The organism is Kiloniella sp., from assembly GCF_048270245.1.
Classification (GTDB): domain Bacteria; phylum Pseudomonadota; class Alphaproteobacteria; order Kiloniellales; family Kiloniellaceae; genus Kiloniella.
In genome coordinates this window covers 115,344-168,930 of record NZ_JBLWTH010000008.1, presented here as the reverse complement: position 1 = coordinate 168,930, position 53,587 = coordinate 115,344, and the positions used below count along the sequence as shown (strand labels likewise).

The 53,587-nt window shown below is 44.5% G+C and carries 44 protein-coding genes (1 of these 44 running past the window's edge); 28 read left to right on the top strand and 16 right to left on the bottom strand.

From position 1 onward, the window contains the following. The first annotated feature begins 147 nt into the window (after positions 1-147). Positions 148-2,322, top strand: a complete 2,175-nt coding sequence (locus ACN0W5_RS16740) for an OsmC domain/YcaO domain-containing protein (RefSeq protein WP_417455227.1) — start codon at positions 148-150, stop codon at positions 2,320-2,322. 193 nt (positions 2,323-2,515) lie between these two features. Here ACN0W5_RS16740 and ACN0W5_RS16735 read toward each other — a convergent pair whose 3' ends face one another. Then, positions 2,516-3,616 (bottom strand): 5-formyltetrahydrofolate cyclo-ligase, encoded by a 1,101-nt coding sequence (locus ACN0W5_RS16735; RefSeq protein WP_417455226.1) that lies wholly within the window; start codon positions 3,614-3,616, stop codon positions 2,516-2,518. Between the two features lie 316 nt (positions 3,617-3,932). On the opposite strand from ACN0W5_RS16735, the gene ACN0W5_RS16730 reads away from it, so the two are divergent. Beyond that, the gene (locus tag ACN0W5_RS16730) at positions 3,933-4,229 is read left to right on the top strand and encodes a hypothetical protein (RefSeq protein WP_417433195.1); all 297 of its coding nucleotides are present in this window, start codon (positions 3,933-3,935) and stop codon (positions 4,227-4,229) included. Between the two features lie 55 nt (positions 4,230-4,284). Here ACN0W5_RS16730 and ACN0W5_RS16725 read toward each other — a convergent pair whose 3' ends face one another. The 4 genes from ACN0W5_RS16725 to ACN0W5_RS16710 are packed head-to-tail and all read right to left on the bottom strand — an operon-like array spanning position 4,285 to position 6,949. Beyond that, on the bottom strand, positions 4,285-5,391 hold the full coding sequence (locus tag ACN0W5_RS16725) for a TonB family protein (protein WP_417455225.1): 1,107 nt from the start codon (positions 5,389-5,391) through the stop codon (positions 4,285-4,287). 12 nt (positions 5,392-5,403) lie between these two features. After that, complete coding sequence (locus ACN0W5_RS16720) at positions 5,404-5,832, bottom strand: ExbD/TolR family protein (protein ID WP_417455224.1); 429 nt, start codon at positions 5,830-5,832, stop codon at positions 5,404-5,406. Next, positions 5,829-6,245 carry an ExbD/TolR family protein gene (locus ACN0W5_RS16715; protein ID WP_417455223.1) on the bottom strand — a complete coding sequence of 139 codons (417 nt, stop codon included), beginning with the start codon at positions 6,243-6,245 and terminating at the stop codon, positions 5,829-5,831. Before ACN0W5_RS16715 ends, ACN0W5_RS16720 begins: the two co-directional genes overlap by 4 nt. Before the next feature lie 5 nt (positions 6,246-6,250). Further along, positions 6,251-6,949: a MotA/TolQ/ExbB proton channel family protein gene (locus ACN0W5_RS16710; protein WP_417455222.1), complete on the bottom strand. Its 699-nt coding sequence runs from the start codon at positions 6,947-6,949 to the stop codon at positions 6,251-6,253. 334 nt (positions 6,950-7,283) lie between these two features. On the opposite strand from ACN0W5_RS16710, the gene ACN0W5_RS16705 reads away from it, so the two are divergent. The 11 genes from ACN0W5_RS16705 (at position 7,284) to ACN0W5_RS16655 (ending at position 19,944) form a co-directional block, all read left to right on the top strand. Further along, complete coding sequence (locus ACN0W5_RS16705) at positions 7,284-7,817, top strand: sigma-70 family RNA polymerase sigma factor (protein WP_417455221.1); 534 nt, start codon at positions 7,284-7,286, stop codon at positions 7,815-7,817. Positions 7,818-7,905: 88 nt separating this feature from the next. Next, the gene (locus tag ACN0W5_RS16700) at positions 7,906-8,943 is read left to right on the top strand and encodes a FecR family protein (protein WP_417455220.1); all 1,038 of its coding nucleotides are present in this window, start codon (positions 7,906-7,908) and stop codon (positions 8,941-8,943) included. A gap of 120 nt (positions 8,944-9,063) precedes the next feature. Then, on the top strand, positions 9,064-11,466 hold the full coding sequence (locus ACN0W5_RS16695) for a TonB-dependent siderophore receptor (RefSeq protein WP_417455219.1): 2,403 nt from the start codon (positions 9,064-9,066) through the stop codon (positions 11,464-11,466). Beyond that, positions 11,466-12,275 carry an ABC transporter ATP-binding protein gene (locus ACN0W5_RS16690; RefSeq protein WP_417455218.1) on the top strand — a complete coding sequence of 270 codons (810 nt, stop codon included), beginning with the start codon at positions 11,466-11,468 and terminating at the stop codon, positions 12,273-12,275. Before ACN0W5_RS16695 ends, ACN0W5_RS16690 begins: the two co-directional genes overlap by 1 nt. Further along, the gene (locus tag ACN0W5_RS16685; protein ID WP_417455217.1) at positions 12,265-13,233 is read left to right on the top strand and encodes an ABC transporter substrate-binding protein; all 969 of its coding nucleotides are present in this window, start codon (positions 12,265-12,267) and stop codon (positions 13,231-13,233) included. Before ACN0W5_RS16690 ends, ACN0W5_RS16685 begins: the two co-directional genes overlap by 11 nt. Continuing rightward, positions 13,230-15,233, top strand: a complete 2,004-nt coding sequence (gene fhuB, locus ACN0W5_RS16680) for a Fe(3+)-hydroxamate ABC transporter permease FhuB (RefSeq protein WP_417455216.1) — start codon at positions 13,230-13,232, stop codon at positions 15,231-15,233. The genes ACN0W5_RS16685 and fhuB overlap by 4 nt, the downstream gene beginning before the upstream one ends. Before the next feature lie 41 nt (positions 15,234-15,274). Continuing rightward, positions 15,275-16,309, top strand: a complete 1,035-nt coding sequence (locus ACN0W5_RS16675; protein WP_417455215.1) for a siderophore-interacting protein — start codon at positions 15,275-15,277, stop codon at positions 16,307-16,309. Between the two features lie 183 nt (positions 16,310-16,492). Then, complete coding sequence (locus ACN0W5_RS16670) at positions 16,493-16,879, top strand: hypothetical protein (RefSeq protein WP_417455214.1); 387 nt, start codon at positions 16,493-16,495, stop codon at positions 16,877-16,879. 87 nt (positions 16,880-16,966) lie between these two features. Next, on the top strand, positions 16,967-18,013 hold the full coding sequence (locus ACN0W5_RS16665; protein WP_417455213.1) for an ABC transporter substrate-binding protein: 1,047 nt from the start codon (positions 16,967-16,969) through the stop codon (positions 18,011-18,013). 110 nt (positions 18,014-18,123) lie between these two features. Then, entirely contained in the window at positions 18,124-19,194 is a 1,071-nt protein-coding gene (locus ACN0W5_RS16660) for a FecCD family ABC transporter permease (RefSeq protein ID WP_417455212.1), read from the top strand. Further along, positions 19,195-19,944, top strand: a complete 750-nt coding sequence (locus ACN0W5_RS16655; protein WP_417455211.1) for an ABC transporter ATP-binding protein — start codon at positions 19,195-19,197, stop codon at positions 19,942-19,944. Between the two features lie 463 nt (positions 19,945-20,407). Here the strand turns inward: ACN0W5_RS16655 and ACN0W5_RS16650 are convergent, their stop codons facing one another. The 5 genes from ACN0W5_RS16650 to ACN0W5_RS16630 form a co-directional block, all read right to left on the bottom strand. Beyond that, entirely contained in the window at positions 20,408-22,504 is a 2,097-nt protein-coding gene (locus tag ACN0W5_RS16650; protein ID WP_417455210.1) for a dipeptide ABC transporter ATP-binding protein, read from the bottom strand. 23 nt (positions 22,505-22,527) lie between these two features. Then, entirely contained in the window at positions 22,528-23,679 is a 1,152-nt protein-coding gene (locus ACN0W5_RS16645) for an ABC transporter permease (protein ID WP_417455209.1), read from the bottom strand. A gap of 10 nt (positions 23,680-23,689) precedes the next feature. Beyond that, positions 23,690-24,727: an ABC transporter permease gene (locus tag ACN0W5_RS16640; RefSeq protein ID WP_417455208.1), complete on the bottom strand. Its 1,038-nt coding sequence runs from the start codon at positions 24,725-24,727 to the stop codon at positions 23,690-23,692. A 96-nt stretch (positions 24,728-24,823) separates the two neighbouring features. Continuing rightward, positions 24,824-26,476: an ABC transporter substrate-binding protein gene (locus tag ACN0W5_RS16635; RefSeq protein ID WP_417455207.1), complete on the bottom strand. Its 1,653-nt coding sequence runs from the start codon at positions 26,474-26,476 to the stop codon at positions 24,824-24,826. Between the two features lie 385 nt (positions 26,477-26,861). Beyond that, the gene (locus tag ACN0W5_RS16630) at positions 26,862-27,737 is read right to left on the bottom strand and encodes a helix-turn-helix domain-containing protein (RefSeq protein WP_417455206.1); all 876 of its coding nucleotides are present in this window, start codon (positions 27,735-27,737) and stop codon (positions 26,862-26,864) included. Between the two features lie 134 nt (positions 27,738-27,871). Here ACN0W5_RS16630 and ACN0W5_RS16625 point away from each other — a divergent pair, with 134 nt between their 5' ends. The 5 genes from ACN0W5_RS16625 to ACN0W5_RS16605 all read left to right on the top strand — a co-directional run bounded on the left by ACN0W5_RS16625 (position 27,872) and on the right by ACN0W5_RS16605 (position 35,041). Continuing rightward, on the top strand, positions 27,872-28,837 hold the full coding sequence (locus tag ACN0W5_RS16625) for a fatty acid desaturase (protein WP_417455205.1): 966 nt from the start codon (positions 27,872-27,874) through the stop codon (positions 28,835-28,837). Positions 28,838-28,847: 10 nt separating this feature from the next. Then, positions 28,848-29,645, top strand: coding sequence for a phosphate/phosphite/phosphonate ABC transporter substrate-binding protein (locus ACN0W5_RS16620; RefSeq protein ID WP_417455204.1), 798 nt, complete (start codon positions 28,848-28,850; stop codon positions 29,643-29,645). Positions 29,646-29,696: 51 nt separating this feature from the next. Next, positions 29,697-31,238 carry a trimethylamine methyltransferase family protein gene (locus tag ACN0W5_RS16615; RefSeq protein ID WP_417455203.1) on the top strand — a complete coding sequence of 514 codons (1,542 nt, stop codon included), beginning with the start codon at positions 29,697-29,699 and terminating at the stop codon, positions 31,236-31,238. Between the two features lie 69 nt (positions 31,239-31,307). Further along, positions 31,308-32,615 carry an NAD(P)/FAD-dependent oxidoreductase gene (locus ACN0W5_RS16610; protein ID WP_417455202.1) on the top strand — a complete coding sequence of 436 codons (1,308 nt, stop codon included), beginning with the start codon at positions 31,308-31,310 and terminating at the stop codon, positions 32,613-32,615. Between the two features lie 5 nt (positions 32,616-32,620). Further along, on the top strand, positions 32,621-35,041 hold the full coding sequence (locus ACN0W5_RS16605) for a GcvT family protein (RefSeq protein ID WP_417455201.1): 2,421 nt from the start codon (positions 32,621-32,623) through the stop codon (positions 35,039-35,041). 97 nt (positions 35,042-35,138) lie between these two features. Here ACN0W5_RS16605 and ACN0W5_RS16600 read toward each other — a convergent pair whose 3' ends face one another. Next, a complete protein-coding gene (locus tag ACN0W5_RS16600; protein ID WP_417455200.1) occupies positions 35,139-36,080 on the bottom strand; it encodes a LysR family transcriptional regulator in 942 nt (313 codons plus the stop codon). 162 nt (positions 36,081-36,242) lie between these two features. On the opposite strand from ACN0W5_RS16600, the gene ACN0W5_RS16595 reads away from it, so the two are divergent. The 6 genes from ACN0W5_RS16595 (at position 36,243) to ACN0W5_RS16570 (ending at position 43,946) form a co-directional block, all read left to right on the top strand. Beyond that, positions 36,243-37,691 (top strand): aldehyde dehydrogenase family protein, encoded by a 1,449-nt coding sequence (locus ACN0W5_RS16595; RefSeq protein WP_417455199.1) that lies wholly within the window; start codon positions 36,243-36,245, stop codon positions 37,689-37,691. A gap of 24 nt (positions 37,692-37,715) precedes the next feature. After that, positions 37,716-38,711 (top strand): membrane dipeptidase, encoded by a 996-nt coding sequence (locus ACN0W5_RS16590; RefSeq protein ID WP_417455198.1) that lies wholly within the window; start codon positions 37,716-37,718, stop codon positions 38,709-38,711. A gap of 111 nt (positions 38,712-38,822) precedes the next feature. Further along, positions 38,823-40,382 (top strand): BCCT family transporter, encoded by a 1,560-nt coding sequence (locus ACN0W5_RS16585; protein ID WP_417455197.1) that lies wholly within the window; start codon positions 38,823-38,825, stop codon positions 40,380-40,382. A gap of 71 nt (positions 40,383-40,453) precedes the next feature. After that, positions 40,454-42,178, top strand: coding sequence for a hypothetical protein (locus tag ACN0W5_RS16580; RefSeq protein ID WP_417455196.1), 1,725 nt, complete (start codon positions 40,454-40,456; stop codon positions 42,176-42,178). Then, a complete protein-coding gene (locus ACN0W5_RS16575) occupies positions 42,178-42,885 on the top strand; it encodes a DUF3726 domain-containing protein (protein ID WP_417455195.1) in 708 nt (235 codons plus the stop codon). The genes ACN0W5_RS16580 and ACN0W5_RS16575 overlap by 1 nt, the downstream gene beginning before the upstream one ends. Positions 42,886-42,932: 47 nt before the next feature. Continuing rightward, positions 42,933-43,946, top strand: a complete 1,014-nt coding sequence (locus ACN0W5_RS16570) for an Ldh family oxidoreductase (protein WP_417455194.1) — start codon at positions 42,933-42,935, stop codon at positions 43,944-43,946. Positions 43,947-44,070: 124 nt separating this feature from the next. On the opposite strand, the gene ACN0W5_RS16565 is transcribed toward ACN0W5_RS16570, so the two are convergent. Further along, positions 44,071-45,051 (bottom strand): GlxA family transcriptional regulator, encoded by a 981-nt coding sequence (locus ACN0W5_RS16565; RefSeq protein WP_417455193.1) that lies wholly within the window; start codon positions 45,049-45,051, stop codon positions 44,071-44,073. An 87-nt stretch (positions 45,052-45,138) separates the two neighbouring features. On the opposite strand from ACN0W5_RS16565, the gene ACN0W5_RS16560 reads away from it, so the two are divergent. Genes ACN0W5_RS16560 through ACN0W5_RS16545 form a run of 4 tightly spaced genes read left to right on the top strand, consistent with a single transcriptional unit; the run spans position 45,139 to position 50,255 of the window. Continuing rightward, entirely contained in the window at positions 45,139-46,404 is a 1,266-nt protein-coding gene (locus tag ACN0W5_RS16560; protein ID WP_417455192.1) for a sarcosine oxidase subunit beta family protein, read from the top strand. 11 nt (positions 46,405-46,415) lie between these two features. Next, complete coding sequence (locus ACN0W5_RS16555) at positions 46,416-46,721, top strand: sarcosine oxidase subunit delta (protein WP_417455191.1); 306 nt, start codon at positions 46,416-46,418, stop codon at positions 46,719-46,721. Next, entirely contained in the window at positions 46,718-49,684 is a 2,967-nt protein-coding gene (locus tag ACN0W5_RS16550; RefSeq protein ID WP_417455190.1) for a sarcosine oxidase subunit alpha family protein, read from the top strand. Before ACN0W5_RS16555 ends, ACN0W5_RS16550 begins: the two co-directional genes overlap by 4 nt. Further along, positions 49,677-50,255: a sarcosine oxidase subunit gamma gene (locus tag ACN0W5_RS16545; RefSeq protein ID WP_417455189.1), complete on the top strand. Its 579-nt coding sequence runs from the start codon at positions 49,677-49,679 to the stop codon at positions 50,253-50,255. The genes ACN0W5_RS16550 and ACN0W5_RS16545 overlap by 8 nt, the downstream gene beginning before the upstream one ends. Here the strand turns inward: ACN0W5_RS16545 and ACN0W5_RS16540 are convergent. The 4 genes in view from ACN0W5_RS16540 to ACN0W5_RS16525 are tightly spaced (at most 14 nt apart) and all read right to left on the bottom strand, a layout consistent with a single transcriptional unit that may run on beyond the window. After that, positions 50,248-50,538: a putative quinol monooxygenase gene (locus ACN0W5_RS16540; RefSeq protein ID WP_417455188.1), complete on the bottom strand. Its 291-nt coding sequence runs from the start codon at positions 50,536-50,538 to the stop codon at positions 50,248-50,250. The genes ACN0W5_RS16545 and ACN0W5_RS16540 overlap by 8 nt on opposite strands. A 2-nt stretch (positions 50,539-50,540) precedes the next feature. After that, complete coding sequence (locus ACN0W5_RS16535; protein ID WP_417455187.1) at positions 50,541-51,215, bottom strand: class II aldolase/adducin family protein; 675 nt, start codon at positions 51,213-51,215, stop codon at positions 50,541-50,543. 14 nt (positions 51,216-51,229) lie between these two features. Next, entirely contained in the window at positions 51,230-52,519 is a 1,290-nt protein-coding gene (otnK, locus tag ACN0W5_RS16530) for a 3-oxo-tetronate kinase (protein ID WP_417455186.1), read from the bottom strand. 11 nt (positions 52,520-52,530) lie between these two features. Continuing rightward, positions 52,531-53,587, bottom strand: the 3' portion of a protein-coding gene (locus ACN0W5_RS16525; protein WP_417455185.1) for an isocitrate/isopropylmalate dehydrogenase family protein. Its footprint extends 47 nt past the window's final position; the window shows 1,057 of its 1,104 coding nt (coding positions 48-1,104); its start codon lies beyond the right edge, outside the window; the stop codon is at positions 52,531-52,533.

The window sequence follows — 53,587 nt, the reverse complement described above, 5'->3', positions numbered from 1 at the left end:
AGGTCGTAGGTTCAAATCCTACCCCCGCAACCAATTAAAACCCCGTAGCGAAAGCTGCGGGGGTTTTTTTGTCTCCGTGAAAGAGAAAAACGGAGATAAAGTAAATAATAGTCTAATTCATCATGCTTTCTGGAAAGATATAGGCTCATGGAAATCACTGTAAATTTTTTGGATAACCTTCGTCTTGAGGCTAAGTTTGATGACTTTACCGTAATAACCGACCAGCCTATTCGTTATAAAGGGGATGGAACGGCACCAAGTCCATTTGATTATTTTCTAGCATCTTCTGCACTCTGTGCCGCTTATTTTGTAAAGGTTTATTGCCTGTCACGTGATATCCCCACTGATGATATTAGGGTTTCGCAAAATAATATTATCGATCCGGAAAACAGATATAATCAAACCTTTCAAATTCAAATTGAATTGCCTGATGGCATTTCGGAACGAGATCGGGCAGGAATCTTAAGGTCCGCTGATCGTTGCACAGTCAAAAAAGTTATCCAGGAAGGTCCGGACTTTAAAATTGACCCCGTGGAAAATCTGGATGATGCATCGCTGTTACAAAGTTATGAGAGCGATGGTAACACGGTTATTTTGGGAAAAGACCTACCCTTGGAAAAGACCATTGCCAATATGACGGCGATTTTGTCCGATATTGGTATTAAAATTGAAGCTGCATCCTGGCGAAATATTGTTCCGAATGTCTGGTCCCTTCATATCCGCGAAGCTGCGTCGCCGATGTGTTATACCAATGGGAAAGGGGCAACTAAAGAAAGTGCTCTCTGTTCCGCATTGGGTGAATATATTGAACGGATTAGCTGTAATTTCTTTTATAATGACTATTACTTTGGAGAAGAAATCGCGCATAGCGAATTTGTCCATTATCCCAATGAAAAATGGTTTAAAGCCGGACCTGATGATGCTTTGCCGAAAGGTTTGATGGATGAAGTATGTCTGCAGCTTTATAACCCTGATGGTGAATTAAGAGCGTCGCATTTAATTGATACAAACTCTGGGCTTGTTGATCGCGGTATTTGTGCTTTGCCCTTTATACGCAGTTCTGACCAAAAAACTGTCTATTTTCCATCAAATCTGATTGAAAATCTATTTGTTAGTAATGGTATGAGCGCCGGCAATACGTTGTATGAAGCGCAAGTTCAATGCCTATCTGAAATATTCGAACGCGCGGTTAAACGAGAAATCATTGAGGAAGAGATTGTTCTTCCGGATGTACCAAAGGAAGTTCTGGCAAAGTACCCGCATATTCTGGCCGGCATTGAAGAGCTAGAAGATAAAGGCTTTCCTATTCTGGTCAAAGATGCATCCTTGGGGGGGCGGTTCCCCGTTATGAATGTCACGTTGATGAACCCGAAAACAGGGGGCGTTTTTGCATCCTTTGGGGCGCATCCCAGTTTTGAAGTGGCTTTGGAACGTTCTCTCACTGAATTATTACAAGGTCGCAGTTTTGAAGGCTTGAATGACGTGCCACTTCCGACATTTAGCAGTCATGCGGTGAAAGAACCTGGGAACTTTGTCGAACATTTTATTGATTCGACTGGTGTTATATCATGGAAATTCTTCAGTAAAAAACAAGACTATGATTTCTGTGAATGGGACTTTAGTGGCACGACAGAGCAAGAAAATGAGTGCCTGATGAACATCCTCAAAGATCTGGGGAAAGAAGTTTATATTGCGACATACAATGACTTTGGCGCAACGGCATGCAGGATTTTGGTGCCAGATTACTCTGAAGTATATCCAGCAGAAGACTTGATCTGGGACAATACAAATAAAGCCCTGATATTCCGGGAAGATATTTTAAATATTCATTCCTTAACTCATTCGGAACTAGAAAGTTTGCTCGAGCGATTAGATGATTCTGAGCTGGACCCCTATACGATAATATCCAGCATGATCGGCATTGAATTTGATGAAAATACCGTTTGGGGCAAGCTGGATATACGTGAACTGAAGATATTGATATATCTTGCTTTGGAAGAATATGAAGAAGCAAAAGATGGTATTGGTGACTTCTTGAATTTTAATGAAAACACCGTGGAGCGGGTTTTGTTTTACCGGGCAATGGACGCCGTTCTTGATATTACGCTTGATGACGACTTAAGTATTGATGACTTTCTTCCCAACCTTACAAGAATGTATGGCTCTGAGGTCATGGATAATGCTGTGGGCTCTGTAACCGGGGATGTTAAATTCTATGGGTTAACAAAGACAAGTATGAAACTTGAAGGTTTGGACAAGCACCTTAGGTTGATTGAAAGTTACAAAAAACTGCATAAAGCACGACAAGGTAAGGTAAATTAACGGACGATGATAAATTTCAGATAACTAGACTAGGGGGTGAACTCAATTAATCTAAGACCTTATAGAGAAAAGGTATAACATATTTAGAAAGTTTGCCCCTTTTATTCTCAAATCAACAATATTTTTCCCTGGTGATGGGGAGATATCCTTATCACCAGAGGCATCAAATAATCTTATACGTTTTACAGATCATCTAAGAGCTTGTGAGTTGCTTTATGATCTCTTCGTAAGTATCCAGCATATTCTGTAAATCCAGCGCTACATCATTGTTCTCAACCCTAGGTAGAGTGTCTTGAATTATTTGTACGCTTTGATGATGAATGCTTTTAAGGTGAACGAGGGCTTGATCTGGGCTGGCAGGGAGGGGGGAAACCTTTGCCTTGGTCATAGGTTTGTCCGAGTTTTGATCCTGTCCTAACCTGCTTATATGCTGTGAGAGCATCTGGCTAATCTTGTTTTTAGCATCAGAAATCTGTGTCAGGGCGTGATTGGACAATTGGCCGTCAGGTTGCTTGGAAAGATAGGTAATGATTTTTAATCCTTCCAGTTCGTTTTCTCGAAAATCATTTAATAGTGCGATTAATTCAGATTGGCTTTTATACCCTAGATATACAGGATCAACTTTGTGCATAAAGCAGGGGGGGGATGAATAGTTATCAAGGTTGGCTGTGTCAGTTGGTATTCGTTGATTTGGTTTTTTGAATATTGAACAGCCTTTCTCTGTCACGATAGCGTCCATGGGAATATCATGTGGTTGGGGATAAATCGTCTCTAGATGCCCAGAAGAATAGCCTACGCCGATGGACAAGGGGCGTGTGCTAAGGGATGCTAATGTACGGTCAAAGTAACCACCTCCATAGCCTAGGCGATAGCCTTCGTTATCGAACCCTACCAATGGTACAAGTGCAATTGTTGGGGTGACAAGAATACGTTCTTCGGGCATCGGAATATCCCAAATACCCCGTACCATTTTCATTCCAGGGTGCCACGCCCAAAATTCTAATGGCTGGTTTTTCTCTACAACTACGGGTAGGGCCGCTGTAGCGCCGTTTTCGAGAGAATCCCTAACCAAATCCAGAAAGTTGATTTCGCCTTCAAAGGGCCAGCAGAAACAAATACAGGCTTTTTTTAATAGTTCTGGTTTTTGTAATTCAGGGAAATTATGACGAAGGTGATCACTAACTATTTTTCTTATGTTTGTTCTTTGGGAAACCGAGAGCTCTTTGCGTAGCGATCGTAACTCTAATCGCTTGGTTTTTCGCCAGTTTTGAACTGTTTTCCAGTCATTCGTCATGATTTGTTCTCCTTGGTTACTGAAAACGTCCGGATTTAAGGATTTACCTAAATTTTTTCACTCAGAGTCAAATCTTATTGTATCGAATGAGCGACTTTTGATTTTACTGAAAGAGCAGCTTTTCAGATCAATCTGCGACCTATTGAAATGTTTTGTTCTATGAGAGCTTCGTATTATGATTTGTTGACGTTAGGAAGGCCAGATAACAGGGGATTTATAAAAGGGTTCTTGAGGAATGGGGGAGACACAATCTTCTTTTGTTTTAAATAATTTTACCTATATTACTTTTATGTGTTTTTTGTGGTTGGTTTTGGCTATGGCTCATTCATCAATAACATCAGGTAATTCGAAAGCTTTTATTGTTACTTCCGTTGATAAGCTTTATCGTTCTGAGAGCTTTCGACAGGGCTACGATGATTATCGACGCGGTCTTCCCTTTCTTTATCCAAAGAAGGGAAAAGGGCCCAACGCCGGACAAAAAAGTTCTGAACAGGCTTATGAGACTGGGCGTCAGTTTGCTGCCTGGTTGGGAGAAAGCTTTTATCAATCAAACTTAATCTGTTTAAGAACTAAATTCTCAGAAGCAATAAAGTCAAAAACTGTTGTTTTATAACTACATAAATAAAATTTCTTTTGTATTGAATTAAGATACTTTAGCCCGTTTAATCTTAATTTTTTAAGTTAAAATGAACGGGGATTTGACGGGTCATTTGTGGCTCTGTAATACTCGCAGGAAATTGCGGAAAGGGAGCTGACTTTTCGACCATCTTGGTTGCTGCTTGATCTAACAGAGGGAATCCTGAACTTTCAAGTATCTGGTAGCTTTTAAGTTTTCCTGATGCTAACAACGTAATTTCTACGAGAGTTACGCCCTGCATTTGCCGACGTTTTGCTTTCCGTGGGTAACGTTTGTTCCGTGCCAGTCGTATTTGTACAGCTTTCCAATAATCACCCGTGGCTTTTTGTCCTGCACCACTATTACGATTTTGTTGGCTGCTGCTACCTGTATTTGCACTTTTTGTCGAAGTAACGCCTTTTTGCCCGGATGATCGTTGATTATCACTCGTGAGGCCGCTATTCGTAGCCTCGACAGCTTCTTTATGGCTTCCTGTGTCCGCCTGTTCTGTCGGCTGTGGTGTCGATGTCTTTTGGGGGGCGGGCTTTTCCTTTACCTTCTGCTTTTGTTGCGTCTGTTCTGGTTGATTATAGACAGGAGGCTTTGGTTTAGGCTTGGGCTTTTGGACCTTTGCAGTAATGGGGGGGGGGGCTGCTTTAGGTTCCTGATCAATAACGGTCTCGGCGGGTTCAGTTTGTGTAGGTGCTGGTTCTGGTGGTGTTTTTGATTTCGGTATCGTATTTTTTATCGTGTCTTGTGATATCTCTGGTGCTTCTTTGGGCGCAGGAACGATGGTTTCTGTTTGTGGTTCGGAAATGTAATCTTCTTCAACAACCTCTGTTTCTTTGGGAATATCCCGGATAAGGTCATTACGTTCAACCTTTTCGACTGGTTGCGTTATCTCTGGTGTTGTTTGAGATTCTTTCTGGTCGGTCGCTTCTGGATTATCTTTCGAGATAGTTTCTCCGAAAGCGGCGGCTTCTGCACCCGGTGCTGAAGATAGGGAGACAACGATACTTCCCCCGTCGTTACCATCTTCGAAACCTGCGTGTTGTGTATGGTTAACTATCAAACCCGTAATGGTTAGCCCGCATAGAAGAAATAGGCCAAAGATGGTAAGAAGCTTTTCAAACAAGCCATTGCGTATGGTTAGCTCCACGATCGTACCTTCTTAACGTACGGTTGCCAGTGCAACCTGTTCGATTTTCATTTCTTTTAACAGGGAAAGTATTTTAATGACGTCCGTTGTGTTTGTTGATTGATCTGAACGAATGGTTATCGGACGTATGCTAGGGGGCTGCGGCGTTGTGATCTGGTCATCGTTGCTATTGTGTTTTTTTTGAATAACGGTTTTCAGTTTCTCGAATTTAACTTCTTGATCTTCAACCATAATTTGGCCTAGTGCTGATATGTGGATAATTAATGGTGTTTCCTGTTTAGGGATATCGGCCTGTGCCTTTAACGGTGTTATGTTAAAAGGCAGTGTTTTTTGAAGTGAACCTGCGATCATGAAAAATATTAGCAACAGAAAGACAACATTGATCATTGGCAATGTGCTTTCCGTTAATTCAGATGTATTTTCGTTTTGCCTTATTTTCATGGTTTTGCATGCTCAATCAAGGTTAAATCAAGCAGCCCCAATGCCTTGAGATCCTGAAGGAGGTCAAGGGTGTTTTGCATTTCTACGCCATCGTCGACAGAGATAAATACTTTGATTGTATCTAGGGGAGAGGTTTGTGTTGTGACTAACTGATCCAAATCACTTTGGCTGATTGTTTTCGCGCCATGTTTGATCAAACCATTATGAAAAAGAGATAGTCGGATTGTTTCTTTAGGTGGAGACGAAGGTGGTGATGTACTTGTTTTGTCTTCCTGGCCTTGAACACTAAGTTCTCGCCAATCCAGAAAACTGGACGCGAGCATAAAAAAGATCAGCAGGATAAAGACGACATCAATCAAAGGGGTCAGACTGATCACAGGCAATTTATCTGTATTTTCACCATTCAGGCGCATAACGTTTATTCGGCTGCAAGGTTAACAGTATTGTTAACAGTATTTGGTTTTAGACTGTGAATATGTAACCCGGTCATTACCGCTGTACCTGTTTCTTCCAGCCGACGTGTTGTTTTCTGGATTACACTGTTGAGCCAGATTTGTGCCGCAGTTGTCGGAATAGCGACCACCAGACCAATGGCAGTTGTCAATAAAGCCAACCATATACCCCCGGATAGAATAGCGGGGTCAACCTGATTACCCGCAGCTTCCATCTGTCGGAAAGCATCTATCATGCCCAATACAGTTCCAAGTAACCCCATGAGAGGGCTGAGAGCTGCAACAGCACCAATAAAGCGAATACCGGATTTAAGGCGTTCTAGGACGCCAAGAGAGAGTTGTTCCATCTCTGTTTCAAGGGTTTTGTCATTCAAACCCACAGTTTGGGCACGTTCCAGTCCCAATGTAACCAGTTGAACCGCTGGGTGGTGTAAGTTTTCCAATGTACGAATGGCTTCGGGAATTTCTCCTTCCCTTAGGTGAACACGCGCCTGTTTCAATGCTTTGGTTTTCCAAAGTCCTGAGCGCCAAAAAACAATAACCTTATAGAAAGTTACAACTGCAGCTGATACTGCCATACAGGCAAGAACCCAACCCACACTACCGGCTGCATCAATTACTTCTATTAGAGACCAAAGGGCCTCAGTTTCCGTAGTTTGCAACATGGATTTTACTCGGTTTTAAGGTTGAAAGAACTTTTGCGACTCTAAATAATAGTGATACTCATTATCAGATAAATTAATTAAAGCAATAGAATTTCTTGTTTTTAGGGAGTGAATTTTATTTTTTATATGCCCTATTTATATGAGATAGTTCCCATAAATCGTTGATAATAATAATTTTAAGTGGGAAATGAAAATTATATAATAATTATTATTTTGGAAATTTTCAAACCACAGGAAAATAAATCACAACCTCAGAGTGTTTGACATTGACAAGTGTTTTTCGTAATTGAAAGTCATTCGCAATTACTGTGTGTTTTCGCTTCAGGTTAAATTTATGAGTTCTATCGTCCACCAACATAACCTGTTGCAGCTTTTTATGCTTCATCGAAAAGAATTGCTTGGTTATGCAAATTCGATTGTCGGGGAACGGCATGCTGCAGAAGATGTAGTGCAAGATGCTTATTTTCGTGTGATTGGGGTGGAAAAAAGAAAACAAGATGATGTAATCCAGAAAGAGCCGGTTGGGTACCTTTATCAAATTATCCGAAATTTATGTTTGGATACATTGCGCAAGAAAACACGAGAAAATTCGTATATTCGAGAAGAAGATTTATCAATTATTTCACCCGATACAGGGAAAATTTCACCTGAACAACAGGCCGGGGCACGTCAGGAGTTGGTTGTTCTACGTCTGGCGTTAAATGAACTACCAGAAAAAACAAGACTTGCCTTTGAGCTCCATCGTTTCTCTGGCTTAAAGCTGTCAGATATTGCTGACCAACTTGAAGTCTCGTTGGGCACTGCTCATTCCATGGTGGCGAGCGCTTTAGAACACTGTAAAGAAAGCATAAAAAGACAAACTCAATAAAAGTAATTAAAAGAAAATTTGAAAAAACAATGCGTTAATGCGTTGTATATATAAGGCCTTATACAGCCATAGCAGATCAAGAGAGAGCATGACAGACGAACTACTGATTCCCAACAAAGCAAGCGAGTGGATCGTATTATTGAATGACGATCCCGATAACCTGTCTTTGCAGCGGGATTTTCAGTCATGGCTTGAAAAAGATAGAAAGCACCGAGAAGATTGGGAAGAGGTTTCGCAAACGTGGCATTTATTGGGAATTGTTGGGCCTTCTTTTGAGCTGAAATCGCCCCCTAAAAAGATTTCCCAATCAGGTTCCTTTATAAGCCAGAATCTTTTGAAGGGGACTACGATTTCTTCTTCTTATGGTCATTTGCCGTTTTCTGCGAAAACTGGTTTCGCGCGCAGAGTTACCCGTGCCGTAGGTTTTATGACCCTGGCTTTGGTTATCGTTTTTTCACTTCCGCAATTTTCGTATCAGGTTAAATACTTTGGGGCTGATTTCGTAAACAGTAAGCCAGAAGTACGTGTGCTGGATTTGGAGGATGGTAGTAGTGTTACTCTTGCCCCAGAAACGGCAATCGATGTAAAGCTTACCGAGAAAGAAAGACGGATCACCATTTTATCCGGGGCTGCTTTTTTTGAGGTAAGTAAAAATAAAACCCGTCCCTTTATTGTGGAAAAAAAGAACATACAGACAAAGGTTCTTGGAACGGCATTTCTTGTTGATGAACAGGAAACTGGGATTAGTGTTGCTGTCACCGAAGGACTGGTCCAGGTCAATCACATGAAGCAGGATACTGTTTCTGTTCAGCTAAAGCCTGGTGAGAGTATCGCGTTTTTAAGTAGCCATGATTATAAGCTTTCTAAGAGTCCTATAGGTGATATTGCGGCATGGAGAGCAGGGTACTTGAAAGTCCGTGACCAGTCGCTCGGTTCTGTGGTTGACCAGATTGATCACTTTTTCAACGGGCATATATTTATTTCCAACACTGACGTTCGCGAGAAGCGTTTGACAGGTGTTTTTAAATTAGATCAGCCACGTAAAAGCCTTCGTGGAATTGCCAGTTTACACGGGCTGAAGGTAACCGAGTTTTCCCCCTGGGTAATTGTTTTATCAAAAAAATAAAAAAAATTTGAAAAATGAGCGAGCTCTATCGTTGTTGAAGTATAAGGGGTGAAAATGCGACTTGTTCGCATCTGAGGTTTCAGCTCAGGCTCTCAACGAAAAAATAGTGGAGACCGCTCAATGAGTGAGGTTCAAGAAATCCGTAAGACTAAAGTCTTGCGTCGTTACGTAATGATGATGACAACTGCGTTGGCTACGTCGTTACTAACAATAAATAGTGGTTTTGCCCAAACGACTAATCACCAGGCTTCTAATCAAAAACCTTTAGATGAAATCGCGCAGAATATTTTGGGGGAGCAGCAGCAAAATTTACGTTTTCAGATTGCACCACAATCGTTAGCTGATTCAGTTTTACTTTTTGGCCAACAAGCTAATGTTCAGATTTTAGCTGATAGTGCAGCATTGGAAAATCTAAGGACCTCAGGCGTGCACGGTGTTATGTCTTTAGAACGTGGCCTGATTGTCTTGCTGAACGGGACGGGGTTGAATTACATCATTTCTGACGATGGTACTGTTACAATCGGAAAATTTGATCCAAAAGAAAATCAGGAAAACAGTCGCCTAGCACCGATTGTAATTGAGGCAGAAAGTGATGACACGCTTGTTCAGGATGGTTATGTGCCGCTGGTCAGCCAAATTGGTACCAAAAAAGATACACCGCTGATTGAAGTACCTCAGAATATTTCGGTTGTAACTGAACGACAATTAGATGATAGGGCGCCAAAAACCCTAAATGAAGCGCTTGCCTATACACCGGGTATTGTGACCAGTGCCTTTGGTTTTGATAATCGTTATGATTCTTTCACTATTCGTGGTTTTGATGGGGTTTATAACGGCGTGTTTCGTGATGGCCTGCGTCAGTTCAGTGGCTCTTCAGCGGTATATCGTGCAGAACCCTATGGTGTTGAGGGAATTGAAATTCTCAAGGGCCCTTCTTCTACACTTTATGGAGCCAGTTCATCGGGTGGTTTTGCGAACATCGTAACGAAACGCCCCACTAAAGATCGCCTGAGAGAAGTTGAATTTATTGCAGGTAATAATGAGCGTTTTCAGGGGAATTTTGATTTTTCTGATGCCATAGATGATGACGAAACAATCAAATATCGTCTGACGGGCGTTGTACGCGATAGTGAAACCGATCTGCCGGGCTATAACGATAATCGTACATATATTGCCCCTGTTATTGAATGGAAGCCAACCGAAGATACCAAGCTGACTGTTTTGACAGAATATATGGACTCTCAGACGGGGGGGACAGCGTTCTTCTACAATGATGCCAATGGCATTACAGATCTTTATACCGGACATGAAGATTGGAATGATTTTGATCATGAACAATACCGTCTGGGTTATGAGTTCGAACACCGTTTCAATGATACCTTTACCTTCCGTCAAAATACCCGCTATGCCAATGTTGATATCAACCTCGAATATGCTTATCGACAAGGGGCTGGGGGATCAATCCAGAACGCTGGGCTAGCCGTTGAAGAACAAGAGACATTTGTTATCGATAATCACCTGATAACATCTGTTGAAACAGGAACTGTTAAACACACGTTGGTTACAGGCTTTGATTACGGTACGAACGAGTACGAACAGCGTCAGGGGTTTGGGGCTATTGGTGGCGCAATCACGATGAATCCTTCGCTTGATGTTGATCAAGAACAGGATCAAATCGGTATCTACATGCATGATTCACTCGCCTGGCGTAAGTGGCGGTTGAATGCAGGTGTTCGGTATGATTTTCTGGACGCTGAAACAAAAAATAACACTGGTACGATTAAGCAAGACGAAGAAGAAATGTCATGGCAACTAGGTTTGTCATATGTGACCGATTTTGGTTTGGTACCTTTCGCAAACTATTCGACGTCTTTCACCCCTAACGTTGGTAACCTCGTTGGTGGAACGCCGGCCGCACCGACTGTTGGTGAGCAGATGGAAGCTGGCTTGAAATATGAGTTTCTGGACCAGAACGCTGTCATTCAAGCTTCCGTCTTTCAAATTGATCAAGAAGACGGGATTGTCTTTGATTCGTCATCTGGTTTGAATGTTCAGGTTCAGCAGGATATGCGTTCTCGAGGTTTTGAACTCGAAGCCGTAGCAAGCTTAACCGAAGGTCTTAGCCTGAATGCGGCCTATGCCTATACGGATGTTGAAATTAAAGACGGTCCAACAGGCACAGTAGGTAAGCAGGTTTCGGGTATTCCGCTCCATACTTTATCAACCTATGTTGATTATCAGTTCCAGAATAGTTCTCTTCGGGGATTGGGTGTGTCTGGCGGTGTACGTTACTTTGGTGAGAGCGAGGGTAATGATACGAATACCATAAATAATGATGCACGATATTTCTTTGATGCAGCACTACGTTATGACCTGGGCGAAATAAGTAACAAGCTCGAAGGGGCTGAATTCAAGATTAACGCCAACAATCTTTTTGATAAAGATGGGCAGATTTGTGCTTCAGGAAGTTGTTACAAGGACGAGGGGCGAACTGTTCAGGCCAGCCTTCGTTATCGTTTCTGATGACATTACATAACACTGTCCTTCCAACAGAAAGACAGCCTGTTCTCACCAGTCGTGAATTATCGTTCACGGCTGGTGCGGCGTCTATTCTGAAACCTGTCAGTCTGGGGCTACAGGCAGGAGTTGTTTGTGGACTGTTGGGGCACAACGGTTCCGGTAAATCAACACTGGTTAAACTCCTTGCCCATCAGGTAATTCCAACTACGGGTATTTTAGAGTTAGAAGGGAAGGAGTTTTCAACTTGGAAGCAAAAGGAATTTGCTTGTCGAGTTGCTTACTTGCCGCAACACATGCCTTCAGCACAGGGGGTGTTAGTTGAAGAGCTCGTTTCACATGGTCGCTATCCATGGCATGGCGCGTTTCGCCGTTTTACAGATATTGATCGGCAAAAGGTCGATGAAGCTCTGGAACTAACGCATACAGATATTCTGCGTCATCGGCAGGTTGATAATTTGTCAGGCGGAGAGCGTCAGCGTGTATGGATTGCAATGTTAATTGCACAGGACGCAAAGTGTTTGTTACTGGATGAACCAATTTCAGCGCTGGATGTTTCTCATCAAGTCGAGATATTGAGCCTGATACGCGACCTAGCGCACAAGAAAAACATCTCTGTTCTTATGGTGCTGCATGACATCAATATGGCTGGCCGTTTCTGTGACCGCCTTTTGGCATTGCGCAATGGTGAATTAATCGCAGATGGGACACCCGCGCATATTTTGCAACGGGAAACTCTTGCAAAGATTTTCGGGGTGGAAATGGGGGTTTTGAAGCATCCCGATGGGGCAGGGGCAATAACCTATGTTGTTTGATCTCAAGAATGATTGTGAAGCAAAACGACAAAAATGTTGCCCTAATCAGAGATATTTTCAGGATCGACGGACACTCTTGAAGATGGGGGCGACCGCATCGACGGTGCCGTTCTTATCTATTTTTTCTTCAGCTCAAGCATCTCAAGGTAAAAATCCCCCACGTCGAATTGTGTGTCTGGATTATGGTTCGGCAACAACTTTGTTGGAATTAGGGATCCCCCCTATAGGGGTGGTTGCGGCCCAACACTGGGATTATTGGGTCGGCGCACCAAAGCTACCTTCCTCGGTGGCCGATATAGGGCAAGATCTGGTCATTAATCTAGAAGCAATATCACGCTTAAAACCGGACCTTATCCTTATGACACCCTATACGGCCAGTCATAAGACTGTGTTGGAAAATATTGCGCCGATTGAAATTATCCCGCTTTTTGATGGAAAACGCCAACCCCTACAGGCTTCGCGCGAGATAACAGAAAATCTGGGTGTTTTATTGGGGATTGAAAAAGAAGCAGAAGTCTATCTGAAGGCTTTTAATGTTCAGCTAGCCACAGCGCGGGATCTTGTTGCAAAAAGAAATTACCCACCCTTGACGTTACTTAATTTCATGGATGGACGGCACGCTAGAGTATATGGCGAAAATAGCCTTTATCAAAATGTGATGGACGAGGTTGGTTTAACAAATGCATGGACTGAGGAAACAAATTATTGGGGGTTTCAAACCATAGGGCTGGAACGGTTGGCCTTAACAGCAACAAAGGAAATGGAACTTGTTGTGTTTGAACCTCTAATGGATGACATAAAGCCAACTCTTGAAAATAGCCCTTTGTGGAAACATTTACCCGCTGTCAAAAACGACCGCTTTGCGCTTATGCCACCTGTTCTGATGTTCGGGATGTTACCATCGGCTAAACGGTTTTTGTCGTTAATCCTGTCTTATCTGGAAAGCCGTTATTCATGAGTGAAGTGCAACGCAATTATAATCCGGCGCTGTTTTGTGTGATTTTGTGTGTCGCACTCGTTTTATCATGGATACTCATGGGGGAGGATATTCAGGACATTGTTATTCATGGGGTAGATAGCAATGAATACAATGTTCGACAGATGTTATTCCTTTTTTCTGGTTTACCTCGATTGAGCGTCGCGATCCTCTGTGGTTTGGCATTGGGGTTTTCTGGTGCAATATTGCAATTGGCCCTGCGTAATCCATTGGCATCTCCGACAACAATGGGCGTGTCTGCAGGTGCTTATCTGGCGCTGGTTATTGCAGGGTTATTTTTTCCGGCAACCTTGGTATATGGCCGTGAAGTTATTGCGCTTTTCGGTGCTGGTGTAGCTGCGGCTCTTGTTTTTGGGCTTATGGCTCGACGTGATTTCTCTCCTATTTCTCTGGTTCTTACAGGCTTGATTGTTAGTCTTTATTTCGGTGCATTGGCTTCATTGTTAGTTTTGCTAAATGATCGCTATCTAGCCAGTTTATTTATTTGGGGGGCTGGGTCTTTATCCCAACAAAGTTGGGATGTAGCTAGCGCTCTTGGCCCTCAACTTTTAATCCTGTTTGGTCTATCCATGATAATGGTGCGTCCCTTTTCCTTGTTGGTACTGGGGGATGGGAGTGTATCATCGCTTGGTGTTTCCCCCGGAATGATCAGGTTTTGCGCCGTATCTATCGCCATTGCTATGGCGGCCTTTGTCACCAGCGCTGTTGGGGTTATCGGGTTTATTGGTTTGGTTGCTCCAATGATTGTCAGGCTCTGTGGTGCACGTAAAGTCCTATCTCAACTGATATGGAGCGCATTGATTGGCGCGACATTGTTATGGATGACAGATGCTGTTATTCAAATTTTGGCAGGAAGTTTGCGCGAATTTGTACCAACAGGTGCTGTGACAGCTCTATTAGGGTCGCCACTTTTATTGTTTCTTATCCCAAGAATGAAGTTTGAAACCGTGGTGCAAACAAGCAGCGCACCAATTGTTTGGCGACAAGTCGCTGGACTTAGATTGTTGATGATCATGTCAGTGGTTTCAATCAGTGTCGTTATTTTGGCCGTGACCTTTGGCAGAGACGCAGATATTCGATGGGCTTTTGATTTTTCAGGAAACTGGGATGCGGTCTATCAATGGCGCGTACCTAGGGTAATTGCAGCTTTTGGCGCTGGAATTATGCTGGCTTTGGCTGGGATGCTACTTCAACGTTTGACCGGAAATATTATGGCAAGCCCCGAAGTCTTGGGAATTAATGCCGGGGCTATGATGGGCATCGGTGTCTGCATCTATTTTGTTGTTGGTGTTGGCCCTGAAACCATGGCGATTGGGGCACTCTTTGGGGCAAGTATTGTCCTTGCAGCGCTTTTTGCTTTTGGGAAAAAAAGCGGATTTCAGCCTGAAAGGATGATTTTGATCGGTGTTGCCCTCGGCGCTTTAATCGACGCCCTGATTGGTGCTTTGGCGGCCACAGGAGATCTTCGTTCCGTTCATTTGCTTCGTATTATGGCTGGTTCTACTTATGGGGTTAGTCTGGAAGCTGCCTGTGGTGCGCTCTTTCTTGGGTGTGCTTTGATGGTACCTCTTTTGATTGGTTCACGGGCGCTGGATGTCATGAACCTTGGTGAGAGAGTTTCCCTTGGGCTTGGTCTAAATGTACGAAAATCACGCTTTGTTCTTTTTACTGTGGCGTCCTGCTTAACGGCGGGGGCAACGGTTCTTGTCGGTCCGCTCAGTTTTGTTGGGTTGATGGCACCACATATCGCAAGGTCATTAGGGGTACACCAAGCTCGTTTACAAATGATTATTGCGGCGCTTGCCGGGGGATCATTGATGGTTGTTGCTGATTGGATTGGCCGTGTCATTGATTATCCCTATGAAATGCCAGCGGGATTGCTCTCCGCGCTTGTCGGTACACCATTGTTGTTAATTTTGATGAGCCGCCAAAACACCTTTGCAAAAGGCAACGGTACATAAAACCAGACCTAATTTAAATTTTGTAATATTACGAGTGAGCTATGTTTCAATCTTCCTTAAGCCTTCCAATCCGCGATGCAGACCAACATCTTGAAGCGCAAGTTCGTCATATCGAACAGCATGAATTAAAGGCTGAAAAGCATAGCGATAATAGCTTCTCTATAAAAAGTGAATACGGAGTGTTGCGTCTTTCGGCAACAGAGGAACAAATGAATTTAATTGTTGAAACCGAAAGAGATGACGGGCTCGACATTATGCGTGATTTTGTGGCTGACTATTTAACGGGTCATATGCCTGGATTGAAGTTATCCGACTTGATCTGGAGTGGGCAAAACCTTGATGAAGGTTCACCTGCCAACTTTAGAAAAATGACTGTTGTCAAACGAGTTATTCTAAACGAGGGAATGTTACGTATAACTTTAGCTGGCGATGATCTGGCTATTTTTAATGAAGGAGGGCTGCATTTCAGGCTGTTATTACCCAAATTGCCAAATCGAAAACCAGTTTGGCCAATTCGGCTGAAATCTGGAAAAGTACAATTTCCTGAAGGTGAAGATGAATTGCATAACCGGGTCTATACTGCGCGTTATGTCAGACCGGAACAGGGGGAATTGGATTTTGATGTGGTACGGCACAAAGGTGGTATTGCCGCAGATTGGGCCGAAAGTGTTCCAGAAGGCGCTACTATTGGTGTGATGGGCCCAGGTGGCGGCGGTTATATTAATCAAAGCTGGCTTTTAATGGGCGGGGATGAAACTGCTTTACCTGCGATTTCCCGTATTCTGGAAAACTGTTCGTCCGATACACAGGGCAAAGTTTATCTTTCAACACGAAAACCAGATTATCAAACAGTCTTTGCCAAACCTGCTGGGGTCGATGTTTGCTGGTTGTCTGAACGCGACAGACAGTTGACGGCATCAATGATCGAAGTCAATTTACCACAGCATGATGATCTTTATGTCTGGTTCGCTGGCGAACAAACAGACGCCAGAGAAATTAGGAAGACCTTGAAAACGGAGTGGAAGCTAAAAGCACACCAATATTATTGTGCAGCCTATTGGACTAAAGACAATTAGGTTATGCCGAGCACTTATTCTCTTGAGGGAATATTTAGGATATTTTGACTTGCGACAAGCTGTCATATTGTAAAAAGCTAGGACCACTCTATTAAGCCTTACAATATGTATAAAATAAAAACGATGAAAATAGACGTTTAAGCCGTGTTTAACCGAACAAAGGTATGTAACAGGCTTAAACTTGTGCCAGTACTCTTCTGGTTAGCTCTGCAAATGATTATGTCAGGCGGGGGGCTAGCCAGTGCGAATGCTGATACAGAAGTGTTTCCATTTAAAGACGTTTTTATTTGTAGTTCGATAAATTTTAATAATACTTCCTTAGGCAAAAACACTAAAAATAATAATAAAGATGTTGGAATAGATTTACCATGTAAGTGGTGCACGAGCTTTACTAAAATAGAGTTTTCTTGCTTCTATTTAATGAGTGATGTTTGTGGTCCGCAAAGAAACTCAACGGTTAAATGGTTTCAACATCAAAATTATGTACTAAGTAATTGTTTTAATTCCTTTATCTCTATTCGTGCTCCGCCTTTTGATAGCAAGCTTAATATGAGTGTTCTCTATATATAAAAGTAGCTATCTTAAGGAAAAAAAATGTATCGCAAACTTGCAAACGGTATTATCGCCGTTGCTATAAACTTGTCTCTTTGTATTTCTTTGGCTCAGGCTGATAATGTCACCATCATAGATACAGAAGGTAGAAGTGTCGAAGCTCCGATGGGAGCTAAAAGAATTTTACTCGGGTTCTATTTTGAAGATTTTTATGCGATTGGTGGTCCTGACGCCTATGAAAATGTTGTCGCGATTTCCCGAGCAGTATGGCAAGGTTGGCGTCAGTCACAATGGAAACAATATAGTAAAAAAGATTCCCGTCTGGAAAAATTGATTGATGTTGGGGAAGTTGACTCTGGTACGTTTTCCGTTGAAACAGCAATCGCGGCTAAACCAGATGTGGCTATCTTTGCAGCTTGGCAATTCCGCTCTTTAGGCAACAGTATTGATAAGCTCGAAGAAGCTGGTATTCCCGTTGTTGTCATTGATTATAACGCCCAAACCCTTGAAAAACACGTTACTTCAACGCAGATTTTGGGGAAAATCACAAATAATGAAAAGCGCGCTGAACAGTTGGCCACAGAATATTCAAATGCTGTTCAAGATGTTTGGCAGCGTGTGAAAAAGGCAGGCGGTGACCCAAAAAGAGTTTATGTTGAACTTGGAAACAAAGGGTCGCAAGAATATGGCAATACATATTCAAATACAATGTGGGCAGGTGTTGTTCAACAAGCTGGCGGAAAAAATATTGGAGACGGGCAAGTTGAAAAATGGGGTCCGTTAAACCCTGAATACGTAATTGCATCAAATCCACAAGCGATTTTTATTGCAGGCTCAGATTGGGTTGGCAAAAGTAAGGCCGTTCTTATGGGCTTTGATGAAAAACCGGAAGTAACAAGAGCTCGATTGCAGCCCTATGTTGAACGTGCTGGCTGGAATAACTTTGACGGTGTAAAAAATGGTGAAGTTCATGCTCTTTACCATGGAGGGGCTAGAACACTATATGATTACACCTTCTTGCAATACATCGCTAAAGTACTGCACCCAGAAGCATTTTTAGATGTCGATCCTAGCGAAAATCATCGTCAGTTTTACGAAAAATACTTACCAATTGATGCGAATGGCGTTTTCATGATCAAGCTGGAAAAGTAGGTCCTTTTTTGGGGTGTGGAAAACAAGAAAAATACATAGTTTCTCGAATTTTTCTACACCCCGCAAATGGGTTAAAGACCTTTCTCTAAAGTGTATTAGTGAGAAATCCGATGTCTCAAAATATCATGAAATATCAGCCGAAAATTGTAGGTGAAACCTCTTATTCTCTATTAATCAAGAAGCGTTTATACTGGGTATGTGCATCATTTCTAATATTAATGACCTTGTTGGTTGTTGATATCCTTGTTGGGCCAGCATTTCTAAATGTTTTTGATGTTCTAAGTGCCTTGGCATTACCACAGGAACAAACCGATCCAACGGTATATGTTATTGTGCATTCAATTCGTTTACCCATGACACTAATGGCCTTAATTGTTGGTGTGTCATTGGGGATTGCAGGTGTGCAAATGCAAACAATTCTTGGTAATCCACTTGCATCTCCCTATACGTTAGGATTTTCCGCTGCGGCCGGCTTTGGTGCTGCGATAACAATTCTAATTGGCATTGAACTTCCCTTTATACCTGAATTTACCGTTCCGTTCGTCGCTTTTCTCATGTCTGGTTTGGCTTGCAGTATTGTTTACGGTATCGCCCATGTTCGTGGGGTAACAGCTGAGATAATGATTTTAGCTGGTATTGCGACACTGTTTCTTTTTCAGTCTTTGCAATCTCTTGTTCAATACATGGCTTCACCAGAAGTGTTACAGGAGATTGTATTTTGGCTTTTTGGGAGCATGCTCAAGACATCATGGTTTTCTGTGATGGTCTCTGGGGGGGTACTTGTTGTCTCAATAATTCTTCTTGCGAAACATAATTGGCAGCTGACAGCGTTACGAATGGGCGATGAGAGAGCAATAAGCCTTGGTGTTAATGTTAAATATCTTCGAATTAAGGTTTTTGCCGTTGTCTCTCTGTTGACTGCTGGTGCTGTCGCTTTTGTTGGGACCATTGGTTTTATTGGCTTGGTCGCACCTCATATCGCCCGAATATTGGTTGGCGAAGAACATCGAATGCTAATGCCTCTTTCTGGCATTATAGGTGGTTTGCTGATGATTGGCGCTTCTATCACATCAAAAATAATATCGCCGGGATATGTCGTCCCAATCGGAATTGTAACCGCTGTGATTGGTGTCCCATTTCTTTTTGCCTTAATTTTCACTCATAAAAAAAGGCATTGGTAGATGCTTATAATCCAAGATATGACCGTCGGTTATCGGGAAAAAAAGGTCTTAGAAAAAGTTAGTTTCTCTCTTCGACCATGCGAATTTACAATTGTTTTAGGGGCAAATGGAACTGGAAAATCAAGTTTGTTGAAGGCTGTTTCAGGCTTGATTCCTTCACTGGGGTCTATTCGCTGGGATGATGGCGCCGAACAACGTCGAAATCCGTCCATTGCTTATATGCCGCAAGATACAGGAGGTACATCCTCATTAACAGTCATGGAAGTTATATTGCTTGGCCGATTAAAATCTCTTGGCTTAAGTATTCCTAATGATCTTCTTGATGAAGCTTATAACAATCTGAAAATCTTTGGCTTGGAAAGTTTATCAATAAGAACGTTGGATGAGCTGAGTGGTGGGCAAAGACAGCTTGTATATTTGGCTCAAGCTCTTTTTCGTTTACCCGAAGTCCTTTTGCTTGATGAACCCACAGCAGCCTTGGATTTACGGCATCAATTAATCGTTTTAGATAAAGTTTCTAAGTATTGTAAAAACAATAAAACAATAACGGTTGCTGCGATGCACGATATTTCTTTAGCCGGTAGATATGCAGATCGTTTAATCTGTCTGAAAAACGGTAAAATAATTGCAGACGGTTCGCCGAAAAAAGTATTGTCACAATCGTTAATTCAGGACTTGTATGGAGTGCAGGCTGATTTAATGGATGGTGGTAACGGAACACTTCATATTACACCTTTATACGCAGTCTGATTATTTTTATAGGGTAAACGATCAATAGTTTATCCTTTAGATGGGTTCATGATATTAATACTCCCGATTATGTTTTTTCGGGCGGGAAATATAAAAGTCAACATGGACCAAGTGTAGCAGGAAAAGTCTCGGTATTTGGGCTTTAGAAGCGTGGAAGCAAAGTTTATACAAAAATTACATTTGATGATCTTCAACAGGATCATTATTCCCTCTCACAGAAAGGAAAGGGGTCCCCTATAGCATTGTTTATTCTGACTGTTGGAAGATTGTAACGTGCAAGATGTATCCGACTTCAGAGAACCGTAACCGCCACAAATAACCAGATGCTTTATATCCTTGTTATGAGGCTATTTAGCGTTTCTGTCGGAAGGGCTAGCCCTTCCGAAGAGTGTGTGTGGGGTAATCGGCCATCGCAGAGACTAACTGCCAAAATTGATCTGCAGTTCTTTTTTTCACAAAGGTATCAGGCTGCTGTATGATCTTTTTCTTTTTTATCAAAACTAATGACAGGTTCCATACGCTCAAGGACATCATCGGCGAGATGACACTTTATTTGATGTCCGCCGCTTAAGGTTTTGATTTTCGGTATTTCTTTGGCGCAGAGATCACCGGGAACTTCAGCAACATGTGGACAACGGGTGTGGAATGGGCAACCCGAAGGCGGGCTCATGGCCGAAGGAATATCGCCATCAAGAACGATGTGTTTTTTCTCAACTGATGTGTCCGCAATGGGAATAGCCGAGAGTAGGGCCTCTGTATAGGGATGATAAGGTGGCGCAAAGATCTGGTCTGTGGTTCCTTGTTCGACAATATGTCCTAGATACATAACGATCACACGATCAGCGATATATCGTACGACAGAGAGGTCATGGGAAATAAACAGCATTGTTGTTTTGGCTTCGCGCTGAATATCCATAAGAAGCTCTGTAACCGCAGCCTGAACAGAGACGTCTAGTGCCGAGACAGGTTCATCAGCGACTACAATTTTGGGATGCCCAGCAAAACAACGGGCGACACCGATGCGCTGTTTTTGACCTCCGGAAAGTTGCCGGGGCATACGTGATGCAAAAGCCCTGGGAAGTTTAACCAGATCAAGTAGCTCGAGCATACGGCTCTCACGTTCTTTTTGGTTCGCCCCGATATTAAATTTTTCGAGAGTTCGGATGATTTGTGACCCGACAGAATGGCTTGGGTTAAGAGTATCGAACGGGTTCTGAAATACCATCTGAAGGGAAGCAATGGTTTCCGGTGTACGATTATCAACTTCAACCGCTTCTATATTCAGGCCATCCATTGTCACTGTACCGTCAGTGGCTGTTTCCAATCCTAACAAGACTTTGGCTAGGGTTGATTTACCACAACCAGATTCACCCACAATTGCCGTTGTTTCGGACTCTCTGGCCGTAAAGGATAAGGTTTCATTGGCTTTGACAGTACGCGTGTCTGATCCACCAAATATGGCATTCGCAGCTACGTGGTAGTGTTTTTTCAGGTTTTCAACTTTGAGCACTTCACGGCCGGGCTGAATGACTTCATGCTGTTGTATATTTTCTGGAAGTGCCGTCCAATCGATTTCCTGAAAACGCAAACAACGGCTTGTATGCCCTTTTTCATTTGCCACGGGCATCATACTTATGTGGCCAGCATTACAAACTTCTTCTACATAGTGATGACAGCGTGGTCCAAAGTTACAGCCGCGGGGGCGTTGATTGGGCAGTGGTAACTGTCCGGGGATAGCGACAAGAGGGTGGGTGTTTTTATCGGCACCGGGTAAGGGAATGGATCGAAACAGTCCCTGAGTATAAGGGTGCTGCATGCGATCAAAGACATCGTTGACGGTGCCGCTTTCGACGGCCTCACCTGAATACATAATTGTGATGCGATCACAGGTCTCTAAAATCAGTCCCAAGTTGTGAGAGATAAAGAGTATAGACGTCCCAAAGCGTTTCCCCAGATCTTTGACAAGATCAATAATACCGGCCTCTACAGTAACATCCAAGGCTGTTGTCGGTTCATCAAGCAGAAGCAGCTTCGGTTTTGAGAGCAAAGCCATGGCAATGACAATGCGTTGTTGTTGCCCACCAGATAACTGATGCGGGTAAGAGCGCATCATGCGTTCCGGATCTGGCAGCTTAACAGCCTCTAACATTTCCAATGACCGGGCATAGGCCGCATCTTTTGAAACCTTTTCATGAATAATCGGAACTTCCATAAGCTGTTTTCCGATTTTCATGGCGGGGTTCAGGCTGGCCATGGGTTCTTGATAAACCATCGAGATCTTTGATCCTCGAATGTCTTGCAATTCAGCCTCGGACATTTCCCCCATGTCCTTGCCCATGAATTTAATCGTACCCTCGGTAATCTTTCCGATATTAGAAAGATCACGCATGATACCCAGGGCGACAGTGGATTTACCACAACCTGATTCCCCCACAAGCCCCATGGCTTCGCCGGGCATAACCTTGCAAGAAAAATCCATAACCGCTGGAATTTCACCTGTGCGGACAAAGAAAGATATAGAAAGGTTGTTAATCTCAAGAATTGGTGTGTCTTCAGTCATCGTCATCTCCCTTAATCCTTCCTCTAATCTTTCATGGACTCTTCACGAAGTGAGTCAGCCAATAAGTTCAATCCAAGAACAAATGACATCAGAGCCGCAGCAGGAAAGAGTGCGGGGTGTACATAAAGGCGAAGCAGGCGTGAGCCTTCCTTGATCGCTGTGCCCCAATCGGGACTTTCAGGGGCCATGCCCAATCCGAAATAGCCAAGCGTGCCGAGGAGAATAGTCGTGTAGCCAATGCGTAAACAGGCATCGACAATCAGCGGGCCTCGTGCATTGGGGAGTATTTCCCAAAGCATGATGTACCAAGGTGTTTCGCCCCTTGTCTGGGCCGCTGCTATGTAGTCACGGGTTTTTATATCCATGACCAAGCCGCGCACAATACGGAACACAGCCGGACTGGTTGCGAAAACAACGGCGACAAAAATATTAAGCTCGTTCGGATCAATGGAAATGATGCCAAGCGGATCAGCATCGAAAACAAGCCCTGCATAGATCCAACCGCCGAGGACCAATGTTATTGCCAGCTGTATCCATAGAACCTCTATTCTTTTTTTGTAGCGCGAATAGAACAGGGTTAGGAAAAAGACGATAGGGAAGAGGAAAAAAAGCCCCGCCATAGTGTAGGGGATTGGTGTCTCTGTAATTCCCGGTGTGACCAAGAGGTAGAAAAGCAAAATAACCGGGAACGCTAAAACGAGGTTGGCAAGGAATGAGAGGATAGTATCTGTCCTTCCACCATAATATCCCGCAGGTAATCCAAGGGATATACCAACCATTAGTGCAAAGATTGTTGCTGCCGGGGCGATAATAAGAACAATCTGACTACCGTAAACAACGCGGCTGAACACATCCCGTGCAAGCTTGTCTCCGCCAAACAAAAAGGCTTCACCACTTCCTGGTTCTATGGCACCGGGGAGTTTATTTTTCATGACAACGATTTGGTCAAGTGGATCAAAGGGGGCGATGATGTCTGCAAAGATCGCCGTGAAGATCCAGAATGCGACGATAAGAACGCCAACGATGCCTACGCCACTATCAAACAGTCTACCATAAAGACCGAGTTGATTTTGAAGGGCAAAACTTGCAGCAACCAATATGATCAGCGCAAGCCAAGTGGGCCACAATTGAATGAACGTCGTGGTGATAATGTCGAATGTTGATAAATATTCCATCGTAGCCCCCTTATTTTACACGAATTCGGGGGTTGAGGTAGGCATAACCTACATCTGATATGAGCTGGGTTACCAGCACAACAACCACAGAAACAAGCGAGCAGGACAACAAGAGGTCAATGTCATTATTCCCTGCGGCCTGAACGAGGGTAAAACCAAAGCCTTGATACCTGAACATGATTTCAACAATGACAACACCAGTCAGCAACCATGGAAATTGAAGCATAATAACGGTAAAGGGGGCTATTAGTGCATTACGCAGGGCATGTTTAATGATAACAGCATAAAAACCCATGCCTTTTAGACGGGCGGTCCGAATATACTGAGCTGTCATAACCTCTACCATAGAGGCGCGTGTCATTCGGGCGATATAACCCATACCATAGATAGCCATTGTCATCACAGGAAGGGCGAAGTTGTAAAAGGTAATACCTTTTGAGGTTGCTGTTGCTGCAGAACCGTTTAACCATCCCAGCCACGAAGCAAATATGACGGTAAAAAAGATACCGGATACATATTCTGGCGTTGCTGTGGATGTGATGGACACAATGGATAGGCTGCGGTCCATACGCGATCCTTCGCGCATACCGGCAAGAATACCGATCACCAGGGCAGAGGGAATCATGACGGCCATAACCCAAAACATCAGCCAGCCGGTTGATTGCAGGGCAGGGACCAGTTTATCAGCAACCTTTTTCTTAAACTTTGTAGAGCATCCAAAGTCTCCTTGAATAACACCGGAAAATGTTGGGACCGTGGGGTCATCACAATATTTGAAACGCGATACTGCTTCGCCTGTTTTTTGATCGATATTAGGTTGTCTGGGCCAGAGACCTAGCCATGATCCGTATCGTTCAATAAAGGGGTCTCGGTAACCATTGTTTACCAACCAGGATTCAATCTCAACATCTGTTGCTCTCATATTCGTTTGAGAAATAGAAAGCTTACGAAGGTTAGGATCTAGATTAACAAGTGAAAAGACAACAATCGTTAGGCATAACATGGTCAATACCATGACGCCCAAGCGTTTCAAAAAAAATGTAACCATATCTGTCCCGTTGTTTGAACGCATAATTTTTTATGTTTTGGGTAAACCAAAGGAGCTTCGGGGGCCGAAACTCCTTTGGTTGTTCCAAGAATACAATTATGCGTCGTCGAGCCAGACTTTTTCAAAATGGAATTCGAAAAGCGGGTGCATGCCGTGATTACGGACGTTGGGTGCCGCATGATTAAAGAGATAACGCCAATATGGCTGGATTATGTGTCCGGAATCTTGCAAGATCTGTTCAAGATCTTTCATGATTTCCCGGCGTTTATCAGCATCCGCAACCGCAAGAGCTTGTTCCATTTTCTTATCAAATTCTGGGTTGCTATGTGCGGTTTCGTTCCAGGCTTCACCAGATCGGTAAGCGAGCGCCATGATTTGAACACCCAGCGGGCGCATATTCCAATTGGTGATAGAGAAAGGATATTTGGTCCAGTCATTCCAGAAGGTTGATCCGGGCAGTACTGTACGTTTGACTTTGAACCCGGCTTCGCGAATTTGAGCGGCTACAGCATCGGCAGTATTTTTACGATAATCATCATCAATTGAGATAAGTTCATGCTCATAATCACTTTGACCAGCTTCTGCCATGAGCTTCTTCGCACCTTCAATATCTCGCTCTTGTTTCGGCAGCTCGTAATATTCCGGGTGAAGAGGGGCCACATGGTGGTTTTCGGCAATGGTACCTGCTCCTCCGTTGCCGAGTTGAAGGACGGTTTCATTGTCCACAGCCATCTGCAGGGCTTTACGAACACGTTGATCATCATAGGGTTTGTGAGTTGCATTGGTTCTAAGAACAACTGTGGCTGATGTCACTACTTCTGATCTGGTTAAACCTAAACTATCCATGATTTCAATGAAATCGGCAGTCGTTTCGTAGTTGGTATGTACTTCTCCAGATTCAAACGCAGCAACTTCGGCAGAAGGATCTGTACCGTAGTCGATGAACTCAATACCATCCAGATATACGTCACCGTCCCACCATTTTCCATTTGTTCGACGTTTAACAGATGCGGAAGTACCAACTTCATATGATTCAAATTCGAATGGGCCTGTACCGATTGGATTAGATGCTAGATCACTACCCATTTTTTCAAAATTACGGTGTACGATAAGTGCTGGATAATCACTCATTCCCGGAATGATAGTGATGTCTGATTTTGGCAGATTTAGGCGAACGGTATGGCTGTCAATTTTTTCAATTGCACCTTCAATGGCTTTACCCGTATTTTCGTCAATAAGTGTCGCCATGCGACCTGCCATAGAGTTACCTTCAACAGCTTTGTCACACCAACGCGTCATATTAAAAACGACATCATCAGCATTAAAGTCATCGCCATTATTCCATTTAACACCCTTACGTACTTTTAGGGTATACACAGTGGCATCATCGTTGATTTCCCAACCTTCGAGCAGACGTCCTTCAAACGTAAAATCGCGGTTATAACGAACAAGTGGTTCAAGGAACTGGCGGGCAAGGTTGCCCATTTCAGACCAGTCAAAAGTCCGTGGATCTTTGAGTTCGCGTACATTTGTGGATACTTTTAGGATGCCACCTTTTTTGCCTTCAGCAGCGATTGCCTCTGATGGTGCAACCATACCCAACATTCCATATGCTGTTGCGGCTGTTGCGCCAAAAACACTTGCAATTGCAAGGAATTCACGACGATCCATCGCGCTGGATTTTGTCTCTTCTGCCATTTTGACAGTATGAGATGGCATTGGCGAGCCATTGCGCTTAAAAAATTTCATTTATAGTGCCTCCCGGTTGTGTGCCGTTTATTTTCTTATTTTGGTATATTGTCTTTAAGTGTTTATTGTATCGTTATTATTGTCAAATTTTTGCGAACAAAAGCAATTAAATTTCTTTGAATTTGTGCATAAACAACAGTTGTGTGAATTTATAGTTTATTGTTGTTTTGTGTGTATTACTCGTTAATGAAAGTAATATGTTTTATTATTTATGTATTTTTCATAATTATTACTGTTGTTCCCGTTGATGGAGGCTTTTTATATTTACTTTAATGTTCTCAATATTTTTCATAAGCTAAATATTCCAAGATCGTGACTTTTAGTGGTATCGTATTGCCTATTGGCGACAGTAACGCATGTCGCTATTTGAATAAAGTGTGTAGAGTTATTTTATTTCATTTAAAAGCTTCTGGATTTGTTCTTCCGCGCGATCAGGACCTACGGTAGCTAGGCGAATTAATCGATCAAAATGTTGCGTTAGGGCCTTGATGTGGTCGACAGAGTTTACCAGCAAATACATGTTGCCAAGATAAACAGCAGCACGTAATGGCCCAAACAAGGTATAGGGTGCAGAATAGACAGCCTTTTGATCAAAAAAGAAAAGGCGGAAAGTTGGATAAAATTCGCCGACAAGTTTTAGCATGTGTTCCAGCTGTTTTTGTCGCACATCTTTTGAAAGATCTTTCCATATACCTTCGCCCTTGGCAAAGAGTTCTAACGTCTGTATTGGCATACAGACTTCCATGTCGGTGTCTGGTTTTTCTGTTTTAATAAGATGTTGTTTTGCCTGTTGGTTCTGTGCTTTTCGAATAAAGAGGTGGTTGTATTTAAATTCAAATTCACTGACTTCATCAATTCGCATGATATCTGGTAGGGTATTGGGGACATATCTTATTTTATAGCCAATTGATTCTCTGTGCCATTCTTCCAGCTTGCGGGTGGCTTGCTCCTCGTTCATTTGCATGATTTCTATAGAAGGCACAATCTCATCGCTGTTACCGTCATTGGCAATCAAGCCCATGAGCCAATCAAGCGAAACACCGCAGGCTCTTGAAATAGCACAAAGTGTCTCAGCTCTGGGAAGTCTGGTTGAATCTGGTGCCAGAAACTGACTTAACGCAGAGCGATCTATACCGATTGATTTTGAAAATTGACTTAAATTATTACCGCTTTGCGAAATCAGCAGCGCCATTCTCTCTCGAAAGATATGGGCAACATCACGTTTATCCGAACTATTTAAATTTGATTGTTGTGAATTCACATCATTATTCCATAATAGTTACAAAATGCATGGTTAGTATCTAATTATTATTATAATGATTGTATTGTATTGTTGTCGATAATATTTTTCTACCGCATCGTTATTAGGTTAAATGACGGAGGTTGAAAGTGTTGTTGCGTGATCGTGCTGAATGGCGAACTTTGTTACTTATTATTTCGTGCTATTCCTTGTTAGGCTTGATGGTTTTTAACCCATTTGGAATACCTTTATTTCTACAAATTATTATTGTTATCCCTTTGATTACTTTGCACTCTTCGTTGCAGCATGAATGCATACATGGCCATCCTTTTGTGTCAGAACGATTGAATGATGCCCTTGTTATTATACCGGTTGGATTATTGGTTCCTTATCTTCGGTTCAAAGAAACACATATAAAACATCACCAAAACGCGAGTATCAGCGATCCTTTTGAAGATCCTGAGAGCGCATATCAAGATTTGGAAACCTGGGAGAAACGTCCGGGGTGGGTACAAGCAGTGTTTGAGTTTAACAACACGTTGTTTGGGCGAATGTTGATCGGTCCAGCACTCAGTTCTATCGGTTTCGCTATATCTGAAATAATCAATGGAAATCAAAAAATCATTCTCACATGGGGGCTGCATTATGTGATGAGTGTATTGGTTGTCATGGTTATCTATACTTTTAGTGATATGCCTGTCTGGGCCTACCTTGTCTGTAGTTATTTTGCATATTCTTTATTGATGGTTCGTACGTTTTTGGAACATCAAGCTCATGAGTCCATGCGTGCCAGAACGGTTATTGTCGAAGATAAAGGTTTTTTCAGTTTTCTCTTTTTAAACAATAATCTGCATGTGGTTCATCATGCCTATCCAACCGTTCCCTGGTATAAGTTACCTGGTATTTTTCAGAAAAATAGACAGCGATTTTTGGAAATGAACCGAGGTTACAGTTTCAAAAGTTACACTGAAATTTTCAAACGATTCACTTTTTCAAAAAAAGAACCTGTTGCGTATCCTTTCACACCGAAAAAGCCTAAAGCTATAATTGCCAAGTTGCCTGTTAATGCCAGAGCTAAAACATCCGCTAAAATAGCAGCTAAAACCGCAAACGTTAATTAAGGATGGTGAGATGAGTGAAGCGATTGTCTCTCTTCCGATGTATGACTGGCCAGAAGTTCAGGTTTACAATGACCAACTTTATAAAGAGCTTCGTACAAGCCTTGCGGATCAGGGCTTTATCGCTCCTCCAGCTCTGGATAGAACTCATGCCCCGATGGAGCAGTGGTTAGACGGTAACTTGCTTCTGTCCCAAACCTGTGGCTTGCCTTTTAAAACAGTATTGAAAGATAAGGTGTCTATAGTGGGGACCCCCGCTTATGGCATAAACTGCGGGGCAGGTTCCTATTACAGTGCCATTGTTGTTCATCACGAGACTTCAATCGATACATTGAATGACTTAAAAGGATTGACCTTTGCTTATAATGATAAAGGGTCTCAATCTGGCTATGCAGCACTTTTGTATACACTAATCTCGGTCGGAAATGCAGATGATTTTGTTTCTTCTTTTGAGAGCGGTAGCCATCGTGCGTCTATTCAGGCAGTTGCTATGGGACAGGCCGATTTTGCGGCTATTGATGCGCTTAGTTGGGAATTGGCACTACGTCATGAGCCAGCAGCCCAAAAACTAAGGGTTATAGCCACAAGTGAACCGACACCAACACTTCCCTTTATAACGGCGCGGCGCTCTCGAAAAGAGATTGATCAACTTCATATGGCGGTGGTTGATGCGATGGTTTCTCTTGATGAAGCAACACGTGAAGCCCTTCTTCTTATTGGGTTTTCCCCTTTGAAAGAGCGCGATTATGACGTGATCGAAATGCGGATGAAGGTTGTGGAAGAGGCCTTTGGTTTGGAATGTGAAGCTTAAGAACGATTAGGTTTGCTTTAGGTATTTAGTACTGTATTGGGAGACGCGAACATGTTGCAAAGATCCGGGCGTAAAAGGAATAAAAGGCCTCATGTCGCGGCATCAGGGATTCAACAATTACCTTGGTCTCAAGTGCAAACGTCCTATCGCCCCATAGAAATACTGGACGAGGGTCAAATCGATGCTATTTGCGATACGGCGTATCGTATTCTTGAAGAAGTTGGCATAGACATTCTTCATGCCGAAGCAAAAGAAATCTTACATAAAGCAGGTGCGAAAACAAAAATTGGAAGTGACCGGGTCTATATGGACCGAGAATTAATCAAGGAGGCGATGTCACATGCGCCTTCTAATGTCATTTTACACGCTCGAAACCCCGCACATAATTTGGATTTATCCCCCGGGAACATTTCTTTTGGCTCTGTCGCATCTGCCCCAAACGTCAGTGATATCGAACGTGGGCGGCGACCTGGAAATCAGGAAGATTATCGTAATCTTCTCAAGCTGTGTCAGTCTTTAAACATTGTACACTTTATTGCAGGGTACCCAGTAGAGCCGGTTGATATCCTTCCGCGTATACGGCACCTCGAATGCATTGCTGATATGGCATTGCTGACGGATAAGGTTTTCCATGCTTATGCGTTGGGTAAAGAACGGATAACAGATGCTTTGGAAATCGCCCGCATAGCCCATGGTTGTCACAATTGGGATGATTTCAAGAAAAAGACTCGGTTGTTTACGATCATCAATACATCTTCTCCGCTTCGTTTGGATGGTGTGATGATTGAGGGGGCGATGGAAATGGCGCGGCATAACCAGCTATGTGTCATCACACCCTTTACCTTATCCGGCGCGATGGCACCGATTACTGTTGCAGGGGCCTTGGCACAGCAACACGCCGAAGCACTTGCCGGGATGACGTTATTACAGTTGGTTGCTCCGGGATGCCCTGTTGCTTACGGGGGCTTTACCTCAAATGTTGATATGAAAAGTGGGTCACCTGCTTTTGGGACACCTGAAAATGCACAAGCTGCCATGATTGGCGGACAGTTGGCCCGGCGTGTCGGCGTTCCCTATCGCTCATCAAATGCGAACGCATCGAACTGTGTCGATGCACAGGCGACCTATGAAAGCCAGATGTCTATCTGGTCTGCCGTTATGGGACAGGCCAATATGCTCATGCACGGCGCAGGCTGGATCGAAGGTGGGTTATGCGCCTCTTTTGAGAAGGTAATCATTGATGCCGAGATGTTACAGATGATGACGAAGTTCCTGCAACCACCTGAAATAACAGAAAGTAGTTTAGGATTGGATGCCGTTAAGGATGTGGGGCCTGGCGGTCATTTCTTTGGCACACCCCATACGCTGGAACGTTATGAAACTGCCTTTTATTCGCCAATTTTGTCGGATTGGAATAATTTTGAGAACTGGGAAGAAGGCGGTTCAAAAACAACAACAGAACGCGCGCATTCAATTTATAAGAACATTATCAATGACTATCAAAAACCAGACCTTGATATCAGCAGGCAAGATGAAATCGCTGAATTTGTGGCACGCAGAACCGCAGAGGGTGGTGTGTCAGGAGATTTTTAGCCTAGAAATCTTATGACAGAGAAATACAAGAAAATCAGCAAACAAGAATAAACAGGGACGAAGAGAAGAATGAGTAAATCATACGACGTAATCATTATCGGTGCAGGGGTCATTGGGGCCTGTACAGCTTTTGAAATGGCCAAGAAGGGGTGGAAAACGCTTTCCATCGATAAGTTGCCGGAATCTGGATATGGTTCGACATCTGGCTCTTGCGCGATTATTCGGACGTATTATTCAGCTTTGGAAACCTGTGCACTTGCTTATGAGGGGTGGCATTACTGGAAAAACTGGAACGATTATGTGGGCGTTCAGGACGACCATGGCATGATCGAATATAAAGAAACGGGATGTCTTGTTATTAAAACGCCTCACAATCATTCGCTTAAAAAAGTCTGTGCGACGATGGATGAGATTGGTTGTCCCTATAAGGATATTTCGACATCTGATATCAAAAAGTATTTACCAATCTCAGATACGCAACAATTTGAACCTGCTCGTCGCCCAGAAGACCCTGAATTTGGATTGCCGACGGGACCCGCTGTTGAGGGGGCGGTATTCTTTCCGCGCGGTGGATATGTGAATGATCCAAAACTATCGGCGCATAATGCGCAACGCGCTGCTGAGGCTCATGGAGCTGAGTTCCTGTTTAAAACAGAAGTCAGTGAAATCTTGACACAGAACGGGCGGGTAAGTGGTGTTATATTATCAGACGGTACGAAGATCAGCGCGCCTGTTGTGATTAATGTTGCCGGCCCACATTCGTCCAAAGTCAACGAAATGGCTGGTGTGTGTCAGGACATGAAAATGAGTACGCGTGCCCTTCGTCATGAAGTTGCCCATGTACCATCCCCAGAAGGGTTTGATTTCGAAAAAGAGGGAATGGTTTATTCGGATAGTGATATTCATACTTACTGCCGCCCCGAGACAGGGAACAATATACTGATTGGGTCAGAAGATCCTGCCTGTGATGAAAAAGAATGGGTGGATGATCCTGATAATTATGATGAAAACTTTTCTGAACAGTGGAAAGTTCTGGTCATGCGGATGGCTCAACGTTTTCCCGAGCTTGGTATTCCCTCTAAAACAAAAGGCGTTGTTGCCCTTTACGATGTGACTGAAGACTGGATGCCGATTTATGATAAAAGTAGCTTGCCCGGTTTTTATATGGCTGTGGGGACCAGTGGTAATCAGTACAAGAACGCGCCTGTGGCCGGAAAAATGATGACGGCAATCGTTGAAGCCTGTGAAAAGGGTCACAATCATGATGCCACGCCTTTGAAATTCCATTTGGAAAATATAGATAAAACCATTTCTCTTGGTGTGTTTTCCCGTAATCGTGAAATCAATCAGAATTCCAGCTTCTCAGTAATCGGATAGGTCCTATGAAATCGCATACTCGTGTAGCTGTCATCGGTGGCGGTGTTGTTGGTTGTTCTGTTCTCTATCACCTGACAAAGCTTGGATGGAATGATGTTGTGCTGATCGAGCGGTCAGAGCTGACTTCGGGTTCGACATGGCATGCAGCTGGTGGTTTCCATACTCTGAACGCAGACACGAACATGGCTGCACTACAAGGGTACACAATCCGACTATATAAAGAACTGGAAGAGATTACCGGGATGTCTTGTGGTCTGCATCATGTCGGTGGGGTCACGTTGGCTTCGACACCAGAGCGCATGGATTTCCTCAAGGCTGAGCGCGCAAAGCATCGCTATATGGGCCTGGATACTGAAATTGTCAGCCCCGAAGAAATCAAAAAGTTGTCACCAATTACCAATATTGATGGCGTTATCGGGGCGCTTTACGATCCCCTTGACGGGCATCTTGATCCTTCGGGAACAACACATGCTTATGCCAAGGCAGCCAAAATGGCCGGGGCTGAGATTGTATTGCGTAATCCTGTGCTAGAGCTCAATCCACAGGCCGATGGTTCTTGGGAAGTTGTTACAAAAGAAGGCACAGTGATTGCCGAGCACATTGTGAACGCTGGTGGCTTGTGGGCACGTGAAGTTGGTGAAATGGCCGGCGTTTACATGCCGCTTCACCCGATGGAACATCAATATCTGGTCACAGAGGATGCGCCCGAAGTTTATGAGCTGGATCGGGAGTTACCACATGTGATGGATCCCGAGGGTGAAAGCTATCTCCGGCAAGAGGGAAGGGGACTTTGCATCGGGTTTTACGAACAAGCCTGTGACGCATGGGCAGAACGCGGCACCCCGATGGACTTTGGCCACGAACTTTTAAACAATAATCTGGACCGTATCGGTGATTCATTAGAGTTTGCCTTTAAACGGTTCCCTGTTTTGGAACGTGTCGGCGTTAAAACGGTTATCAATGGACCTTTTACCTTTGCACCCGATGGCAACCCATTGGTCGGGCCTGTTCGTGGCTTGAGAAACTACTGGTCTGCTTGTGGGGTTATGGCTGGGTTCTCACAGGGTGGTGGGGTTGGTTTGACCCTTGCTGAATGGATGATCGAAGGCGAACCATCCCGTGATGTCTTTGCGATGGATGTTGCCCGTTTTGGGGATTGGATTACACCGGGATATACGCGGGCCAAGGTGAAAGAAAACTATCAACGGCGTTTTTCGGTATCGTATCCAAATGAAGAGCTACCTGTTGCGCGTCCACATCAGACGACCCCAGCTTATCATATCTGGAAAGAACAACGCGCGGTTTTTGGCGCTGCATATGGCATGGAGGCCGTAAATTATTTTGCGCCTGAGGGGGAACCCCTTGAAGAAACGCCTAGTTTCCGCCGGAGCAATGCGTTTGAGGCAGTTGCAGTGGAATGTCGCGCTGTTCGTGAAGCCGTTGGCATTAACGAAGTCCATAACTTTGGTAAATATCGCGTTACGGGGCCGGGTGCACGTGACTGGCTGGATGTGATTATGGCCGGGCGTATTCCAAAGCTGGAACGATTGGCGCTTAATCCTATGCTGAGCCATAAGGGAAAGTTGATCGGTGATTTCACGGTATCCTGCTTGAGCAATCATGAATTTATGGTAACGGCTTCTTTTGGAATGCAAGCAGCACATTTACGCTGGTTTGAGCAAAATTTGCCTTCCGATGGTTCTGTTATCATTGAGAATATCTCGACCAAGCGCATTGGTTTTCAGATTGCAGGGCCTAATGCCCGTGAATTATTGAGCCGCGTTGCTTTCGAAGATGTGTCAGCCGATAACTTTAAATTTTTGGATGTCAAAGAAACAGATATTGGTTCCTGTCGTGCTTTGGTTCAAAGGGTTTCCTATACAGGCGATCTTGGGTACGAAATTTATGTTCCAATCGAACAACAGGCTACTCTCTATAATGTTCTTTCTGAAGCAGGGCAGGATTTAGGGTTAAAGCCTTTTGGTATGCGTGCCATGATGTCATTGCGACTTGAAAAATCCTTTGGGTCCTGGGGAAGAGAGTTTCGACCTGACTATATGCCTGTGGAGACAGGGATGGACCGCTTTACATCGTATAATAAAAAAGCTGACTTTATAGGTAAAGCAGCGGCTCTGAGAGAAAAGGAACAAGGGGCAAGTCGAAAGCTTTGCACATTTGTTGTCGAGGCCATTGATGCGGATGTATGGGGGGATGAACCCATTTGGCATGATGGCAAGGTAATTGGCTTTGTAACTTCGGGCGGTTATGCCCACTATAGCAAGAAATCAGTAGCCTACGGATTTCTACCAGCCGAGATCTCCAAGGACGGCCTTGAGGTTGAAATAGAGGTCCTCGGGGTGATGCTCAAAGCCAGAATGTTTACGGAAACGCTTTTTGATCCCAAAGCTGAACGAATGATGGGATAAAACAATTGAATGCGGGAAAGGGTGTTTATTGTCCAGCACTTCCTTAGCATTGCGTTGTTTCATTAAGTATTTGATATAGTTATATTTATATAATGTGTTATCTCTCTTGTGTAGGTTGTTCTAGTTTCGTGAAATTACCTCCCATGTTGAGTTCGATCTCAGCGATCCGGGTGTGTATTTTTTCTATCAGAGAAAGAGCGGCAGGCGATAAAAGGGTGCCATTACGTTGAAAAAGGCCAACTGTTCGCCGTAGTTTTTTATCGGTGAAAGGAATAAAATTCAGGGAAGTGTCTGTATCAGGAACCAGTAGTCTGGGCAATACGGTCAGCCCTGCGCCAGCTTTCACCAAGGCGAGAACGGATGTTACGTTATGTACTGTGATGCGACTGTTCTCTTGATTTTCCAATATTTCGGGCAGCGTAATTGTTTGCGTTATACTGTTTAGGAGTAGCTTTTTATTTTTTAAAAATGATCTCATTTTGGGTGAATTGATACTTTTGTTCGGGGCTGGCCGGCTATCAACAGCACTACTTACAAGGCCAAGGCTGTCTTCGAATAATGGTGTGAACTCGATACCGGGGAGATTTTTGGCTAAACTTGCGATACCGAATTGAACGCGTCCGCTATGAACTGCGTTGATAACACTACGTGAATCAGCATCCCTTATTTCTATTTCTACTTTAGGCCACTGTGCATGGAACGCTTTTATCACCTGCGGTAAAATATGCTCTGCAACGGATGGAACACAAGTGAGTGAGATATACCCGATTTCATTTTTTGCATAGGCTTTGATCGCGGAAAAAACTTCATCACATTGATCAGTTAAATTACGAGCCTGTTCCAATGCAAAAATTCCGGTTGGGGTAAGGCTTCCTTTGCGCTCGCCAGAAAAAAGTTGCGTATCAAATTCGATTTCAAGTTGTTTAAGGGCCATAGATACAGCTGATGGCGTCCTGCCCAACTGTTTTGCAGCTTCCATCAAAGAACCGTTTTCTGCAACGGAAACAAAGGTTTTTAGCATGGCAAGAGTGATCGCCATTGTGATTTTTCCTTATTCAATAAAATTGAAGTTTTCCTAAATTATTTGAATTTGACGAAAGTTGCAAATTTTGCGGAAATGTTTCCAGAATTTTTTGCTAGGCCTCTTTCGACTGTACTGTTCTGAAAAGCCTGCTGTGTTGATTGAAATGAGAAGGTAATCATGTCCAAATTTTCCAATTATATCGCTGGTGAATGGGTTGCCGCTGATAACTATATCAAAAATATAAACCCATCTGATCTGTCAGACGTTATCGGTGAGTACGCACAGGCAAGCAGCGCGCAGCTTGATACTGCACTGGATGCAGCCAGACGGGCACAAAAGGTTTGGGCCGCTACAGGGCTGGAAAAGCGTTATAGCGTTTTGATGTCTATTGGCGAAGAAATGAAAAGCCGTGCTGCCGAATTGGGAGAGCTGCTTTCTCGTGAAGAAGGTAAGCCGCTTGCAGAAGGTAAGGGAGAGATTTTCCGTGCAGGGCAGTTTTTTACCTACTACGCGGCTGAAGTACTTCGCCAAATGGGCGACACTGCTGATTCAGTGCGTGACGGTATTGAAATTGATGTTCGCCGCGAACCTGTCGGTGTGGTTGCTATTATTTCCCCTTGGAACTTTCCGACAGCAACAGCGACATGGAAGATCGCGCCAGCATTGGCATATGGTAACGCAGTTGTTTGGAAACCTGCGAACTTGACCCCGGCGAGCGCCTGGGCATTGGCAGAGATCTTCTCTCGTCATGATCTACCAAAAGGACTTTTCAATCTGGTAATGGGCGGAGGTTCTTCCGTTGGCCAACGTCTTGTTGAAAGTGCAGGTGTTGATGCTATTTCATTCACAGGTTCTGTTGATGTTGGTCGCGGCATTGCTGCATCTGCGATGGCAAACATGACGAAAGTCCAGATGGAAATGGGTTCAAAGAACCCGTTGGTCGTTATGGATGATGCCGATTTAGATCTGGCGGTTTCTTGTGCTGTTGGCGGTGCCTTCGGTGGTACAGGTCAAAAGTGTACAGCTTCGTCTCGTTTGATTGTTCATGAAAAAATCCACGATGCATTTGTTGAAAAAGCAAGCGTGGCAACAAAAGCGATGAAAGTCGGACATGCTTTGGCTGATGGCACTCAGCTTGGCCCGGTTGTCAGCGAGACACAGCTCAATTCCAACCTTGCCTATATGAAGTTGGCAAAAGAAGAAGGGTGTGAACTGGTTTGTGGTGGTGATCGTCTGGATATGGCAACCGAGGGATATTTTATGTCTCCGGCTTTGTTCATTAATGGCGACAATTCCATGAAAATCAATCGAGAAGAAATGTTCGCTCCAATTGCCTGCATTATTAAAGTAGGATCTTACGATGAAGCACTAAGTGTTTCTAATGACACTGGATTTGGTTTAACGTCAGGCATCATGACCAATTCTCTTGCGCGTGCTAATCACTATCGCCGTAATAGTCGTACAGGCTGTGTCATGATCAATCTGCCAACAGCCGGTACTGATTACCATGTGCCTTTTGGTGGCCGTGGTGATTCAAGTTACGGTCCTCGTGAACAAGGCTCTTATGCTGCTGAGTTCTATACGCAGGTTAAAACATCCTACATCAGTTCAGGTTCACCAGAGTAATAGGACAAAGTAGGAGATATTGGCATGAGCGACAAAAACTCATATGTGATTGACTGTCTTCAATACTGTAATTGGTCAGAAAAGACTTTTGCCCAAATGCGTGAAGGTGGTGTTGATGCCGTTCATGCCACAATCTGTTATCACGAGATGTTTCGGGAAACTGTCACCAATGTTGAACAGTGGAACCGTTTTTTTGAACAGCACGATAAATTGATTATTCACGGGCGCACGGCGGATGATATTCGCCGTGCCAATGAAAGTGGTCGTACAGCTATTTTCTTTGGATTTCAGAACTGTTCCCCGATTGAAGATGATATTGGACTGGTCGAAATTTGCCACACACTTGGCGCCCGTTTTATGCAGTTGTCCTATAATAATCAATCCTTGTTGGCGACAGGATGTTATGAAGTCGAAGATCCGGGAATTACCAGGATGGGCAAGCAGGTAATCAAGGAAATGAACCGTGTTGGCCTTGTGGTTGATATGTCTCATTCTGCGGAACGTTCAACACTTGAAGCTATTGAAATTTCCGAGCGTCCGATTGCAATTACCCATGCCAACCCAAACTTCTGGCACCCGGCATTGCGTAATAAATCTGATACGGTTTTGAAAGCATTGGCACAATCTGGCGGCATGATCGGGTTTTCACTCTACCCTCATCACCTCAAAGGCAAGAGTGACTGCACACTAAAAGGTTTCTGTACGATGATCGCAAAAACGGCCGAAATGATCGGTGTTGAAAGCATCGGTATCGGCAGTGATCTTTGTCAGGACCAGCCGGACTCTATTGTTGAATGGATGCGTGTTGGCCGATGGACCAAGACAATCGATTACGGAGAGGGCTCAGCGTCCAATCCAGGTTTTCCTGAAATGCCAAGCTGGTTCAGAGATAACAGAGATTTCCCCAACCTTGCGGCGGGGTTGCGGGATATTGGTTTTTCACAAGAAGAAACAGCACAGATTATGGGAATGAACTGGTTTTCATTCTACGAAAACTCGTTTGGCCCTCAACAGCCTTAAGAGGCAAAAGGTCTAATAATTGACCATTAGTACAGTGGGGAGGGGCAACCAATGGGAATAACATTGGAACCGTTCGCGCTGCTTAATTATGATACTTAGGGAGTAACTTAGATGGCGTATACGTCAACAACTGGAGACAGGGTTTTCAAAGGGGTGAATATCCCTCTTTTTGCTGTTACCGGCGGCTTTATTGCGGCGTTTTGCGGCTTGGCACTGATTGATATTGATCTTTTAAAAGAGTTGGTCAATGCGGGTTTTGGCTGGTCAGTACAGATTTTTGGTGCCTATTGGCAGGTATTGCTTTTGCTCACGTTTGTTATTGGTCTTTTTATGGCCTTTAGTGGGCGTGGTTCTGTTGTTCTTGGAAAACTGGATAAGCCAGAGTTTACCGTTTTTCAATGGGGTGCCATGATTATGTGTACCTTGCTAGCTGGCGGCGGTGTTTTTTGGGCCGCGGGTGAGCCAATGGCACATTTTCTTTCCCCTCCACCTCTATTCGGTGTCGAAGCGAAAACTCCTGAAGCTGCATATCCTGCATTGGCACAGGCCTTTATGCACTGGGGCTTCTTGGCATGGGCAATTCTGGGAGCTTTAACCTCTGTCGTCTTGATGTATTATCATTACGAGAAGGGCTTGCCACTTGCTCCGCGCACGCTGCTCTACCCGGTTTTTAAAGAACGTGCTCTTAAAGGACCAATAGGTCTTATTGCTGATGCGTCTTGCATTATCGCCGTCGTTGCCGGAACTGTTGGCCCGATTGGTTTCCTTGGTTTACAAGTGAGTTATGGTCTTCAAGACCTCTTTGGCCTTTCAGATGGCTTTGCATCTCAAGCTGTTGTTATCGCGGGATTGGTTGGTATTTACACTGTTTCTGCGGTTACAGGTGTAAACAAGGGTATTCAAATTCTCAGCCGATTTAATGTCATTTTGGCATGTGCGCTGTTGATCTTTATGTTCTTGTTTGGACCGACTGCTTTTATCGTTGATAGTTTTGTTCATAGTTTCGGCGTTTATGTTGACAAGTTTATCCCGATGGCAATGTTCCGTGCTGAAAGTGGATGGCTTGGCTGGTGGACTGTTTTCTTCTGGGGCTGGTTCCTGGGGTATGGTCCGTTGATGGCTATGTTTATTGCCCGTGTGTCCCGTGGGCGGTCAATTCGTCAGATCGTGGTTATGCTATCAATCATTGCCCCAATCGTGACCTGCTTCTGGTTCACCATCGTGGGTGGTTCTGGCATTGCGTTCGAGCTTGCTAATCCAGGTTCAGTCTCTTCAGCGTTCGAAGGTTTCAATTTACCGGCTGCATTGTTGGCCATTACCAAACAGCTTCCCGGCGGGTTCCTGATCTCTATTCTGTTCCTTATCCTGACAACTGTTTTTGTCGCAACAACGGGCGATTCAATGACCTATTGTATCTCTGTTGCAATGTCAGACAGCGATACACCAAGTACAGCTGTGCGTGTGTTCTGGGGGATTGCGATGGGGGTTATGGCGATTATCTTGATCTCGCTGGGATCCGGAGGCGTCAGCGCACTACAATCCTTTATTGTCGTGACGGCGGTTCCTGTTTCACTCGTGTTGTTGCCGTCTTTGTGGGCAGCACCACAGATTGCAGGTATGTTAGAAAAGCGTGATCGGGAAAGTACAACAGCGATTATAGCAGAAGCCTAGGTCGTTTTTGTCATGAATTCAGGGAAGACAAAGTTTCTTCCCTGAATAACCCGCGTTCATTGGAGGTTTGTGTGACTACGCAACTACATAGCACAAATTCAATTTCACTCCGACCGCCACAACAGGTCATGAAACTGGATCGTCTGGGCTCTTTTCATCAAACCAGATTGAGCTTTATGCGCGCCGTTATGCGCCGTTTGAAGCGTGATAACTGGACTTTTGAATGTCCGGTCTGGCGCATTAACGCTCAGGGAGAAGGCGTTGCCGTTTATTTGGCAAAGGGACCTGAACGTAGTTACAGCCTGGTTTGCTTTGCCCATGATCTTGACCCAGCAAAGCGGTCTGATCGGGTTATTGCCGAAGCGTGGGATACAACCTTTGCCCTTTATGATGGTGTTATCGGTGAAGATGATATTGAGCGTCTGTCACAGAATGTTCCGAAACAGGAAGCCGGACGGTGTTTGGAGAGCGAGCTTGTTCTCTCTCGCGCTAATAAAAGCGTACGCCTGTTCGAATATGTTGTCAGTGAACTGGCAGCAGGCAGACAACCAGATCAGACCGAGTTGAATAAAGTTGGTTATCTGATGCGGACAACTGCCGTTTACGGGAATGGTAAGCTTGGTATGGCGGATCGTGACCGGATAGCCAATCGTTCTGAAATGCTAGGGCCGTTCCGCGCTGAAATGTTGGCGGTTTGGCTCATTCGAAACTTTGTATCTGATTACGTTGAACAAATGGCGGCCTATCGATCCCCAGAGGCCGCTGTAAAGCTGGAGCCGGAAGTTCGACGCAGTTTGGGTGTTGGTAATTCAACTGGTTTGGGCATGGCACCGTTCTTGGTTAATCATCCAATATTGTTACACAGTTGGATACATGCGCGTGAAAGCGCATTAGCCTGTATCCGCGCTTTACCCACAATGACATCAGCAGCAAGACATCACTATGAAGTGTATCTCGAAAGTGCTCATCTGTCACTTGATCGTTGGTTTACCGTGGATGAAAGGCAGGCCGAGCGTGTAACCGTTTTACGGCGTGATTTGGAAAAGCTAAGTGCTTTGTCTTTGGATACTTTTTCGGATGATGATCTGCCATGGGATAAGCTCTATCGTTGGGGCGAAGCTGAACTGTCTTTGGAAGGACAGGAACTTCTGGTTAGTTTGCTGCTTGAACCTCATGCCGAGATCGTCGATGCCTATGCATCTGTGATGTATGCTGAAGAAAACGATAATTTCCGTATTAATGGTTCTCAAAGTGTTGCTGATCTGTTGGTCGCACTGGAAGAACACTATAGTTGGGCATTGTCAGTGGATTATGACAGGCACCCAAACTCAGTTTTCTTCTGGTATGTATCCGAAGAAAAGCTGGAGCCACGGTTGGGCTCGAGAGGTGAAGAGCCGGGTGATAATCTGGAGCAACCGCTATCGATTGGCCGGGATGCTGCGCGCCTATACAAAGATTTATTGAATGCACAGACAGATCAGAAGATTGGCTCTTTCCTGATTGATTATCCAGAACATCGTTTGATTGCTCGCAGAGTACAACTAACCCAACGCTATCCTTATGCTGAAATTCAGGACAACCTGATAGGGGAAGATTTGCTGCCTGTTGACCTCTTGCGCTGCAAACTCTCCTTTTTTGGCGCGACACGCTTTGATCCACGTTCTGATCGTTGGGTACGCATAACGATGTTCCAAAATGCCCCCTATCCGCACGAGTTAGCAACGATGGATGAAGATAACTGGGCCTATCCTATGGATATAAGTCCTGTGGATATTAATAAAGAGGGGGGCTTGTGATGGAACGCTATTCCTTGAATGAAATCGAAGCTTCTGCACGCAAGGCGGCCCGTGGGGCCGGTATGTCCTGGGGCTTGGCCGAAGAAGCCGGAAAAGCGACACGTTGGTTGGCTGCACGTGGCTTACCAAACGTTTGCTTGCTACTTTCATTGCTAAAGACCAATGATGGTAAAGCTTACAATGAGTTGAGACCTCAATCATTGGACCTTGATATTTGGAACACGACAAACGGTGCACTGTGTCCTGTGATCACAGGAAGCGCCTTGAATGATTTAGCTGATCGTCTATTGGGTCGTCATGAGATCGTTCTGGAATCAATTACATCACCGGCATTGATACTCCCCATATTGGGGCGTGCAGCAAAAGCTATTGGTAAAGGATTTTCTGTTTCCTGGTTTTCAGTTTCAGGGGAAGCTGTGAAAATCACTATTGCTCCTGATGTTCTCTATTTAGAACAAGGTACTATTGCAGACCTTGGAATTGAACAAGCAGAGCGAGTGACAGTATCCGGTATACTTTCAGATCTGTCGAATTTGAGGGCAGAAAAATCCGGGACAGGGACAATTATCGAGCGCGTTGTTCAGGGCGTTCCCCTCAGTTTTGAAAACTGGACAGATCTTCAGTTCTTTGCTGCCAGAACCTATGTCCCGGCTACAGAAGAATCCCGCCTCAAAGGCGCGGGAGCAGGCCTGAGCGACAACGATTAAACTTTAAAATAAGAATGAATAAACAAGAAAAATAAAAGGAAGAACACATGGTTGAAACTGTAACGATGAGTGTACCCGAAATCGAGGCTTTTGCTCTGAAAGCTTTGATTGCGGCAGGAACAACAGAAGCAAATGCAGCTTCTTTGGCGCGTTCAGTTGCGGCCACGGAACAAGATGGTATTGCGTCTCATGGTTTGGCCTATGTTCCGACCTATTGCTTGCACGTTGAGTGTGGCAAGGTTGATGGTGCTGCTGTACCTGAATTGGATGTTGTTCGTCCAGGCTTGGCAATTGCAGATGCAAAAACAGGCTTTGCTCATCCGGCGATTGATCTCGGTTTTGAATGGCTGCTCAAAGCTGCCCACGAACAGGGAATTGCTGCGCTGGGACTGCGTAACTCCTATAACTGCGGCATTCTTGGATACCACACTGATCGTCTGGCATCGCATGGTTTTCTGGGCATAGGTTTTACCAATGCGCCTGCTTCTGTTGCCCCAGTCGGTGGTAAAAAAGCCGTCGTAGGGACAAATCCTTTCTCTGTTGCTGTTCCCGGTGCTGTGGGTGAAACGCGTATTTTGATTGATCAAAGTGCTTCGGTGATCGCTAAAAGCGAAGTGATGAAACATGCCCGTGAAGGTAAGGCTATTCCGGAAGGATGGGCACTAGGCCCAGATGGCGAGCCAACAACAGATCCGGATGTTGCTCTTAAAGGAACCATGATCCCAAGTGGCAGCTATAAAGGTTTTGGTACAGCCTTGATGGTAGAGTTAATGGCGGCGGCTATGACAGGGGCAACGCTTGGTATTGATGCAAGCCCGTTTTCCGGTCCTGTCGGTGGGCCGCCCAAAACGGGGCAGTTCTTTATTGCTATTGATCCTGAACTTTCTTCGGGTGGCGTATTCTCGCAACGTGTAGATCATTTGATCGAAGCTATTGTTGATCAGGATGGGGCTCGCTTGCATGGCGCAGAGCGTTTTGAAGCGCGTGTCAATGCAGATAAAAATGGTGTTGCCGTCAATGCGGCCATTGTTGGGAAAGTCAAAGAATGGGTTGATCGTTAAGATTAATATATTAGATGCATAATGTTTTATAGTGCATTGAATATGTGTAATTTAAGGGAATATTTTTAACCATAAAATCATTCCCTTAAATCTTGAAGTCAGGTTCTCTTCTGTATGAATTTTATTATGCCTTTGATTGTATATCTTGTCTGTACGACGAGGGGGGAGAACCATATTTTTCCTGAAAGGCTTTCGAGAAATGCGCTGAACTGGAAAAGCCTGTTGCCAGAGCAATTTCTGTTAATGATAAAACTGTTTGTCGAACAAGATTATAGGATTTTTCTAACCGTAAATTACGGTAAACAGACATGGTGCTCTGTCCAATTTTTGCGATAAAAATCCTGTTGAGTTGGCGTGGACTTATTGAAGATAACAAAGCGAGTTGTTTTAAACTCAGGGGATCCGCAATATGGTTTTCCATTATTTCTAGTGTTTGAATGATAGCTGGATGATGGGTGCCATATCGCTCTATCATGCCGGATCGCTGAGGGTTGCCGGATGGCCTGACATCCGTATGGATGAACCAGTCACTGACCTTTCTGGCAAATTCCGGTCCATGAATTTCACTTTGTAATGCATGCATCATATCCAACGGGGCAACGCCACCCGCGCAAGTGATGCGATCTCGGTCCATTATGTAAAGGCTTCGTTCAAGCAATAGTGTCGGGGTGTTTTCAGATAGAGCTGCGGCATGTTCCCAGTGCACAGTCATTCTGTATCCCTTCATTACACCAGCGTTGGCGAGGATAACAGGACCAGCAGAAACACCACCCAATCTGACGCCATGCCGGGCTTTGTTCCGTAACCATTGGAATGTGGGTTCGTCGTCAAAGCTGGATGGATCTCCCCCGGCGACAACAAGGATAAGATCATAGTCATGATGGTCAGATATGCTGGCTGTTGCGTGGATCGCCGCACCGCTTGAGCTTATGGTTTCGTGCCTGTTTCCTATCGCAATGTGATCAACCTTATAGAGGTGGTTTTTACCCAGAAGGTTGGCAGCACGTAAGGGTTCTATGACTGATGAGTAGGACATCAAGGCAAAGCCATCGATTAGCAAGATGCCAATTTTATATGCTTGCTCAGGTGAAGAATGCGTGTCCATTTTATGTAATAAATAGTCCTTTTTATGAAATCTAGATCTTTATATCACTGTTCTAGTAGAAAAAGACAACATAATTGAGAATATGTGATGAAACACCGAGGTTTAAAATACTCTGGCTTTAAGGTCATAAAAGAAGCGCTGACAGGACATAAAGGCTGGAAACCTGTCTGGCGAACCCCAAAACCAAAAGACGAATATGATGTGATCATTGTGGGCGGCGGTGGGCATGGCTTAGCAACGGCCTATTACCTTGCAAAAGAATTTGGCATCACAAACGTTGCTGTTCTCGAGAAAGGGTGGATTGGTTCTGGAAATGTTGGACGTAACACAACAATTGTGCGGTCCAATTATCTTTTGCCGGGGAATGAACCCTTTTACGAATTTTCTATGAAGCTATGGGAAAATCTTGAACAGGATTTCAACTACAATGCCATGGTATCTCAACGTGGTATTTTAAATCTTTTCCATAACGATGCTGGCCGGGATGCCTATGCGCGTCGGGGCAATGCCATGATGCTTGCAGGGGCGGATGCTGTTTTGCTGGATCAGGACGGCGTACGTGAAATGTATCCCTGTCTGGATTTCGAAAACGCCCGCTTCCCGATCAAAGGTGGCCTATTGCAGCCACGCGGTGGCACCGTTCGTCATGATGCAGTTGCCTGGGGCTATGCGCGTGGTGCGGATAGTCGGGGTGTTGATATTATCCAGAACTGTGAAGTAACAGGTATGGTGATTGAAAATGGTGTTTGTAGTGGTGTTGAAACCAGTCAGGGAACAATCAAAGCTAAAAAAGTGGCGGTGTGTGTAGCCGGATCATCCAGCCGCGTAATGTCGATGGCTGGAATGCGGTTGCCGATTGAAAGTCACGTTTTGCAGGCTTTTGTGTCTGAAGGTTTAAAGCCCATATTACCAGGGGTGGTGACTTTTGGTGCCGGACATTTTTACGTCTCGCAATCTGACAAAGGCGGTTTGGTCTTTGGCGGTGATATCGATGGCTATAACAGTTATGCCCAACGTGGCAATTTACCGGTTGTTGAAGACGTCTGTGAAGGGGGGATGGCCCTGATGCCAATGATTGGTCGTGCACGCTTGCTGCGGATGTGGGGGGGGGTGATGGACATGTCTATGGATGGATCGCCCTTTATCGACAAAACACATATTAACGGCCTCTATTTCAATGGTGGCTGGTGTTACGGTGGTTTCAAGGCAACGCCGGCAAGTGGTTGGTGTTATGCGCACCTCTTAGCAAAAGATGAGCCACATGCTGTCGCGACCGAATATCGACTGGATCGTTTCCAACGCGGGGCGATGATTGATGAAAAGGGCGTGGGCGCCCAACCGAACTTGCATTAGGAGCACAGAAAATGATCATTAATCATCCTCTTCTGGGGCCTCGCGATGCTTCTGAATTTGTATATAAAGGCGATGCATCTCTTATCGACCGACCTGATTGGCAAGCTGATAATGCATCTGACCTGTTTCACGATTATCTCTATTTACGTGACAATCCCGCAGGGGAACATCGGGAGCTTTGGTATCATGAGCAGGGGGATCGTTCCTGGTTGATCGTGACCCGAAATACCCTGACCCATGATATTATCAATGTAGAACTGGCCCGCGATGTGGCCCTTGCCAAACAAACAGACAAATCAGACCGAGGTGGCAAATGAGCCAGACAAACAGAATTGATGGCGGGATAATAGACCGCGCACAAAAGCTCAATTTTACCTTTAACGGTCAAACGCTTGAAGGCTTTGCCGGAGATACGCTGGCTTCTGCCCTTTTGGCCAATGGGCACAAAATGGTTGGTCGATCATTTAAATATCACCGACCTCGGGGGATTTTCTCAGCTGGATCGGAAGAACCAAATGCATTGGTGCAGCTTCGTTCTGGGGCCTATCAGGAACCCAATACCCGTGCGACAATTACAGAACTGTTCCAGGGGTTAGAGGCTACAAGTCAGAACCATCGCGGGTCGTTGAAGTATGATTTTATGGCGGTGAATGATTTCTTCTCCTCATTCTTGTCTGCGGGATTTTATTATAAAACTTTTATGTGGCCGAAAGCTTTCTGGGAAAAGTTCTATGAGCCTGTTATCCGTGCTGCGGCAGGTTTAGGTCGTCTATCCGGTGAAGATGACCCGGATATCTATGATAAGGGCTTTTTACATTGTGATGTCTTGGTTGTCGGTGCTGGGCCTTCTGGTTTGTCCACAGCACTTTCTGCTGGCCGTACAGGGGCGCGTGTTATCCTGATGGATGAAGATTTCCGTATGGGTGGTCGCCTGAATGCAGAAACCCTGTCCGTGAATGATCAAAGTGGTCATGAATGGGCAACACAGGTAATCGCAGAATTGTCAGCGATGGATAACGTTCGCTTGATGACACGCACAACAGCCTATGGTGCTTATGATCATGGTATTATCGGTGCCTTGGAACGTGTTACGGATCACTTGGTATCTTCCAGTAATAAATCCAATCAAAAGAAACCACGTCAGATCCTGTGGCGGGTTTATACGAAACGCACTATTCTGTGTGCTGGATCTACCGAGCGTCCAATTGCTTTTGGTAACAATGATCGACCGGGCGTTATGCTTGCGGGCGCTGTTCGGGCCTATGTGAACCGTTGGGGGGTGCTTCCCGGCAAAAGGGTAGCTGTTTTTACGAATAACGACGATGGCTGGCGTACCGCAACTGACCTAGCGGCGAAAGGTGTAGAGATTACGGCCGTAATTGATAGCCGTGATGGACGGCCACCTGTTGATGTGCCAAATGGTGCTGCTGTAGTTATGGGGGGGCGTATTGTCAATACTCAGGGGCGACACGATATAAAATCAATTACGCTATCAAATGGCCAGAAAATTCCGACGGATTGCCTTGCTGTTTCTGGTGGCTGGAGCCCGAACGTTCAATTGACCTGTCATCAGCGAGGACGTCCGACTTGGCGCGAAGATATTGCTGCTTTTGTGCCCGGTGGTGAATTGCCTCAGGGAATGATGGTTGCGGGCGCTGCGGCTGGTAACTTGTCTTTGTCATCCGTTCTACAGGATGGACATGATCTGGGTAATAAGGCTGTAAGTGACCTTGGTTTCAAACCAACAAAAGAAATAGCTGCCAAATCAGAAGGTGAGACAATTGGAATATCAGCCTTTTGGCATGTGAGAGAAAGCAAGGCACGGGCTTGGCTCGATCTACAGAATGATGTGACCGTAAAGGACGTCAAGCTATCACATCAGGAAGGTTTCCGTTCTGTTGAACATCTCAAGCGATATACGACGCTTGGCATGGCAACGGATCAGGGGAAAACAGCCAATATTCCTGCTTTGGCGGTTATGGCGGAATGTACGGGGAAAACAATCCCTGAAACCGGAACGACAATTTTCCGTCCACCTTATACGCCTGTGGCAATCGGTGCCCTTGCTGGACGGGCCAGAGGAAAAGAATTCCGTCCTTCAAGGCTGACACCAAGCCATAGCTGGGCTAAAGAGCAGGGGGCTGTTTTTGTTGAAGCTGGGATGTGGTACCGCGCGCAGTGGTTCCCGAAATCAGGTGAAACACATTGGCGACAGTCGGTTGATCGTGAAGTCACGCAGACCAGATCCTCTGTCGGTGTTTGCGATGTCACCACGCTTGGAAAAATTGACATTCAGGGCAAAGACGCTGCTGAGTTCCTGAACAAGGTCTATGCGAATGCGTTCGCTAAATTACCTGTAGGCAAGGTTCGCTATGGCATCATGTTACGTGAAGACGGAATCATAATGGACGATGGAACATCAGCACGTTTTGCAGATAATCACTTTGTTATGACAACAACAACCGCCAATGCTGTCGGTGTGTTCAGGCATATGGAGTTTTGTCGCCAGTGCCTGTGGCCTGAAATGGATGTGCACCTGATTTCAAGCACTGAACAGTACGCACAGTTTGCTGTGGCAGGACCAAATGCTCGGAGGCTTTTACAGAAGGTCGTCGATAGTGATCACGATATTTCCAACGAGGCTTTCCCCTTTATGGCTTGTGGTGAAATTACAGTTTGCGGTGGCATTCCAGCACGCTTGTTCAGAATATCTTTCTCTGGAGAGTTGGCCTATGAAATAGCTGTGCCGACCCGATACGGAGATTCTTTGATGCGTACTTTAATGGCGGCGGGTGAAGAGTTTGACGTAACGCCCTATGGTACCGAGGCTCTTGGCGTTATGCGGATAGAAAAAGGTCATGCAGCGGGGAATGAACTTAATGGTCAGACAACAGCGCAAGATCTCGGCATGGGTCGTATGGTTTCCAAGAAAAAAGATTGTATTGGTAATACCCTCTCCGAACGTGAAAAACTAAATCGAGAAGATGGCTTAAGCCTTGTTGGGTTCCGTCCTGTTAATCGAAGTGATGAACTTAAAGCCGGTGCTCATTTCATCGCGAAAGGTAAGACAGTGAATATGGCTAACGATGAGGGGTGGATGTCATCAGTTGCCTATTCTCCGAACCTGGGACATTCCATCGGCCTTGGATTTATAAAACAAGGACGCGAACGTATGGGAGAAGTGGTACGCGCTGCTGATCCTCTTCGCGGAGGCGAAATCGAGGTTGAGATTGTTTCTGCACACTTTATTGATCCAGAGGGAGAACGTCTCCGTGCCTGATTATACACTTACTGCCAATACACCGTTGGATGGATTTAGCCGGGACTTCGTGGGGGTTTCTATCAAAGAAGTTAATGATCGAGCTATTGTATCGATTGCTGTTCCCAAAGACGGTGAAAAGGAACTCGTGAATGCCCTAGCAAGCTCTTATCAAATTGAGTTGCCAAAAACAGGGATGTTATCTGCTTCATCGAGGGATAATGCTGTTCTCTTCAGCATGGCACAGGATCAATATTTTTTTATATTTGATTATGAAGGAAACGCGGCCACTTCAACTGTACGAAACGATCTTGGTGAAGCGGTTTATCTGACGGATCAATCGGATAGTTACGTTATGATACGGTTGTCAGGAATTAACAGCCGACGTTTGCTCGCGCGTATTTGCCCTGTTGATATCCATCCATCAGTCTTTCCTGTTGGTTCTGTCGCCAGAACGATCATGGAACATTTGGGGGCAACAATTATACATGAAGATGAAGACAGTTTTCTTTTGTTATCTGCCCGTTCTTCAGCACATTCGTTTCTTGAAGCAATTGAAACGTCGGCTGTAAATATTGAGCCTATTAGTTAGATATTTTTTCCAGACAACGGACTTCTTTATGGGTAACCCAGTCTGAAACCAGCTGATCAAACGCTAGGAAGTGATCAGACTTTAGGTGTACATCAAATGAAGCGGCATTTGTATAACACTCATAAAGGAAGAACTTGTGTGGCTCATCTGGTGCTTGGCAGACATCAAAATGCGTGCAGCCTTCTTCCTTTTCCAAAGAAGTCTGTGCTTGTCTCAGCATCGCTTCGTTAAATTGTTTGATAAATTCTTGCTTAATCTCGAAATCTACGATGATCACATACATAATTATTTACTCTCACTAGAGACGAAAGCCTTGGCACTACCGTACCCTTTATTAAACTTTTCCAGTGCTTCATCCATTTGATTTTTATCCAAAATAGTTGGACCACCGGCAACGAGCGTTCGCCAATAAACATCACAGAGCGTTTCGACTTCCATTGCCATGGATAAAGCTTGTTTTAGGTCGCTACCCAAAGCGATTTGTCCATGATTTGCAAGCAAACAGGCTTTACGGTCCTTGAGTGCTTCTACTGCAACAATTGAAAGCTCCTTTGTCGCAAAAGTTTGGTAGGGGGCGCAACGGATGGTATCCCCGCCAGCAAGACCGATCATATAATGGAATGGCGGTATTTCCCTTTGCATGCAAGCAATCGTCATGACAGCTTTGCCATGGGTATGGACAATGGCATTTGTATCTGGTCGATCATTGAAAATATCTTCATGAAAACGCCATTCACTTGATGGTTTTCGTAAGCCGTTTGGACTTTCGTAGGTTCCATTGAAACGTTTTAGGACGATGTCTTCTGGCGTAATATCTTCATAGGCCATTCCAGAGGGGGTAATCAGAAAACCTTCCGGTACTCTTGCTGCTGCATTCCCGGATGTTCCCTGGTTGATACCCATTCTATTCATTTGCAGGACAGTTTGGATTAGATCCTGACGCAGTTCCAAAAATTGCATTAAAAATAACCTTGTTATGATATTTCGTATTGCTTCAGTTGGTTCAGTGCTTTTATGAAAAAGTCTTCTGTTCCAAAGTTTCCGGATTTTAGGGCCAATGCTATTGGCTTTTTATCAACAGTTGTCGTGGTCCAGGGAACACCCGGATCAATTTGTGGACCAATAGACATGGTTTTGACATTTAAAGTATTTATCACAGCCCCTGATGTTTCGCCGCCAGCAACGACAAAACGGCATGCTCCGAGCGCATGAAGTTGTTGCGCTATCTCACCTATTACGGCTTCTACGCGAGAGCCGACATCCACTTGGTTCTCGTTGCTTTGTATTTGTTTAACAACAGCAGGATCTGCCGATGAATATAGCAATACAGGTGTGTCAGCTTTTATGTGGTCAGCTGCCCATGTGACGGCTTTTTCTGCGACGGCCTCGTTATTTAATATTTCAACGGCATCCAAACAGAAACTGGGTAAGTGGTTTTGTGCATAGTTTACTTGGCTGCGCGTAGCTTCTGAACAACTGCCGGACAGAATGACACTGGGGCCTTTGGGGGCTGAAAATAATTGCTCTTCTCTTCTTGAACTAAGCAAACCCTGTTCTTGAAAATTTAGGGGCAACCCTTGCGCAATAGCTGACCCACCTGTGACAAGCTTCATATCTTTACAAGCTTTACCAATAGATCTGAGATGATTGTCATTCAATGCATCTGTGATGTGAATGGTTCTAGGACCAGTGTCTTTTTCAGCAATTGTTTGTGAAATAACCTCGTGACCCATTTCGATCTCTTCAAAGTAGAGGTTTGAAATGTTTGCTGATGATTGGGTCGAAAGAATGCGGTTAAGATTGGCATCTTTCATTGGTGTTAAAGGATGATTGCGAAGAGATGATTCTGAAAGCAATCCATCGTTTACAAACAAATATCCCCGATAAACGGTTCTGTTGTTTTCTGGAAAGGCTGGACAGGCGATTGTGCTGGAACACTCAAGATGCGACATCAACGCATCTGTTACTGGACCGATATTTCCCTTGTCTGTTGAATCAAATGTAGAACAGTATTTAAAGAAGATTTGTTTGGCACCAAGAGATTGCAACCATTTACAAGAGTTTATGGTCATTGAAATTGCTTCTTGGGCATCATTCGTTCTTGATTTCAGGGCAACAACCACTGCTTCGGCATCTGGGGCAGGGGTATCAGCATTTGGTTCCCCTACGATTTGTACCGTTTTCATACCTTCACGAACCAAAATCATGGCAAGGTCGGTGGCGCCGGTCAGATCGTCTGCGATGCAGCCTAAAATAATACTCATAATTTTCTCGTCTATTTCTGATGGATACGTTTGATGATTTCTTGAGTTACAGCTTTTGTTCCCATATCACCGCCAAATTCCATTGGACGAATAGCATTATCTTTAAAACCCTGATAAACAGCCTGTTCGATAACTTTTGCTGCATTTTCCAGAGATAGAACACCAGACTTATCTGCCAGATAATCAAGCATTAAAGCACCACTTAAAATTGCTGCTAGCGGGTTCGCTTTGTCTTGCCCCATTATATCTGGCGCACTTCCGTGTGCTGGTTGGAAAAGTCCGTGGTTATCGCCAATCTCTCCACATGATGCCATGCCCATACCGCCAACAAGCCCACCAGCGAGATCTGAAAGAATGTCGCCAAACATGTTTTCCATCACCAGAACGTCAAAATCCCAAGGTCGTCTGATGAAATCCAAAGCTTGCGCATCAACATAGTTATATGTTGCTTGAATGTTTTTGAAGTTCGATTTTCTTTCATCAAAAATCTGTCGGAAGAAAGCCATCGACTTAAAAACATTGGCTTTATCAACACAGGTGACTTGTCCTTTGCCCCCCCGTTCTTTCCTTTTCTGTGCTAACTTAAAGGCAAAATCATGTAATTTTTCAGTGGTTTTGCGTGTGATACGGACAATATCCTGTACTTCGTCGTCTGTTTGTACTGGGCATCGATTATGTACTGCAGCTGAATAGAAAAGACCTTCGGTGGACTCCCTTAAAATAATCATATCGATATCAGCTGCTTTGGGATCAGCAAGGCGCTGTGGGGCATTTGGATATGCCTTGATGGGGCGCACACCTGCATAAAGCTGAAAGCGGTCTCTTAGGCGTAAATGGGGCGATATTTCTGTACCATCGTCATAGCGGATTGAAGGAAGACCAATAGCACCAAGGAAAATAGCATCAGCATTCCCTGCTGCTTCTTCGCCACCCGTTTCAATATCACTACCCGTTTCTTTGTAGTATCCAGCTCCTGCTGAAATGTAATTATACTCAAGGCTAAAACCTTCGACTCTTTGTTGTGCAGCATTGATGATGGCGAGTGTTGCTTCAGTTACATCAACCCCA

What these genes read in the sequence shown, in the direction of transcription:
- ACN0W5_RS16535 (WP_417455187.1), bottom strand. Translation starts at nt 51,215, where the DNA reads ATGCAATTTTTGGAACTGCGTCAGGATCTAATCCAAACTGTCCTGCAA.
- ACN0W5_RS16715 (WP_417455223.1), bottom strand. Translation starts at nt 6,245, where the DNA reads ATGCGCCTGAATGGTGAAAATACAGATAAATTGCCTGTGATCAGTCTG.
- ACN0W5_RS16610 (WP_417455202.1), top strand. Translation starts at nt 31,308, where the DNA reads ATGAGTAAATCATACGACGTAATCATTATCGGTGCAGGGGTCATTGGG.
- ACN0W5_RS16660 (WP_417455212.1), top strand. Translation starts at nt 18,124, where the DNA reads ATGTCTCAAAATATCATGAAATATCAGCCGAAAATTGTAGGTGAAACC.
- ACN0W5_RS16720 (WP_417455224.1), bottom strand. Translation starts at nt 5,832, where the DNA reads ATGAAAATAAGGCAAAACGAAAATACATCTGAATTAACGGAAAGCACA.
- ACN0W5_RS16585 (WP_417455197.1), top strand. Translation starts at nt 38,823, where the DNA reads ATGGCGTATACGTCAACAACTGGAGACAGGGTTTTCAAAGGGGTGAAT.
- ACN0W5_RS16735 (WP_417455226.1), bottom strand. Translation starts at nt 3,616, where the DNA reads ATGACGAATGACTGGAAAACAGTTCAAAACTGGCGAAAAACCAAGCGA.
- ACN0W5_RS16700 (WP_417455220.1), top strand. Translation starts at nt 7,906, where the DNA reads ATGACAGACGAACTACTGATTCCCAACAAAGCAAGCGAGTGGATCGTA.
- ACN0W5_RS16615 (WP_417455203.1), top strand. Translation starts at nt 29,697, where the DNA reads ATGTTGCAAAGATCCGGGCGTAAAAGGAATAAAAGGCCTCATGTCGCG.
- ACN0W5_RS16675 (WP_417455215.1), top strand. Translation starts at nt 15,275, where the DNA reads ATGTTTCAATCTTCCTTAAGCCTTCCAATCCGCGATGCAGACCAACAT.
- ACN0W5_RS16730 (WP_417433195.1), top strand. Translation starts at nt 3,933, where the DNA reads ATGGCTCATTCATCAATAACATCAGGTAATTCGAAAGCTTTTATTGTT.
- ACN0W5_RS16620 (WP_417455204.1), top strand. Translation starts at nt 28,848, where the DNA reads ATGAGTGAAGCGATTGTCTCTCTTCCGATGTATGACTGGCCAGAAGTT.
- ACN0W5_RS16740 (WP_417455227.1), top strand. Translation starts at nt 148, where the DNA reads ATGGAAATCACTGTAAATTTTTTGGATAACCTTCGTCTTGAGGCTAAG.
- ACN0W5_RS16640 (WP_417455208.1), bottom strand. Translation starts at nt 24,727, where the DNA reads ATGGTTACATTTTTTTTGAAACGCTTGGGCGTCATGGTATTGACCATG.
- ACN0W5_RS16600 (WP_417455200.1), bottom strand. Translation starts at nt 36,080, where the DNA reads ATGGCGATCACTCTTGCCATGCTAAAAACCTTTGTTTCCGTTGCAGAA.
- ACN0W5_RS16695 (WP_417455219.1), top strand. Translation starts at nt 9,064, where the DNA reads ATGAGTGAGGTTCAAGAAATCCGTAAGACTAAAGTCTTGCGTCGTTAC.
- ACN0W5_RS16595 (WP_417455199.1), top strand. Translation starts at nt 36,243, where the DNA reads ATGTCCAAATTTTCCAATTATATCGCTGGTGAATGGGTTGCCGCTGAT.
- ACN0W5_RS16605 (WP_417455201.1), top strand. Translation starts at nt 32,621, where the DNA reads ATGAAATCGCATACTCGTGTAGCTGTCATCGGTGGCGGTGTTGTTGGT.
- ACN0W5_RS16560 (WP_417455192.1), top strand. Translation starts at nt 45,139, where the DNA reads ATGAAACACCGAGGTTTAAAATACTCTGGCTTTAAGGTCATAAAAGAA.
- ACN0W5_RS16710 (WP_417455222.1), bottom strand. Translation starts at nt 6,949, where the DNA reads ATGTTGCAAACTACGGAAACTGAGGCCCTTTGGTCTCTAATAGAAGTA.
- ACN0W5_RS16575 (WP_417455195.1), top strand. Translation starts at nt 42,178, where the DNA reads ATGGAACGCTATTCCTTGAATGAAATCGAAGCTTCTGCACGCAAGGCG.
- ACN0W5_RS16565 (WP_417455193.1), bottom strand. Translation starts at nt 45,051, where the DNA reads ATGGACACGCATTCTTCACCTGAGCAAGCATATAAAATTGGCATCTTG.
- ACN0W5_RS16645 (WP_417455209.1), bottom strand. Translation starts at nt 23,679, where the DNA reads ATGGAATATTTATCAACATTCGACATTATCACCACGACGTTCATTCAA.
- ACN0W5_RS16635 (WP_417455207.1), bottom strand. Translation starts at nt 26,476, where the DNA reads ATGAAATTTTTTAAGCGCAATGGCTCGCCAATGCCATCTCATACTGTC.
- ACN0W5_RS16650 (WP_417455210.1), bottom strand. Translation starts at nt 22,504, where the DNA reads ATGACTGAAGACACACCAATTCTTGAGATTAACAACCTTTCTATATCT.
- ACN0W5_RS16550 (WP_417455190.1), top strand. Translation starts at nt 46,718, where the DNA reads ATGAGCCAGACAAACAGAATTGATGGCGGGATAATAGACCGCGCACAA.
- ACN0W5_RS16655 (WP_417455211.1), top strand. Translation starts at nt 19,195, where the DNA reads ATGCTTATAATCCAAGATATGACCGTCGGTTATCGGGAAAAAAAGGTC.
- ACN0W5_RS16705 (WP_417455221.1), top strand. Translation starts at nt 7,284, where the DNA reads ATGAGTTCTATCGTCCACCAACATAACCTGTTGCAGCTTTTTATGCTT.
- ACN0W5_RS16590 (WP_417455198.1), top strand. Translation starts at nt 37,716, where the DNA reads ATGAGCGACAAAAACTCATATGTGATTGACTGTCTTCAATACTGTAAT.
- ACN0W5_RS16690 (WP_417455218.1), top strand. Translation starts at nt 11,466, where the DNA reads ATGACATTACATAACACTGTCCTTCCAACAGAAAGACAGCCTGTTCTC.
- ACN0W5_RS16685 (WP_417455217.1), top strand. Translation starts at nt 12,265, where the DNA reads ATGTTGTTTGATCTCAAGAATGATTGTGAAGCAAAACGACAAAAATGT.
- otnK (WP_417455186.1), bottom strand. Translation starts at nt 52,519, where the DNA reads ATGAGTATTATTTTAGGCTGCATCGCAGACGATCTGACCGGCGCCACC.
- fhuB (WP_417455216.1), top strand. Translation starts at nt 13,230, where the DNA reads ATGAGTGAAGTGCAACGCAATTATAATCCGGCGCTGTTTTGTGTGATT.
- ACN0W5_RS16570 (WP_417455194.1), top strand. Translation starts at nt 42,933, where the DNA reads ATGGTTGAAACTGTAACGATGAGTGTACCCGAAATCGAGGCTTTTGCT.
- ACN0W5_RS16555 (WP_417455191.1), top strand. Translation starts at nt 46,416, where the DNA reads ATGATCATTAATCATCCTCTTCTGGGGCCTCGCGATGCTTCTGAATTT.
- ACN0W5_RS16540 (WP_417455188.1), bottom strand. Translation starts at nt 50,538, where the DNA reads ATGTATGTGATCATCGTAGATTTCGAGATTAAGCAAGAATTTATCAAA.